Source organism: Pseudomonas sp. R45(2017), assembly GCF_002112305.1.
GTDB lineage: Bacteria > Pseudomonadota > Gammaproteobacteria > Pseudomonadales > Pseudomonadaceae > Aquipseudomonas > Aquipseudomonas paraglycinae.
On sequence record NZ_NEHH01000012.1, the window covers coordinates 114,013 to 169,100 of the forward strand.

Annotated in this window: 55 protein-coding genes and 2 tRNA genes (2 of these 57 only partly in view); 27 read left to right on the forward strand and 30 right to left on the reverse strand. The window is 60.9% G+C overall.

The window, feature by feature from the left end; genetic code table 11:
- From CAF74_RS25270 to recX, 13 genes are all read left to right on the forward strand, one after another.
- On the forward strand, positions 1 to 660 hold the 3' end of the coding sequence (locus CAF74_RS25270) for a hypothetical protein (RefSeq protein WP_085748143.1). Its footprint begins 1,212 nt before the window's first position; 660 of the gene's 1,872 nt are visible here — the last part of the coding sequence; the start codon falls outside the window, past its left edge; the stop codon is at positions 658 to 660.
- On the forward strand, positions 647 to 1,882 hold the full coding sequence (locus CAF74_RS25275; protein WP_085748144.1) for a DNA circularization protein: 1,236 nt from the start codon (positions 647 to 649) through the stop codon (positions 1,880 to 1,882). The genes CAF74_RS25270 and CAF74_RS25275 overlap by 14 nt, the downstream gene beginning before the upstream one ends.
- Positions 1,883 to 1,885: 3 nt before the next feature.
- Complete coding sequence (locus tag CAF74_RS25280) at positions 1,886 to 2,929, forward strand: phage baseplate assembly protein (protein ID WP_085748145.1); 1,044 nt, start codon at positions 1,886 to 1,888, stop codon at positions 2,927 to 2,929.
- A 27-nt stretch (positions 2,930 to 2,956) separates the two neighbouring features.
- The gene (locus CAF74_RS25285; protein WP_085748146.1) at positions 2,957 to 3,466 is read left to right on the forward strand and encodes a phage baseplate assembly protein V; all 510 of its coding nucleotides are present in this window, start codon (positions 2,957 to 2,959) and stop codon (positions 3,464 to 3,466) included.
- Positions 3,466 to 3,864: a phage GP46 family protein gene (locus CAF74_RS25290; RefSeq protein WP_085748147.1), complete on the forward strand. Its 399-nt coding sequence runs from the start codon at positions 3,466 to 3,468 to the stop codon at positions 3,862 to 3,864. Before CAF74_RS25285 ends, CAF74_RS25290 begins: the two co-directional genes overlap by 1 nt.
- Positions 3,854 to 4,897 carry a baseplate J/gp47 family protein gene (locus tag CAF74_RS25295; RefSeq protein WP_085748148.1) on the forward strand — a complete coding sequence of 348 codons (1,044 nt, stop codon included), beginning with the start codon at positions 3,854 to 3,856 and terminating at the stop codon, positions 4,895 to 4,897. Before CAF74_RS25290 ends, CAF74_RS25295 begins: the two co-directional genes overlap by 11 nt.
- Complete coding sequence (locus CAF74_RS25300; protein WP_085748149.1) at positions 4,885 to 5,484, forward strand: YmfQ family protein; 600 nt, start codon at positions 4,885 to 4,887, stop codon at positions 5,482 to 5,484. Before CAF74_RS25295 ends, CAF74_RS25300 begins: the two co-directional genes overlap by 13 nt.
- Positions 5,485 to 5,494: 10 nt before the next feature.
- Positions 5,495 to 6,643, forward strand: a complete 1,149-nt coding sequence (locus CAF74_RS25305) for a tail fiber protein (protein WP_085748150.1) — start codon at positions 5,495 to 5,497, stop codon at positions 6,641 to 6,643.
- Positions 6,644 to 6,817: 174 nt separating this feature from the next.
- The gene (locus tag CAF74_RS25310) at positions 6,818 to 7,381 is read left to right on the forward strand and encodes a glycoside hydrolase family 19 protein (RefSeq protein WP_085748151.1); all 564 of its coding nucleotides are present in this window, start codon (positions 6,818 to 6,820) and stop codon (positions 7,379 to 7,381) included.
- The gene (locus tag CAF74_RS25315) at positions 7,363 to 7,893 is read left to right on the forward strand and encodes a lysis system i-spanin subunit Rz (protein ID WP_085748152.1); all 531 of its coding nucleotides are present in this window, start codon (positions 7,363 to 7,365) and stop codon (positions 7,891 to 7,893) included. Before CAF74_RS25310 ends, CAF74_RS25315 begins: the two co-directional genes overlap by 19 nt.
- Before the next feature lie 68 nt (positions 7,894 to 7,961).
- Positions 7,962 to 8,462, forward strand: a complete 501-nt coding sequence (locus CAF74_RS25320) for a CinA family protein (RefSeq protein ID WP_085748153.1) — start codon at positions 7,962 to 7,964, stop codon at positions 8,460 to 8,462.
- Positions 8,463 to 8,545: 83 nt separating this feature from the next.
- Positions 8,546 to 9,604, forward strand: a complete 1,059-nt coding sequence (gene recA / locus CAF74_RS25325; RefSeq protein ID WP_003222269.1) for a recombinase RecA — start codon at positions 8,546 to 8,548, stop codon at positions 9,602 to 9,604.
- An 8-nt stretch (positions 9,605 to 9,612) separates the two neighbouring features.
- Positions 9,613 to 10,083, forward strand: coding sequence for a recombination regulator RecX (recX, locus tag CAF74_RS25330; RefSeq protein WP_039771298.1), 471 nt, complete (start codon positions 9,613 to 9,615; stop codon positions 10,081 to 10,083).
- Between the two features lie 70 nt (positions 10,084 to 10,153).
- Here recX and CAF74_RS25335 read toward each other — a convergent pair whose 3' ends face one another.
- Entirely contained in the window at positions 10,154 to 11,272 is a 1,119-nt protein-coding gene (locus CAF74_RS25335; RefSeq protein ID WP_085748154.1) for a TIGR00730 family Rossman fold protein, read from the reverse strand.
- Positions 11,273 to 11,625: 353 nt separating this feature from the next.
- Here CAF74_RS25335 and CAF74_RS25340 point away from each other — a divergent pair, with 353 nt between their 5' ends.
- Positions 11,626 to 11,820, forward strand: coding sequence for a hypothetical protein (locus tag CAF74_RS25340; RefSeq protein ID WP_085748155.1), 195 nt, complete (start codon positions 11,626 to 11,628; stop codon positions 11,818 to 11,820).
- On the opposite strand, the gene CAF74_RS25345 is transcribed toward CAF74_RS25340, so the two are convergent.
- Positions 11,821 to 12,246, reverse strand: a complete 426-nt coding sequence (locus tag CAF74_RS25345; RefSeq protein WP_085748156.1) for a PA3611 family quorum-sensing-regulated virulence factor — start codon at positions 12,244 to 12,246, stop codon at positions 11,821 to 11,823.
- A 189-nt stretch (positions 12,247 to 12,435) separates the two neighbouring features.
- Here CAF74_RS25345 and CAF74_RS25350 point away from each other — a divergent pair, with 189 nt between their 5' ends.
- The 3 genes from CAF74_RS25350 (at position 12,436) to CAF74_RS25360 (ending at position 14,492) form a co-directional block, all read left to right on the forward strand.
- Positions 12,436 to 13,179 carry a tRNA-uridine aminocarboxypropyltransferase gene (locus CAF74_RS25350; protein WP_007954936.1) on the forward strand — a complete coding sequence of 248 codons (744 nt, stop codon included), beginning with the start codon at positions 12,436 to 12,438 and terminating at the stop codon, positions 13,177 to 13,179.
- A 224-nt stretch (positions 13,180 to 13,403) separates the two neighbouring features.
- Positions 13,404 to 14,054, forward strand: a complete 651-nt coding sequence (erdR, locus tag CAF74_RS25355; RefSeq protein ID WP_007954938.1) for a response regulator transcription factor ErdR — start codon at positions 13,404 to 13,406, stop codon at positions 14,052 to 14,054.
- Positions 14,055 to 14,129: 75 nt separating this feature from the next.
- Entirely contained in the window at positions 14,130 to 14,492 is a 363-nt protein-coding gene (locus CAF74_RS25360) for a diacylglycerol kinase (protein ID WP_003222276.1), read from the forward strand.
- Here the strand turns inward: CAF74_RS25360 and CAF74_RS25365 are convergent.
- Entirely contained in the window at positions 14,489 to 15,415 is a 927-nt protein-coding gene (locus CAF74_RS25365; RefSeq protein WP_011332748.1) for a LysR family transcriptional regulator, read from the reverse strand. The two genes, CAF74_RS25360 and CAF74_RS25365, sit on opposite strands and share 4 nt — an antisense overlap.
- Positions 15,416 to 15,559: 144 nt before the next feature.
- On the opposite strand from CAF74_RS25365, the gene fpr reads away from it, so the two are divergent.
- Positions 15,560 to 16,339, forward strand: coding sequence for a ferredoxin-NADP reductase (gene fpr / locus CAF74_RS25370; RefSeq protein WP_007908723.1), 780 nt, complete (start codon positions 15,560 to 15,562; stop codon positions 16,337 to 16,339).
- Positions 16,340 to 16,464: 125 nt separating this feature from the next.
- On the opposite strand, the gene tsaA is transcribed toward fpr, so the two are convergent.
- The 6 genes from tsaA to rimO all read right to left on the reverse strand — a co-directional run bounded on the left by tsaA (position 16,465) and on the right by rimO (position 21,532).
- A complete protein-coding gene (gene tsaA, locus CAF74_RS25375; protein ID WP_176240510.1) occupies positions 16,465 to 17,163 on the reverse strand; it encodes a tRNA (N6-threonylcarbamoyladenosine(37)-N6)-methyltransferase TrmO in 699 nt (232 codons plus the stop codon).
- A gap of 183 nt (positions 17,164 to 17,346) precedes the next feature.
- Positions 17,347 to 18,117 carry an SDR family oxidoreductase gene (locus tag CAF74_RS25380; protein WP_085748158.1) on the reverse strand — a complete coding sequence of 257 codons (771 nt, stop codon included), beginning with the start codon at positions 18,115 to 18,117 and terminating at the stop codon, positions 17,347 to 17,349.
- Between the two features lie 156 nt (positions 18,118 to 18,273).
- On the reverse strand, positions 18,274 to 18,741 hold the full coding sequence (locus tag CAF74_RS25385; protein ID WP_085748159.1) for a DUF1456 family protein: 468 nt from the start codon (positions 18,739 to 18,741) through the stop codon (positions 18,274 to 18,276).
- Positions 18,742 to 18,814: 73 nt separating this feature from the next.
- Entirely contained in the window at positions 18,815 to 19,525 is a 711-nt protein-coding gene (locus CAF74_RS25390) for an rRNA pseudouridine synthase (protein ID WP_011332751.1), read from the reverse strand.
- An 84-nt stretch (positions 19,526 to 19,609) separates the two neighbouring features.
- Entirely contained in the window at positions 19,610 to 20,083 is a 474-nt protein-coding gene (locus CAF74_RS25395; RefSeq protein ID WP_041475157.1) for a GNAT family N-acetyltransferase, read from the reverse strand.
- Positions 20,084 to 20,194: 111 nt separating this feature from the next.
- Positions 20,195 to 21,532 carry a 30S ribosomal protein S12 methylthiotransferase RimO gene (rimO, locus tag CAF74_RS25400; RefSeq protein WP_085748160.1) on the reverse strand — a complete coding sequence of 446 codons (1,338 nt, stop codon included), beginning with the start codon at positions 21,530 to 21,532 and terminating at the stop codon, positions 20,195 to 20,197.
- A 347-nt stretch (positions 21,533 to 21,879) separates the two neighbouring features.
- Here rimO and CAF74_RS25410 point away from each other — a divergent pair, with 347 nt between their 5' ends.
- Complete coding sequence (locus CAF74_RS25410) at positions 21,880 to 23,721, forward strand: potassium transporter Kup (protein ID WP_371857361.1); 1,842 nt, start codon at positions 21,880 to 21,882, stop codon at positions 23,719 to 23,721.
- 65 nt (positions 23,722 to 23,786) lie between these two features.
- On the opposite strand, the gene CAF74_RS25415 is transcribed toward CAF74_RS25410, so the two are convergent.
- Positions 23,787 to 24,113 carry a DUF3077 domain-containing protein gene (locus CAF74_RS25415; protein ID WP_085748162.1) on the reverse strand — a complete coding sequence of 109 codons (327 nt, stop codon included), beginning with the start codon at positions 24,111 to 24,113 and terminating at the stop codon, positions 23,787 to 23,789.
- A 500-nt stretch (positions 24,114 to 24,613) separates the two neighbouring features.
- Here CAF74_RS25415 and CAF74_RS25420 point away from each other — a divergent pair, with 500 nt between their 5' ends.
- Genes CAF74_RS25420 through CAF74_RS25430 form a run of 3 tightly spaced genes read left to right on the forward strand, consistent with a single transcriptional unit; the run spans position 24,614 to position 26,749 of the window.
- Positions 24,614 to 25,381 (forward strand): MarR family transcriptional regulator, encoded by a 768-nt coding sequence (locus CAF74_RS25420; protein WP_085748221.1) that lies wholly within the window; start codon positions 24,614 to 24,616, stop codon positions 25,379 to 25,381.
- Between the two features lies 1 nt (position 25,382).
- Positions 25,383 to 26,081 (forward strand): hypothetical protein, encoded by a 699-nt coding sequence (locus CAF74_RS25425; protein WP_085748163.1) that lies wholly within the window; start codon positions 25,383 to 25,385, stop codon positions 26,079 to 26,081.
- Positions 26,078 to 26,749 (forward strand): PP2C family serine/threonine-protein phosphatase, encoded by a 672-nt coding sequence (locus CAF74_RS25430; protein WP_085748164.1) that lies wholly within the window; start codon positions 26,078 to 26,080, stop codon positions 26,747 to 26,749. Before CAF74_RS25425 ends, CAF74_RS25430 begins: the two co-directional genes overlap by 4 nt.
- Positions 26,750 to 26,854: 105 nt before the next feature.
- Here CAF74_RS25430 and CAF74_RS25435 read toward each other — a convergent pair whose 3' ends face one another.
- The 4 genes from CAF74_RS25435 to CAF74_RS25450 form a co-directional block, all read right to left on the reverse strand.
- Positions 26,855 to 28,150 carry a virulence factor family protein gene (locus CAF74_RS25435; RefSeq protein WP_011332755.1) on the reverse strand — a complete coding sequence of 432 codons (1,296 nt, stop codon included), beginning with the start codon at positions 28,148 to 28,150 and terminating at the stop codon, positions 26,855 to 26,857.
- A complete protein-coding gene (gene mprF, locus CAF74_RS25440; RefSeq protein WP_085748165.1) occupies positions 28,150 to 30,789 on the reverse strand; it encodes a bifunctional lysylphosphatidylglycerol flippase/synthetase MprF in 2,640 nt (879 codons plus the stop codon). The genes CAF74_RS25435 and mprF overlap by 1 nt, the downstream gene beginning before the upstream one ends.
- A 277-nt stretch (positions 30,790 to 31,066) precedes the next feature.
- A tRNA-Met gene (locus tag CAF74_RS25445) sits at positions 31,067 to 31,143 on the reverse strand.
- 212 nt (positions 31,144 to 31,355) lie between these two features.
- A tRNA-Met gene (locus tag CAF74_RS25450) sits at positions 31,356 to 31,432 on the reverse strand.
- A 280-nt stretch (positions 31,433 to 31,712) separates the two neighbouring features.
- Here CAF74_RS25450 and dinB point away from each other — a divergent pair.
- Positions 31,713 to 32,774: a DNA polymerase IV gene (gene dinB, locus CAF74_RS25455; protein WP_085683305.1), complete on the forward strand. Its 1,062-nt coding sequence runs from the start codon at positions 31,713 to 31,715 to the stop codon at positions 32,772 to 32,774.
- Between the two features lie 48 nt (positions 32,775 to 32,822).
- Here the strand turns inward: dinB and CAF74_RS25460 are convergent, their stop codons facing one another.
- The 4 genes from CAF74_RS25460 to CAF74_RS25475 all read right to left on the reverse strand — a co-directional run bounded on the left by CAF74_RS25460 (position 32,823) and on the right by CAF74_RS25475 (position 37,569).
- Entirely contained in the window at positions 32,823 to 33,776 is a 954-nt protein-coding gene (locus CAF74_RS25460) for a hypothetical protein (RefSeq protein ID WP_085748166.1), read from the reverse strand.
- 17 nt (positions 33,777 to 33,793) lie between these two features.
- Positions 33,794 to 35,509, reverse strand: a complete 1,716-nt coding sequence (locus tag CAF74_RS25465; protein WP_085748167.1) for a proline--tRNA ligase — start codon at positions 35,507 to 35,509, stop codon at positions 33,794 to 33,796.
- A gap of 115 nt (positions 35,510 to 35,624) precedes the next feature.
- On the reverse strand, positions 35,625 to 37,184 hold the full coding sequence (locus tag CAF74_RS25470; protein WP_085748168.1) for an AmpG family muropeptide MFS transporter: 1,560 nt from the start codon (positions 37,182 to 37,184) through the stop codon (positions 35,625 to 35,627).
- A gap of 43 nt (positions 37,185 to 37,227) precedes the next feature.
- Positions 37,228 to 37,569 carry an MGMT family protein gene (locus CAF74_RS25475; protein WP_011332761.1) on the reverse strand — a complete coding sequence of 114 codons (342 nt, stop codon included), beginning with the start codon at positions 37,567 to 37,569 and terminating at the stop codon, positions 37,228 to 37,230.
- A gap of 177 nt (positions 37,570 to 37,746) precedes the next feature.
- Between CAF74_RS25475 and CAF74_RS25480 the strand changes: the two genes are divergently transcribed.
- On the forward strand, positions 37,747 to 38,754 hold the full coding sequence (locus tag CAF74_RS25480) for a DUF481 domain-containing protein (RefSeq protein ID WP_085748169.1): 1,008 nt from the start codon (positions 37,747 to 37,749) through the stop codon (positions 38,752 to 38,754).
- 119 nt (positions 38,755 to 38,873) lie between these two features.
- Here the strand turns inward: CAF74_RS25480 and CAF74_RS25485 are convergent, their stop codons facing one another.
- Positions 38,874 to 39,083, reverse strand: coding sequence for a cold-shock protein (locus CAF74_RS25485; protein ID WP_002554837.1), 210 nt, complete (start codon positions 39,081 to 39,083; stop codon positions 38,874 to 38,876).
- 353 nt (positions 39,084 to 39,436) lie between these two features.
- Between CAF74_RS25485 and dcd the strand changes: the two genes are divergently transcribed.
- Positions 39,437 to 40,003, forward strand: a complete 567-nt coding sequence (gene dcd / locus CAF74_RS25490; RefSeq protein WP_007954988.1) for a dCTP deaminase — start codon at positions 39,437 to 39,439, stop codon at positions 40,001 to 40,003.
- A 106-nt stretch (positions 40,004 to 40,109) separates the two neighbouring features.
- The gene (locus tag CAF74_RS25495; protein WP_085605329.1) at positions 40,110 to 40,319 is read left to right on the forward strand and encodes a hypothetical protein; all 210 of its coding nucleotides are present in this window, start codon (positions 40,110 to 40,112) and stop codon (positions 40,317 to 40,319) included.
- Between the two features lie 39 nt (positions 40,320 to 40,358).
- Here CAF74_RS25495 and pdeM read toward each other — a convergent pair whose 3' ends face one another.
- The 11 genes from pdeM to CAF74_RS25550 all read right to left on the reverse strand — a co-directional run bounded on the left by pdeM (position 40,359) and on the right by CAF74_RS25550 (position 54,682).
- On the reverse strand, positions 40,359 to 41,015 hold the full coding sequence (pdeM, locus tag CAF74_RS25500; protein WP_085748170.1) for a ligase-associated DNA damage response endonuclease PdeM: 657 nt from the start codon (positions 41,013 to 41,015) through the stop codon (positions 40,359 to 40,361).
- Positions 41,015 to 43,501 (reverse strand): ligase-associated DNA damage response DEXH box helicase, encoded by a 2,487-nt coding sequence (locus CAF74_RS25505; RefSeq protein ID WP_085748171.1) that lies wholly within the window; start codon positions 43,499 to 43,501, stop codon positions 41,015 to 41,017. The genes pdeM and CAF74_RS25505 overlap by 1 nt, the downstream gene beginning before the upstream one ends.
- Before the next feature lie 59 nt (positions 43,502 to 43,560).
- On the reverse strand, positions 43,561 to 44,325 hold the full coding sequence (locus tag CAF74_RS25510) for an ABC transporter ATP-binding protein (RefSeq protein ID WP_039771333.1): 765 nt from the start codon (positions 44,323 to 44,325) through the stop codon (positions 43,561 to 43,563).
- Positions 44,326 to 44,338: 13 nt separating this feature from the next.
- Complete coding sequence (locus CAF74_RS25515) at positions 44,339 to 45,457, reverse strand: succinylglutamate desuccinylase/aspartoacylase family protein (protein WP_085748172.1); 1,119 nt, start codon at positions 45,455 to 45,457, stop codon at positions 44,339 to 44,341.
- A 12-nt stretch (positions 45,458 to 45,469) separates the two neighbouring features.
- The gene (locus CAF74_RS25520; RefSeq protein WP_011332767.1) at positions 45,470 to 46,180 is read right to left on the reverse strand and encodes an ABC transporter permease; all 711 of its coding nucleotides are present in this window, start codon (positions 46,178 to 46,180) and stop codon (positions 45,470 to 45,472) included.
- On the reverse strand, positions 46,177 to 46,905 hold the full coding sequence (locus CAF74_RS25525; protein ID WP_007955000.1) for an ABC transporter permease: 729 nt from the start codon (positions 46,903 to 46,905) through the stop codon (positions 46,177 to 46,179). Before CAF74_RS25525 ends, CAF74_RS25520 begins: the two co-directional genes overlap by 4 nt.
- A gap of 56 nt (positions 46,906 to 46,961) precedes the next feature.
- Complete coding sequence (locus CAF74_RS25530; RefSeq protein WP_011332769.1) at positions 46,962 to 47,744, reverse strand: transporter substrate-binding domain-containing protein; 783 nt, start codon at positions 47,742 to 47,744, stop codon at positions 46,962 to 46,964.
- A 357-nt stretch (positions 47,745 to 48,101) separates the two neighbouring features.
- Complete coding sequence (locus CAF74_RS25535) at positions 48,102 to 49,790, reverse strand: ATP-dependent DNA ligase (protein WP_085748173.1); 1,689 nt, start codon at positions 49,788 to 49,790, stop codon at positions 48,102 to 48,104.
- Positions 49,787 to 50,821: a ligase-associated DNA damage response exonuclease gene (locus CAF74_RS25540; RefSeq protein WP_085748174.1), complete on the reverse strand. Its 1,035-nt coding sequence runs from the start codon at positions 50,819 to 50,821 to the stop codon at positions 49,787 to 49,789. Before CAF74_RS25540 ends, CAF74_RS25535 begins: the two co-directional genes overlap by 4 nt.
- A 621-nt stretch (positions 50,822 to 51,442) precedes the next feature.
- Positions 51,443 to 53,893: a penicillin acylase family protein gene (locus CAF74_RS25545; RefSeq protein ID WP_085748175.1), complete on the reverse strand. Its 2,451-nt coding sequence runs from the start codon at positions 53,891 to 53,893 to the stop codon at positions 51,443 to 51,445.
- A gap of 144 nt (positions 53,894 to 54,037) precedes the next feature.
- Complete coding sequence (locus CAF74_RS25550) at positions 54,038 to 54,682, reverse strand: glutathione binding-like protein (RefSeq protein ID WP_085748176.1); 645 nt, start codon at positions 54,680 to 54,682, stop codon at positions 54,038 to 54,040.
- Between the two features lie 147 nt (positions 54,683 to 54,829).
- Between CAF74_RS25550 and CAF74_RS25555 the strand changes: the two genes are divergently transcribed.
- On the forward strand, positions 54,830 to 55,088 hold the start of the coding sequence (locus tag CAF74_RS25555; protein WP_085748177.1) for a cysteine hydrolase family protein. Its footprint extends 299 nt past the window's final position; 259 of the gene's 558 nt are visible here — the first part of the coding sequence; the start codon lies at positions 54,830 to 54,832; the stop codon falls past the right edge of the window.

A 55,088-nucleotide genomic window follows, 5' to 3' on the forward strand; every position in this document is an offset into this window, starting at 1 on the left:
TCGCTCAAGGCGCGGTTCAGTTGGTCGCCGATCCAGACCATCAACGAAGCCTGGCAGCCGGTCACTGATGTGTTCTCGGCGCTGCGGGATGTCGTTGGGGCTTCCATGGCCTCGTTGCAGGACAGCTTGCGCCGAGTGTTCGACGTCTTGCCTGTGGAGTCCGCAACGGCGGCCTGGGGTGGCGTGACAGGCTACTTTTCCGGTTTGTGGGCATCGTTGACCACGGATGCGCAATCGGTGAAGGGTGTGTTCGGTGACCTTTTCGGCCAGTCTCCGCTGGACTCGATCAAACAGAAGTGGGAGCCCGTCATCGTCTGGTTCAGTGATATGTGGACGAGGCTGCAGAGCATCTTCGGACAGGTCAAGGAACTGCTGGGTGGCCATTTCTCCGGATTCTTCGAAACCGTAACCGGCAGCGCTGCGACACCTGCGGGGGCGGCCGGGTTGAACAGTCCGTTGCCACAGTCCTCCAGCGCCCTGATCCAGCAAAGTGCCGCCAACAGCCGCACGCAACTCGAAGGCGGCCTGACGGTGCGCTTCGAAAATGCGCCGGCCGGGCTGCGTACCGATCAACCGCAAACCAATCAGCCGGGCCTGGCGCTGTCTTCGCGCATCGGCTATCGCTCGCTGTCCATGGGAGGTTCCAATGAACTGGCGTGACCGTTTGGTGCCGGCGTCCTTTCGTGGGGTCGGTTTTTGGGTCGATCAGGCGAAAACCCCGGTCGGCCGCAACGGGCAATTACACGAATATCCGCAACGCGACCTGCCGTTTTTCGAGGACCTGGGCCAGCAGGCCAAGACCCACGACCTGACGGCTTTCATCGTCGGCCCCGATTGCCTCGAGCAGCGCGACAAGCTGCTCAAGGCGCTGGAGCAAGGCAGCGGCGAACTGGTGCATCCGTGGCTGGGGCGCCTGCAGGTCAAGGTCGGCGAATGCGATATGACCCACACCCGCCAGGACGGCGGGCTGGTGACTTTCGCACTGAAGTTCTATCCCGACCGGCCCCTGCCGTTTCCGACTGCCACTGTCAGCACGCAGAAAGTGTTGCTGGCCAAGGCTGACACCTTGCTGGGTTCTGCGGTGGCACGCTTCGAACAGGCCATGACCCTGATCAAGGCTGCGCGGATCGGCATCGCCAATCTGCGCAATAGCCTCACCGGGGTCTATGACGTGATCAAGGAACAGCTCAAGCCACTGATCGAGCAGTACAAAGAGATCACCGAGCTGGTCAAGGCCGTCAAGGAACTGCCCAAGGAAGTGGCGGCGGAGTTCAAGGGGCTGCTGGGCGATATCAAGGAGCTGAAGGCATTCGCGAAGGAGGGCTATCGTGGCGTGATTGCCGACGTGTCCCAACAGATCGAAGCCATCCGCGAGGCTGATGCGCCGAAACTCACCACCGGCAAGGACACCACGGCTGCGGCGCAGGCCATGGCCGATCTGGTGCAGGACACGCTGATCGTGAAAGTGGCGCAGTGGGTCGCCTCGATGCCGGTGGCTTCGACACCGGTGAAACTGACGTCGACGCCCACGGTGGCGCAACAGGCGATTCAACCGGTTACCCGCCAGGAAGTGCCGGTCACCGACGATCTGCAACTGCTGCAAAAAGAGCTGGTCGAGGCGCTCCAGCTGGCGCAGAACAAGGCCGATCCCGCGCACTATCAAGCCATCAGCGATGTGAAGGAAGCGCTGATCGCGCACCTCAAGGCTGTGGCGTCGTCCGGTGTGCGACTGGTCAGCAAGTCGTTTCAGGAAAGCCTGCCGGCGCTGGTCGTGGCCTACAAGCAATTTGCCGATGCGACCCGGGTCACGGAAGTGACCCAGCGCAACGGCATCGCTCATCCGGTGTTCTCACCCAACGATGTGAAAGTCTCCAGGGAGTGAGCCATGGACGAGATGGACAACCACGTCACACTGACGGTCGGCGACATGGAATATGGCGGCTGGAAAAGCGTGGAAATCAGCGCCGATCTGGAGCGCCAGTTCCGCACCTTCAAACTCGATATCACCTGGCAATGGCCGGGACAGACCGTCGATCAGCGGATCAAGGCCGGCGACCCGTGCGAGGTGCGGATCGGCAAGGATCTGGTCCTCACCGGATACGTCTTCAAAGCCCCGATCAGCTATGACGGGCGGCAGATCAGCCTGAGTGTCGAGGGCAGTTCCAAGACCCAGGATCTGGTGGATTGTGCGGCGCGAAACATCCCCGGCCAATGGCAGGATCAATCGCTGTTGAACATCGTCCAGGCCCTGGCCGGGGAATACACGCAGTTTGTGGTCAACGAGATTCCCGAGACTGCACGCCTGAGCAAGCACACGATCGTCCCGGGTGAAACGGTGTTTCAGTCGATCGATCGTCTGCTCTCGCTGTACCGGGTGTTTTCCACCGATGACGCCGAAGGTCGACTGGTGCTGGCCAGACCGGGCAGCGGCGGCCGCGCCAGCGATGCGCTGGAGCTGGGCAAGAACATCCTGTCGGCCAACGCGCCGATGGATTACAGCCAGGTGTTCTCCGAATACCGGGTGATCGGCCAGCAAAAGGGCAACGACAAGAAGAGTGGGGCGGCGGTCAGCGAGGTTGAATCCAGTGCGACCGATCTGACATTCAAGCGTCGACGCACCACCATCATCAACGAAGGCTCGCAACTCACGTTCGAACTGGCCCAGCAACGGGCCCAGTGGGAAAGCGCCACGCGCATGGGCCGGGCGCTGACCACCACCTATCAGGTGCAGGGCTGGCGCCAGTCCAACGGCGATCTGTGGCGCCACAACACGCTGGTGAAGGTCAAGGATCCGGTACTCGGGTTCGATGAAGACATGCTGATTTCCAAGGTCACGTACTCGTTGTCGGCGCAAGGCTCGGTGACCACCCTGCAAGTGGCGCCGCCGCATACCTTCGACGCCAATCCGATCCCACCGAAAAAAGCCTGAGCCGGCACCTCCCTCCAAGGAAACCCTATGAGCCTACTGACACGCCTGCTGGCGCGCGGCACTGTCGTGCTCGCCAGTTCGGCCTCCAAGCTGCAATCGCTGCAAATGCGCCTCACCGCCGGTGAAGTGAACGACGACGTGGAGCACTTCGAACCCTACGGTTTCACCAGCCATCCATTGGCCGGTGCCGAAGGCGTCGTCACGTTTCTCGGCGGTGACCGCTCTCATGCCATCGCCCTGGTGGTCGCTGACCGCCGTTACCGCCTGCAATCGCTGGCGGCCGGCGAGGTGGCGATCTACACCGACGAGGGCGACAAAATCCACTTCAAGCGCGGGCGGATCATCGACATCGAAACCGCCACGCTCAATATCCGCGCAAGTACGGCCGTGAACTTCGACACACCGGTGATCAACCAGACCGGCAAGATCGTGTCCACCGGCGATCAGGTGGCCGGCGGCATCAGCCAGATCAAGCACGTGCACGTCGGCGTGCAGGCCGGTAGCGGCCAGACCGGTGCGCCGGCGGGAGGCCAGTGATGTTTATCAGTCAAAACCTGCACGCCGCGCTGACTCGCGCGGTGTTGATCAGCCTTTTTACCTGGCGCCGCGCTGCCGACGACGATGCCCTCGACGACGAGGAACGTTACGGCTGGTGGGGCGACACTTTTCCCACCGTGGCCAATGACCGCATCGGTTCGCGGCTGTGGCTGCTGCGTCGGGTCAAGCTGACCCGCCAGACACAGATGGACGCCGAGTTCTACGCCCGTGAAGCCTTGCAATGGCTGATCGACGACGGCCATTGCAGCGCCATCGACATCATCAGCGAACGCCTCGACGCCCAGCGCCTGAACCTGCGCACGGTCCTGACCCTGGCCGACGGCGAGCGCCTGGACATCAACCCTGAAAACAGTTGGCAGGTGATCTATGCCGTTTGAAACCCCTTCGCTGCCGGTGCTGATCAAGCGCACCCAAAGCGACCTGGCCGGCGATTCGCTGCGCCAGTCCGATGCGCAAGTCCTGGCCCGCACCCTCGGTGGTGCGGTCTATGGACTGTATGGCTATCTCGATTGGATCGCCGAGCAGATCCTGCCCGACACGGCCGATGAGTCGACCCTGGAACGGATTGCCGCCCTGCGCCTGAACCAGCCGCGCAAATCCGCGCAGGTTGCCACCGGCAGCGTCAGCTTCAGTGCCAGCGCCGGGGCGGTGCTGGATGTCGACACGTTGCTGCAATCGAATGACGGCCGGACTTACCGGGTCACTGCCGCACGCACCACCAGCAACGGCGTCAACAGCACGACCATTGCAGCCCTGGATCCCGGTAGCCAGGGCAATGCCGATGCCGGGCTGACACTGGTGCCGGTGCAACCGATTCTGGGCATTGCCGGTAACAGCTTTATCGTCCTGGCACCCGGGCTGACGGGCGGCATCGCCCGGGAAAGTCTGGAGTCCCTGCGTTCGCGGGTGATCCGCTCCTACCGGCTCATTCCTCACGGCGGTTCGGCCCAGGACTACGAGACATGGGCGCTGGAGTGCCCCGGGATCACTCGGGCATGGTGTCGCGGCAACTTCCTGGGGCCGGGCACGGTCGGCGTATTCGTCATGCGGGACGACGATGCGCAGCCCATTCCCAATGACGAGCAGCTCGCTGAAGTACAGGCCTATATCGAACAGTTGCGGCCGGTGACGGCGGATGTGCGGGTGCTCGCCCCGGTGCAAGTGTTGGTCAACTACAAGCTGCGCATCACCCCCGATACCAGCGCAGTGCGGGCAGCGATCGAAAGTCAGCTGCGTGACTTGCACAACCGAGAAGCCGGGCTGGGGGAGACCTTGTTGCTCAGCCATATCTCCGAAGCCATCAGCAGTGCGACCGGTGAGACCGACCACTCGCTCACCTCTCCAAAAGCCAACGTGACAGCCGCCAGCAACGAGTTGCTGACCTTTGGAGGTTGCGAATGGCTGTCCTGAGAAATGCCGAGCAATACCGCAGTCAACTGCGCAGCCTGCTGCCCAGTGGTCCGGCCTGGGAACTGGAGCGTCTGCCGGAACTGGGCCAGGTGCTCGATGGCATCGCTGCGGAGCTGGCACGTCTGGATGCGCGCGCCATCGTCCTGCTGAACGAGATGGATCCGGCTGGCGTCAGCGAGCTGGTGCCGGACTGGGAACGGGTCATGAACCTGCCGGATCCGTGCCTTGGCGCTACGCCCCTGTACGACGATCGACGCCTTGCCGTACGCCGGCGATTGCTGGCGGTGGGCGGACAGACGGCCGCGTATTTCATTCAGATCGCTCGCAGCCAGGGCTATCCGGACGCCACCGTCACCGAACTTCGGGCACCCCGCATGGGGCGCTCAAGGTTTGGTCAGGCGCATTTCGGGACCTGGAAGGCGCAGTTCATGTGGGTACTCAACACCGGTGGGCGCCTGTCGCTGGGCCGTCGTTATGGCGCCAGTTACTGGGGCGAACGTTTTGGCATGAACCCGGGCTCTGCCCTGGAATGCCTGATTCACCGCAGCGCACCGGCTCATACGCAGGTGCAGATCAATTATGACTAAGGAATGAATAATGGATTATCCAAAGAGTGTGCCCAGCGTTGGACTGGTCAATGGCAAGTTTGTCGATGAAAACCCGGTGGCGGGAACGCCCGGTTCGCTGATTCCGGCGATCTGGGGCAACTCCGTCACCGATGAATTGCTGGGCGTGATCAAGGGCGCCGGTGTGACTCCCGACGAAGTCGATCTGGGGCAACTGTTGCTGGCTGTGCGCAGGATCAATCAGACCGGGCTGGTCGATTACGCGATGGACACGGGCACAGCCAATGCCTATCGCGCCAACTATGCGCCGGTCGTTCTCAATGTGGTGGACGGGTTGGTGCTGCGTTTCAAGGCCCTCAATGCCAACACCGGTGCCAGTACCTTCTCGGCCAACGGACTGGCGGCCAAACCGATTGTCGGGGTTGACCACAACGCGGTTCAGGAAGGGGAGATCACGGCATCCGGCGACGTGTGGGTGCAGTGGAACAGCACCATTGCCGGTGGCGTATGGGTGATGATCGCGAGCACCGGCATGGTCAAACAGACCGGCAGTGACATTGGTGATATCAAAACCGTAGCCACGGCAGAGCCGCCCAAGGGATGGCTCAAATGTAATGGTGACATTGTTTCCCGCACGCAATATGCGGCGCTCTTTGCGGCGATCGGCACGCGATTCGGGGCCGGTAATGGCAGCACGACTTTTGCCCTGCCGGATCTGCGCGGCGAGTTCGTGCGGGGCTGGGACGATGGTCGCAAGGTCGATAATGCTCGAGTTCTGGGCAGTGCCCAGGCCGGTCAGAACCTTTCGCATACCCACGGCGCTTCGGCGGCGGCGGCAGGGGCGCATGCCCACGGTGCTTCGGCGTCCGTTGCCGGCAATCACGCCCACTCCGGTATCACCAATGAATCCGGGGATCACCAGCACGGCATTCTGGCTTCGGGTAACAACACTTCCTATGGCCGTCAGGGTACGGGCAGTGGCCCTGGTGACTATGCCGCCGTCACGGCTCCAGGCGGTAATCACGCGCACGGTCTCTATATCAACGCGGCCGGTGATCACTCGCACGCGATCACGGTCAACGCTGTGGGTGATCACACCCACGCGGTGACGATCGCTGCAGACGGGGGCAATGAAGCACGCCCACGAAACGTCGCGCTGCTTTACGTCATCAAGTACTGAACCGAGTACCGCAGGCAGCACAGTGCGTGCCTGCGGATCACTTCGGTTTCGCCTTTCCATTTGTCAGTCACGGGAGCGAACGACGGTACTCCTGAAAATTCTGGCAAAAAATGGCTGGCTGGCATCAGCCTGCAGCCATGGTTCAATCGGAGCATCCAGGGAGGACCGAGCATTATGCAAATTACTGAAGACAACCTACTCAACATCATGCCCAACGCCCGCCGCCAAGCGGGCGTTTTTGTTTCACCGCTCAACGACGCCATGGCCCGCCATCGCATCGATACACCGAAACGCATCGCTACGTTTCTCGCTCAGATCGGACACGAGTCCGGGCAATTGCAGTACGTACGTGAGCTGGGCAACAACCAGTACCTGAGCAAATACGACACCGGTACGCTGGCCTTGCGCCTGGGCAACACGCCCGAGGCTGACGGCGACGGGCAGAAGTATCGCGGGCGCGGGCTGATCCAGATCACCGGGCGCAGCAATTATCGTCAGTGCAGTCTCGGACTTTTCGGTGACGAGCGCCTGCTGGCCTTGCCTGAGTTGCTCGAACAACCGCAATGGGCGGCGGAGTCCGCGGCGTGGTTCTGGGAGAAGAATGGCTTGAACGAACTGGCGGATCAGGATCAGTTCAACAGCATCACCCGGCGGATCAACGGCGGGTTGAACGGTTTGCAGGACCGCCTCGACATCTGGGCGCGGGCGAGGGCAGTGTTATGCCAGCCTTCGGTCTGAAGTTCTGGTGTGTCATCGGCGCTTTGCTGCTGGCCGGTGGTTCGGCGGCGCTGGCCTGGCAGGTCCAGGACTGGCGCTACGAAGGACGGCTGGCCGAGCAGGCCCGGCTGCATGCCGAAGCCCTCAATCAATTGACTCTGACCGCCGCCACAGCGCAACAGGCGGAGCAGGACAAGCGCCTGGCCCTGGAGCAACGGCTCACGGCCAGTGATCAAACCCATTATCGAGCACTGAACGATGCCCAACGTGATCAGGATCGCCTGCGCGATCGTCTTGCCACTGCTGATCTGCGCCTGTCAGTCCTCATCGACGCAGGCGACGCTGCCCAAGGCTGCGGTGTGCCAGCCACCTCCGGCGCCGGCGGCGTGGATCATGCAGCCGTACGCGCCCGACTTGACCCGGCGCATGCTCGACGAATTGTCGCCATCACCGGCGAAGGCGACCGTGGACTGATTGCCTTGCAGGCTTGTCAGGCCTATATCAGAGCGCTGGCGCCCGAACATTTTGAATAAGCTTGTGTATTGAAAGCGCAACCGGCTCGTGTACGGTGGTACCCATTCCATCCGATCCGGAGCGCGCCGTGAAAGAAATCACCCAACTGGCGGCCGAACTTGGCCGACGTCTGCAATTGCTCAATGCCCACGTCACGACGGCCGAGTCCTGCACCGGTGGCGGGATTGCCGAAGCCATCACCCGCATTCCGGGGAGTTCGGCGTGGTTTGAGGCGGGTTACGTGACCTATTCCAACCGCCAGAAAACCCAGCAGCTGAATGTACCGACGGAGCTGTTCGGCACCGTGGGCGCGGTCAGTCGCGAAGTGGTCGAGGCCATGGTGCGCGGCGCCCGGGAAAAAAGCCTGGCGCGGTTTGCCGTGGCGGTCAGCGGTGTGGCCGGGCCGGACGGTGGTTCGCCGAACAAACCGGTGGGCACCGTCTGGCTGGCGTGGGGTGTGGGCGACACGGTTTCCAGCGAGGTCCAGCACTTCCCCGGCAACCGCGACGAAGTCCGCCGACAAACGGTGAAGGCCGCGCTAGAGGGCTTGCTGCGACTAGCGGCACGAGAAATCGAAAATCAGGGGTAGGCGATCCGTGAACGCTGTGGAATAATACTGGCTACTTATACAGGTGTTGGCCGTCAGGCCTTATTGATTACGTGAGGACTTTAATGGACGACAACAAGAAGAAAGCCTTGGCTGCGGCCCTGGGTCAGATCGAACGTCAATTCGGCAAGGGTGCCGTAATGCGTATGGGCGATCAGGACCGTCAGGCGATCCCGGCCATTTCCACCGGCTCTCTGGGTCTGGACATCGCACTCGGCATCGGCGGCCTGCCAAAAGGCCGTATCGTTGAAATCTACGGTCCTGAATCTTCCGGTAAAACCACACTGACGCTGTCCGTGATCGCCCAGGCTCAAAAAGCCGGTGCGACCTGCGCCTTCGTCGACGCCGAACACGCCCTCGACCCTGAGTACGCCGGCAAGCTGGGCGTCAACGTCGACGACCTGCTGGTTTCCCAGCCGGACACCGGCGAACAGGCCCTGGAAATCACCGACATGCTGGTGCGCTCCAACGCCGTTGACGTGATCATCGTCGACTCCGTGGCCGCACTGGTGCCAAAGGCTGAAATCGAAGGCGAAATGGGTGACATGCACGTGGGCCTGCAAGCCCGTCTGATGTCCCAGGCGCTGCGTAAAATCACCGGTAACATCAAGAACGCCAACTGCCTGGTGATCTTCATCAACCAGATCCGCATGAAGATCGGCGTGATGTTCGGCAGCCCGGAAACCACCACCGGTGGTAACGCGCTGAAGTTCTACGCTTCGGTTCGTCTCGACATCCGCCGTACCGGCGCGGTGAAGGAAGGCGACGAAGTGGTCGGCAGCGAAACCCGCGTCAAGGTTGTGAAGAACAAGGTCGCTTCGCCGTTCCGTCAGGCCGAGTTCCAGATTCTCTACGGCAAGGGTATCTACCTGAACGGCGAGATGATCGACCTGGGCGTGCTGCACGGTTTCGTCGAGAAGTCCGGCGCCTGGTATGCCTACGAAGGCACCAAGATCGGTCAGGGCAAGGCCAACTCGGCCAAGTTCCTGGCGGACAACCCGGAAGTCGCGGCCAAGCTCGAGAAGCAACTGCGTGACAAACTGCTGTCGCCAGCCGTGATCGCTGACTCCAAGGCTTCTGCGGTCAAAGAGACCGAAGACGACCTGGCTGACGCTGATATCTGATTGCACCGATGACAACCGCCGTACTCGATACCCTCGTCGCGGTGCGGCGAACCGCCATGGACCTGCTCGCGCGCCGCGAGCATGGTCGAGTTGAGCTGACGCGCAAACTGCGTCAGCGTGGCGCTCCCCCCGAGATGATCGAAACAGCCCTCGACCGTTTGACGGAAGAAGGGCTGCTTTCCGAAGCCCGTTATCTTGAAAGCTTTGTTTCCTATCGCGCCCGTTCCGGTTACGGCCCACTGCGGATTCGCGAAGAACTGAGCCAGCGCGGGTTGCAACGCGCCGATATCGAACTCGCCTTGCGCGAGAGCGGTATCAACTGGCAGGAGCAGCTAACAGACACGTGGCAACGGAAGTTCTCCGGACAGCTTCCCGGCGATGCCAAGGAACGCGCCAGACAAGGTCGATTCCTGGCGTACCGGGGATTCTCGATGGAGATGATCAACCGCTTGTTCAGCGGCAGAGGTATGGACGATTAAATCGCTCCAGCTTCAATCAAAAAATAAAAAACGGCCCGCTATTTCGATAGCGGGCCGTTTTTTTTTGCCTTCACGTTACCTTCGACGGTTCGCGAGTGCGTTGCGCGGTTTGGGGTTTTGAGTGGGCCCAGTTTTCCGGCAGGTTGATGTAGTCCACCAGCTCCCGCAGACGCCCGTGATCCCGGGCATTGAAGGCGAATGCCAGGCGCGTCAGGTGGCTGAATTGAGCATCGTCGTGCTCTTCGCCGGCGTAGGCGTGTTGATGGAACTGGTCACTCAGGCACAAATCGGCAAACGCTTCCTGCATATGCTCCAGGGCCTGATCGCTCAACTTGTGGTTCATGCGAATGACAAACTGGCGCTTGAGCCAACGGCTGGAGTGGAAGTTGCCGTAGAACTTGTTGATCTGCTCCACCGCCTCTTCAACGTTGTAGACCAGGCGCACCAACTTCAGGTCGGTCGGCAGAATGTAACGGTTTTCCTCCAGTTGCTGGCGAATGAAGTCCAGCGCGCCTTGCCAGAAAGTCCCGCCCGGTGCGTCCAGCAGCACCACCGGCACCAGAGGGCTTTTGCCGGTCTGGATCAGCGTGAGCACTTCCAGCGCTTCGTCCAGGGTGCCGAACCCGCCGGGGCACAACACCAGCGCATCGGCTTCCTTGACGAAGAACAGCTTGCGGGTGAAGAAGAAGTGGAACGGCAGCAGGTTGTTGGTACCGTCCACGGTGGGGTTGGCATGTTGTTCGAAGGGTAGGGTGATGTTGAAACCCAGGCTGTGATCGCGGCCGGCACCTTCATGGGCGGCGGCCATGATTCCGCCGCCGGCACCGGTGATGACCATCATGTTCGAGCGGGCCAGCGAGGCCCCGAGTTCCCGAGCCATGGCGTAAAGGGGATGTTCGACCGGGGTGCGGGCCGAGCCGAACACCGTGACCTTGCGTCGCCCCTTGAACTGTTCGAGCGTGCGAAACGCCTGCTCCAGTTCGCGCAGGGCTTGCAGGGTGATCTTGGCATTCCAGCGGTTGTGATCTTCCTGGGCCATGCGCAGCACGGTCAGGATCATGTCGCGGTAGATGGGGGAATTCGGGCTGTCGGGTGACACCAGGTTGAGTTGTTCTTCGACCTTGCTGATGAGGTCGTGGCCGCTTTCCTGAAAATGGCGGCTGAGCAGGTCATTCGGTTGGTAAGGCATGCAACTTCTCCTTCTGCACAGAGCTTTCGGCCCTGACGTGCGGCGTCAGTGACGCGCTGCAAGAAAATAAACAGCCGGCAGCTCCTTTCCTGCCGTTAATAAAATGATCGGGAATACGTTGAATCTAGACCCTCAAAGCATTTTTCGCTCATTGAGCATTGCGCTGCAAAGTCTTTCCTGGCAACTGCTTATTGCCGTTTTGCGAAGTGTTTTCACCGCTCGTCCGATGCTGCGTCGAGGGCTGAATGCTCTGATTTACTAAATTAAAGGCGCCGTACGACAACTTTGCGTCAACGACCGTACGCAAGGTGCACGCTATTCAAGGATTTGCGGGTGGCAAGGAGGCAGGACACATGACCAGAGTCATTCTGGAGATCGATACGCAGCTGTATCGGTTGTTGAAAGCATCGGCCGAGACCAATCATGTGAGTCTTGAAGAGGAGTGCTGCCGACGCCTGGCGGGAGGGGAGCGCCGCTCGCGTTACTTGCAGGCCTTGCTGGCCGAACTGCGCGCCGAGGATGAACAGCGGCGCGCTACGTCGCGATGATTACTTCTTCTTCGCTGGAGCCGCTTTCGGGCAATCCGATTCCTGGTAGCTGGCGGAGCCGATCGCCTTGTTGCTTTTCACTTCGGTGAATTCATAACGCATGATCGCGCCTTTGGCCATCAGCTTGCGGTACGACGGATTGTTGCAGACCGAGGCGCCCAGCTGGAAATACACGGCTTTGGGATCGGCGCGCATTTTGTCGGCGTGGCTCTTTTGCACGCTCAGGTGATTGACCAGCGTGGTGCCTTCGACGGTGTAGCCCTGATCAAGAATGTCTTCGTTGATCGCCCGTGGCGTGCCGACGCTGCTTTGTGCGGCGACATTGCGCAGCTCTCGGTTCAGATTCTGCTCACTCAGGGATGCAGCCTGAGCGCTGAAGGACGAAGCCAGCAGAATGGCAGCGGTGGGAACGATAAGGCGCAGCATGAAACTCTCCTGGTTCAGTGACTGGTGGTTCGACCAGCCACGTGACTGTGCGTTCAGTGGCGGCGAATTATAGGGGAGCCGGTCGGGAGGGTACAGGCTTGTGCCCGTCGCTCTGGTAAACTGCCGCCCTTTATTGCCCTGCCGAGTGTCGTTCGTGTCGAGTTTTCCTGTCTGCCGGTGCCGCCTGCGATGAATCATGCCCCCAACGCCGTGGCCCGCCTGCGCGATCAGCGCGAGGACGAAGGCATCAAACCGATCCAGGCCCGTGGCTTTCGCTCCCCGCGCTGCCGCGATTGCCGGGTGATCATCAGCCATTGCCTGTGCGCCTGGCGGCCAACCGTCGATACACGCTCGGGCGTTTGCCTGATCATGACCGGCAAGGAAGTGTTCAAGCCAAGTAACACCGGTTGGTTGATCGCCGACATCGTGCGCGACAACCATGCCTTCATCTGGTCGCGGACCGAACCCGACGAGCAACTGCTGGCGCTGCTGAACGACCCGCAATGGCAGCCGTATCTGGTATTCCCCGGCGAGTACGTCGAACCTTCGCGGGTGACCAACACCGTGGATCTCGATAGCAGCAAGCGTCCGCTGTTCATCCTGCTGGATGCGACCTGGACCGAAGCCCGGAAGATTTTCCGCAAGAGCCCGTATTTCGACCGTTTGCCGATCCTCAGCCTGTTGCCCGACAAACTCTCGCGCTATCGCCTGCGCCGCTCGACCCGCAGCGAGCACCTGTGCACCGCCGAAGTGGCGGCGCTGTGTCTGGAACTGGCCGGCGATTCGGACGCGGCGTCGGCGCTGGATGCCTATTTCGATGTGTTCAGCCAGCATTACCTGGGGGCCAAGCAGCAACTGGATGTCAATGTGTCGACGCCGGCCCACGCCGAATTGCTGCCCTATATCCGAAACGCGGCGCCAGTACCGGCCTGATCCTGGCCCATACTGCTAAAGCAGTGGCCGTGCGGCTTGACCACCCCGGCTTCGCTGGTCATGCTTGGCGCCGATTGGGGTGCGGCCAAGGTTTGAAACGCCGTTTTTGTTCGTGATTGGCGTTGAACGTGCCCCTGTGGATACCGCTGCCGGGCGGTATCTGGATTTGCTTTGGTGAGGCCCGAATGCGCGGGCCCGCCATCAAAAACAGGATCATTTGAAAAATGGCCACATACGACATCCTGATTGCCGATGATCACCCTCTCTTTCGTAGCGCGCTGCATCAAGCAGTGACGATGGGCCTTGGCCCGGATGTACGCATGGTGGAGGTGGCGAGCATCGCCGAGCTGGAAACCCGCCTGACCGAAAAGGCTGACTGGGATCTAGTGCTGCTGGACCTGAACATGCCGGGCGCTTTCGGATTTTCCGGGCTGGTGATGCTGCGCGGTCAATACCCGCAGATTCCGGTGGTGATGGTTTCGGCCCAGGAAGAAGCCTCGGTGATGGTCAAGTCCCGGGAATTCGGTGCCAGTGGTTTCATTCCCAAGTCCAGCGACCTGAGCGTGATTCAGGAAGCGGTGCGTAAAGTGTTGGACGGGGACGTGTTCTGGCCACCCCAGGCGTTCGAAGCGGTCAGCGTTTCGGATGAAGCCAAAGCCGCCAGCGATGGCCTTGCGAGCCTGACGCCGCAGCAGTTCCGGGTGCTGACCATGGTCTGCGAAGGTTTGCTGAACAAGCAGATCGCCTACGAGCTGAGCGTGTCCGAAGCGACCATCAAGGCCCACGTCACGGCGATTTTTCGCAAGTTGAACGTGCGGACCCGGACCCAGGCAGCTTTACTGCTGCAACAACTTGAGTCAATTCCGAGCCAGTAAGCGCTGGCGTCTTCACGCTTTTTTGACTTTCGTTGATCTAGCTTCCCCACTTCCTTTCGGTCGGTTATCTACTTTATGTCACCTTTCAAGGGCCAGACGGGCCTGAAACGCATCCTCAACGCTTCCGGTTACTCGCTGGACGGCTTGCGCGCCGCCTTCACTGGCGAAGCCGCATTCCGCCAGTTGGTGCTGCTTAACGTGGTACTGATTCCGCTGACGTTTTTCCTCAATGTCAGCCGGGTCGAGCAGGCGCTGCTGATCGCCGTGTGCCTGCTGGCGCTGATCGTCGAGCTGTTGAATTCAGCGGTGGAGGCGGCCATCGACCGTATCTCGCTGGAGTTGCACCCGCTGTCCAAGAACGCCAAGGACATGGGCAGTGCCGCGCAATTCGTGGCACTGAGCATGATCGCCCTGGTGTGGGCGGTGATTCTGCTCTAAGCGATGCTCGGCAGAACGATCTCGTCGCTGCGCTGGACCCCGGCGGTGAAGGCGCGGCACAGATCGAGGAATTCGCGCATGGCGGAGGTCTGGTACTTCTGCTTGTGCCAGATGAAATAGAACTGCCGCGCCAGATCCAGATCCGGCGTCTCCACCGGCACCAGGCTGCCGCGACGGAAGGCGTCACGCAGCGCCAGGCGCGAGATGCAGCCAATCCCCAGACCTGATTCCACCGCGCGTTTGATCGCTTCGGTGTGTTCCAGCTCCAGCCGGATGTTCAGCGCGCTGCGATGATGACGCATCGCCTGATCGAAGGTCAGGCGCGTCCCCGACCCCTGTTCCCGCAAAATCCATGCTTCATGAGTCAATTCCTCCATGGTCGCGCTGCCGCGCTTGGCCAACGGATGCTGTGGGGCGCAGAACACCACCAGTTCATCCTCGACCCAGCTTTGCACCTCGATGTCCGGGTGGCTGCAATCGCCCTCGATTAGACCCAGATCAATTTCGTAATGAGCCACTTGTTGCACGATATTGGCAGTGTTCTGCACATGCAGCTTCACCTGGCTTTCGGGGTGGCGCTGCATGAAACCGCCGATCAGCAGGGTCGCCAGGTAATTGCCGATGGTCAGGGTCGCGCCCACCGACAGCGAGCCGAAACCGGATTTGCCGTTGAGCAGGTCTTCGATTTCCTTGGCCTGATCGAGCAGGGCCACCGCTTGTGGCAACAACTGTTTGCCGAGGGCGTTGAGGCTCAGGCGTTTACCGGCGCGGTCGAACAGCTGGCAGCTGGACTGGCGCTCCAGTTCGGTGATGGACGTGCTGGCAGCCGATTGCGACAGGTTGAGCAGACCCGCAGCACGGGACACGCTTTCCTGCTGGGCGACGGCGACGAAGACTTGCAGTTGACGAAGAGTAAATCGCATATCGATATAACCGATAACCCTTATCTTAATAATCCAGTTAACAGATATTGTCGGCGCTATTAGAATGCGATGCAATTGCGCACCGTCGGCATTCTTCAACACGAGCCGGGCAGGCGCAGATCAATCTCCAGGAGTCCCACGTACATGAGCAACATGAACCACGAGCGTGTCCTCAGTGTTCATCACTGGAACGACACTCTGTTCAGCTTCAAGTGCACCCGCGATCCGGGCTTGCGCTTCGAGAACGGTCAGTTCGTGATGATCGGCCTGCAACAGCCAAACGGCCGCCCGCTTATGCGCGCTTACTCGATCGCCAGCCCGAACTGGGAAGAGCATCTCGAGTTCTTCAGCATCAAGGTGCAGGACGGTCCGCTGACCTCCCAGCTGCAGCACCTGAAGGAAGGCGACGAGATCATCATCTCGAAAAAACCGACCGGCACCCTGGTGCTGGACGACCTGAACCCGGGCAAGCACCTGTATCTGCTGAGCACCGGCACCGGTCTGGCGCCGTTCATGAGCGTGATCCAGGACCCGGAAACCTACGAGCGCTTCGAGAAAGTGATCCTGGTTCACGGTGTTCGTTACGTCAACGAAGTCGCCTACCGCGAATTCATCACCGAGCACCTGCCGCAGAACGAGTTCTTCGGCGAGGCGCTGCGTGACAAGCTGATCTACTACCCGACCGTGACCCGCGAACCGTTCGAGAATCAGGGCCGTCTGACCGACCTGATGCGCAGCGGCAAGCTGTTCAGCGACATCGGCCTGCCACCGATCAACCCGCAGGACGACCGCGCGATGATCTGCGGCAGCCCGAGCATGCTCGACGAGACCAGCGAAGTGCTCGACAGCTTCGGCCTGAAGATCTCGGCGCGTATGCGCGAGCCGGGTGACTACCTGATCGAGCGCGCATTCGTCGAGAAGTAAGCTGTTTATAGGTGACGCAGAGCGTCACTGGATGCATTCCCACGCAGACGGTTCGACGCCTCGACGTGGGAACGATCAGCCCGCGTTGCCTGAGAAGGCAGCGCGGGCTTTTTCGTTTTCGCGATTCAGTCAGCGGCGGGGATGACTTCCAGAACGCGGATCTGCTCAGGCACAGGGTAGTGCCAGCGCACATCCAGATCCCAGAACTGCGCACCGTATTCGCGTTTGGGCGCGGGCGTCTGATAGGCCGGGCGCGGATCTTGGGCCAGGCACTGCTCGATCAGCTCGACCAGCGGCTCGGCCAGGCGCTGAGCGTGCGTGTGCGCCTGTTGCAGCGCCGCGTCCGTCCACTGCACGTCGATCAGTTGCGGCGCGGCACTGGCGATGCTGTTGGAAGCGTCAGCAATGATGTCGGCGTAGGGCACGTAGGGTTTGACGTCGAGAATCGGCGTGCCGTCCAGCAAGTCGATGCCGGAGATGAACAGGCGGTTGGCCTCGACCTTGTCCAGTTTCACCACCGACTGACCGATGCCGTTCGGCCGGTGCGTGGCGCGGGTGGCGAACACGCCCATCGACTTGTTGCCACCGAGGCGCGGAGGGCGGACTTTGAGTCGCGGCTTGTCTTCCAGCGCCTGATGGAACAGGAACAGCAGCCAGACATGACTGACCTGCTCCAGCCCTTGCACCGCGTCACCCTGATCGAAGGGTGCCACCAGTTCCAGCACGCCACGGGCGGCGGGGGCCAGTTGCGGCTGGCGCGGGATGGCGAACTTCTCCTTGAAGCAGGAGCGGACGAAGCCGATGGGGGAGACGCTGTAAGTCATGGTTTGCATTCGAAGCGGAGCAGGGCGGGCATGATAACCCGTCCGGCCGCCAGTCTGGTGCTGGCAGACCTGACGCTATCGCCGGCAAGCCAGCTCCCACAGGGTTCGCGGGAGTTCGCATCATGTGTGTACACCAAAAGACCTGTGGGAGCTGGCTTACCAGCGATAGCCTCACCGCCGATATCAGAGACTAAACCCGCCATCCAGCGGAATGATATTCCCGGTCATGTACGCCCCGGCGGTACTCGCCAGGCTGATCGCCAGCGCAGCCATCTCTTCCTCACGCCCCCAGCGTTTCATCGGGATCAGCGCAGTGTCTTCGGCCAGCGCCTGCTGGTCGCTGCCGATGTGCTGGGTCATTTTGCTCGGGAAGCGTCCCGGCGCGATGACATTGACGTTGATGTGCTGGCTCACCAGTTCCCGGGCGAGAATCCGCGACAGTTGATGCAGGGCCGCTTTGCTCGGTCCGTAGGCATAGGCCTGTTCACCGAAAGACGAGATCCCCGCTACCGAGCCGATGTTGATGATCCGCGCCGGATTGGCCGCCGACCCGGATTGGCGCAGCAACGGCAGAAACTGCTGGATGCAACTGAACACCGAGGTCACGTTGAGTTGCATGACTTTCTCCCAGCCCTTGACCGGGTAGCTCTCCAGCGGCGCGCCCCAAGTGGTGCCGGCGTTGTTCACCAGAATGTCCAGATGAGTGATCTGCTCGCCCAGTCGCGCGGCCAGCTCTTTCACGCCTTCTTCTGTCGCCAGATTCGCCGCCATGCCATGACACGTGCCCAGGGCACTGAGTTCTTCAGCGGTTTGATGACAGGCTTCCGCGTCACGGGAGCAGACGTACACGCGGGCGCCTGCTTCGACAAACGCCTTGGCGATCATTTTGCCGATACCACGGGTGCCGCCGGTCACCAGGGCGGTGCGGCCTTGCAGGGAGAAATACGGGTGCATGGCGAATCCTGAGGGCTAGGGTTCAGTACACCCTAGTCGCCGGCTGCGAAAAGCGGAGCCACTATTTTTGGAAGGAATGGGAGGCCATAGGGCCAGCTTCAAGTTGCGAGCGTCGAGCTACGAGTAAAAGCTTGCAGCTCGACGCCTGTCGCTGCTTTACGCTCTCACGCGGAGCGTGAGCCCCTTGAGGAAATTGCGCAGCAACTGATCGCCGCACGGGCGGTAGTTGGTGTGGCCGACCTTGCGGAACAGCGCACTCAGCTCAGGCTTGGACACCGGGAAGTCGGCAGCCTTGAGGATCGCGTGCATGTCGTCTTCCTTCAGTTCGAAGGCCACGCGCAGCTTTTTCAGGATGATGTTGTTGGTCACCGGCAGTTCGATCGGCAGCGGCGGACGGCTTTCGTCCTTGCCGCGCTTGAAGATCACCAGACCGTCGAGGAAGTGCGCGATGACTTCGTCCGGGCAGCGCACGAAACCTTCTTCGTCTTCTTCTTTCTTGTCGAGGTACGTCACGACATCGGCAAGCGTGACGTCCAGGCCGCCGAGTTTGATGATCTCGACCACTTTCTTGTCGCTGATGTCGAGCATGTAGCGCACGCTGCGCAGAACGTCGTTGTGAACCATGTGTGCAATCCTGATTGTTCGCTGTGGGCACCGAGCGGGGCGCGATGCCGGAATGTAGGGTGGCTTGCGAGCCTTAGAATTTCTCTTTGCCGGACAGGTAGCGCCATTGGCCGACCGGCACCTTGCCGATGGACACGCCGCCGATGCGGATGCGGCGGATGCCGATGACCTTCAGGCCGACCGCTTCGCAGAACTGGGCGATGATCCCCGGCTGCGGGTTTTTCATGGCGAAGCGCAGGCGGTTTTCGTTCTGCCAGCTGGCCTTGACCGGCGGCAGCTCCTTGCCCTTGTGAGTGAGGCCGTGCTGCAGGCGATTGAGGCCGTGGGCAACCATGTCGCCTTCGACTTCGACCACGTATTCCTGCTCTATCTTGGCCGCGTCGGCGGTGAGCTTGCGCAACACCTTCCAGTCCTGGGTGAACACCAGCAGGCCGCTGGCCTTGGGTTGCAGGTCGGCGCTGGCGGTCAGGCGCAGGAAGTGCCCGCGCAGCGGACGCTTGCCGTAGCGGTGTTCTTCGCTGAGGGTTTCGGCGTTCAGCGACTGCATGGCGCTGTCGACATCCATGCCGGCCGGCACGTTGAGCAGGATGGTCACCGGCTCCGGCGCGGTGGCCTTGGCGTCCTTGTCGAGCTCGACCTTTTGGTCGCCGACCTTGAACTGCGGCTCGTCGATGACTTCGCCGTCCACGGTGACCCAGCCGCCCTCGATGAACAGCTCGGCCTCCCGGCGGGAGCAACCGACCAGCTCGATGAGGCGTTTGGAGAGGCGAATCGGGTCAGTCATGACAGGGGCCGTAACAAAAAAAGGGGTGGGCATTGTACCTGCCTGGGGCCGGTTAAGCCCGATTGCATTTGCGCCGTGTGGCTTTTAGCCGCGTACGGCGCGCTGCTCCGGTTGTTTCAGGCGCATGTGCAACAGCGGATACGGCTGGCCCATGCCATCGACTTCCGAGCGGCCGATCACCTCGAACCCTTGCTTGAAGTAAAACCCCAGGGCCTGCGGGTTCTGTTCGTTGACGTCCAGTTCGTCGGCGTTCAGGTGCTCCATCGCGTACTTCAGCAGTTTCTTGCCAAGGCCCTGGCCGCGATGGGCCGGGTCGATGAACAGCATTTCGATCTTGCCTGCCGCGACCCCGGCAAACCCGGTGATGCGCTGATGGCTGTCCCGGGTGCAGATCAGCATCACTGCGTCGAGGTAGCGGGTCAGCACCAGATTCTTCAGCAGCTCGATGTAGGATTCCGGCAGGAAATCATGAGTCGCGCGGACCGAGGCCTCCCAGACCCGGGTCAGTTCCTGATAATCGCTGAGTTTCGGCGTGTGGATGACCGAGTGGTGACGCATGCCCGATAGCCTCTTTGTCATGGATGAGGGAGTCCTTCCCCTCACAAACTCTAGCCGTAAAAAAGCCCCGCATCTCGTAAAAGAGAGCGGGGCTTTCTGTATTTTTCGCGCTTAGATCTGTTCGGCCCAGAGGTCGTATTCGTCGGCGTCGGTCACCTTGCACCAGACCTTGTCGCCCGGCTTGAGGTTGCTGCCGTTGTCGATGAACACGTTGCCGTCGATTTCCGGGGCATCGAAGAAGCAGCGGCCGACCGCGCCCTGCTCGTCGACTTCGTCCACCAGCACTTCGATTTCACGGCCGATGCGCATTTGCAGGCGCGCCGAGCTGATGGCCTGCTGGTGCGCCATGAAGCGTTCCCAGCGATCCTGCTTGACGTCGTCCGGAACTACTTCCAGATCCAGATCGTTGGCTGGAGCGCCTTCGACCGGCGAATACTGGAAGCAGCCGACGCGGTCGAGCTGGGCTTCGGTCAGCCAGTCCAGCAGGTACTGGAAGTCTTCTTCGGTTTCGCCGGGGAAGCCGACGATGAAGGTCGAACGGATGATCAGGTCCGGGCAGATTTCGCGCCAGTTCTTGATCCGCGCCAGGGTCTTGTCTTCGAACGCCGGGCGTTTCATCGACTTCAGGACTTTCGGGCTGGCGTGCTGGAACGGGATGTCCAGGTACGGCAGGATCTTGCCAGCGGCCATCAGAGGGATCAATTCGTCGACGTGCGGGTACGGGTAAACGTAGTGCAGACGGACCCAGACACCGAGGGTGCTCAGCGCTTCGCACAGTTCGGTCATGCGGGTTTTCACCGGCGCGCCGTTCCAGAAACCGGTGCGGTATTTGACGTCAACGCCGTAGGCACTGGTGTCCTGGGAAATCACCAGCAGTTCCTTCACGCCGGACTTGACCAGACGCTGGGCTTCGTCGAGCACGTCGCCAACCGGACGGCTGACCAGTTTGCCGCGCATCGACGGGATGATGCAGAAGCTGCAGCTGTGGTTGCAGCCTTCGGAAATCTTCAGGTACGCGTAGTGGCGCGGGGTCAGCTTGATGCCTTGCGGCGGCACCAGGTCGATCAGCGGGTTGTGATCCTGCTTCGGCGGCACGACTTCGTGCACCGCGTTGACCACTTGCTCGTACTGCTGCGGACCGGTGACGGCCAGCACGCTCGGGTGCACGTCACGGATATTGCCTTCTTCCACGCCCATGCAGCCGGTCACGATGACCTTGCCGTTTTCCTTGATCGCTTCGCCGATGACTTCCAGCGATTCGGCCTTGGCCGAGTCGATGAAGCCGCAGGTGTTGACCACGACCACGTCGGCGTCCTGATAGGTGGACACCACGTCATAGCCTTCCATGCGCAGCTGGGTCAGGATGCGCTCGGAGTCGACCAGTGCTTTCGGGCAACCCAGAGAAACGAAGCCAACCTTTGGATTGGCCGGCGCAGGAGTGGTGGACATGTCTAACCTCGGTGTTTTGTGACATCGATTACCTTGTTCAGGAACCGACGGACGGGCGCTTGAAGTGCGCCTCTGATCAAAAAGTGCGCAATTCTAGCGACGAGCAGCGCACTTGACCAGCTTTATGCAGGGAAATACGACGAGTGCTGCGCTATGCTTCGCGCCGTTGCGCTTTACTGAATTTTTACAGTCAAGAAAACGTCTGTTACAGGGCGTAAAAACGCGCATGCTGCACACAAAGCATAGTGCTTCATCTAAGAAGCCGGTCTGGGAATCAGGAGTGTTGGATGGGTCAGGCAAGTAGTCACGCGGCAGGCGCCGAAGGTTCGGCCACCAAGCCGCTGAGCATGCTGGTCGCGGCGGTCGGGGTAGTTTACGGCGACATCGGCACGAGCCCGTTGTACACCCTCAAAGAAGTGTTTTCCGGCGCTTACGGCGTGCCTGTCAATCACGACGGAGTGCTCGGCATTCTGTCGCTGATTTTCTGGTCGCTGATCTGGGTCGTTTCAATCAAGTACATGATGTTCGTCCTGCGCGCCGACAACCAGGGCGAAGGCGGGATCATGGCGCTCACCGCGCTGGCTCGCCGGGCAGCGGCGGGGCGCAAGCGGTTGCGTACGTTGCTGGTGGTCTGCGGGCTGATCGGCGCGGCGCTGTTCTATGGCGACAGCATGATCACCCCGGCGATTTCCGTGCTCTCGGCCATTGAAGGTCTGGGCCTGGCCTTCGACGGCATCGACCACTGGGTGGTGCCGCTGTCACTGGTGGTGCTGGTCGGGTTGTTTCTGATCCAGAAGCACGGAACGGCGCGGATCGGCATTCTGTTCGGGCCGATCATGGTCACCTGGTTCCTTGTCCTCGGCGCCCTCGGCGTCTACGGTATCAGCCACTACCCGGAAGTGCTGCACGCGATGAACCCGGTCTGGGCCGTGCGCTTTTTCATGGTTCATACCGGCATGGGCGTGGCCATCCTCGGTGCCGTGGTGCTGGCGCTGACCGGTGCCGAAGCGCTGTACGCCGACATGGGCCACTTCGGTCGCAAGCCGATTGCCCGTGCGTGGTTCCTGCTGGTGCTGCCGGCGCTGGTGCTCAACTATTTCGGTCAGGGCGCCCTGCTGCTGGAGAACCCGGAAGCGGCGCGTAACCCGTTCTACCTGCTGGCGCCGAGCTGGGCGCTGATTCCGCTGGTCGGTCTGTCGACCCTGGCCACGGTGATCGCCTCCCAGGCGGTGATTTCCGGCGCATTTTCCCTGACCCGCCAGGCGATCCAGCTCGGTTACATCCCGCGCATGTACATCCAGCACACCTCCAGCGACGAGCAGGGCCAGATCTATATCGGCGCCGTGAACTGGTCGCTGATGGTCGGCGTGGTGTTGCTGGTGATCGGCTTCGAATCCTCCGGCGCCCTGGCCTCGGCCTACGGCGTGGCGGTGACTGGCACGATGCTGATGACCACGATTCTGGTCTCGGCAGTCATGTTGCTGCTGTGGAAATGGCCACCGATTCTGGCGGTGCCGGTGCTGCTCGGCTTCCTGCTGGTGGACGGCCTGTACTTCGCCGCCAACGTGCCGAAGATCGTCCAGGGCGGTGCCTTCCCGGTGATCGCCGGTATCGCGCTGTTCGTGCTGATGACCACCTGGAAGCGCGGCAAGCAACTGCTGGTCGAGCGCCTCGACGAGGGCGCGCTGCCGCTGCCGATCTTCATCAGCAGCATCCGCGTGCAGCCACCGCACCGCGTGCAGGGCACCGCCGTGTTCCTCACCGCCCGCTCCGACGCGGTGCCGCACGCGCTGTTGCACAACCTGCTGCACAACCAGGTGTTGCATGAGCAAGTGGTGCTGCTGACGGTGGTCTACGAAGACATCCCGCGCGTCCCGCCATCCCGACGCTTCGAAGTCGAGGCTCACGGTGAAGGCTTCTTCCGGGTGATCCTGCACTTCGGCTTCACCGACGAACCGGACGTGCCGCAGGCACTGAAACTGTGCCATCTGGATGACCTCGACTTCAGCCCAATGCGTACGACTTACTTCCTCAGCCGCGAAACGGTCATTGCCTCGAAACTTGAAGGCATGGCCCGTTGGCGTGAAGCGTTGTTTGCGTTCATGTTGAAGAATGCCAATGGGAACCTGCGGTTCTTCAATCTGCCGCTGAATAGGGTGATTGAGTTGGGGACGCAGGTGGAGATGTAAACCGGCGTCATCGAAGAGCCCCCGTCAGCCTTGTGGCTGGCGGGGGCTTTTTCGTTTTTGTGCCGTTACATGCTTTCTGGCAGTTCTGCCTCAGATTCGGTCTTCGTTCTCGCAGGTCGCGGCATCAGAGCCTTCATCACGTCGTCGACCAAGGCCTTGCCGACTATCGTCAGGTAATGCGCGGCCCAGGCGTGGCGGTCGCTTTCCTTGTCGTAGGCGGCATCCTCGGCGAAGGATTTGGCGAGAAACAGCAAGTCTGAAGCCTGGGACAGTGCTTCGACGATGGGAACGCCGGAGCGAACGTTGAGTAACGCCTGATCCGAGCTGTAGAGGAAAGAGGTGAAACCGATGGTTGTGAGGTCTGCGGGGGACGGCGATTTCGTTTCGGTCATGGTGCTACTCCTTGGTTCGAGGAGCTGCGACTTCCGTTACCACACGAAAGGGAGGCAGCTGTACGCAGGGTGGTAAACCGGGAACCAAGGAAACCGGCACGCCCGAAGGCGTCCCACGCACAGCTGCCATAACTCGAGATCACAGAAATGAAAGTGCCTGTGATTTAGATGAGGGCGCTGTTGCGCTGGTTTGTCCGGGTTACCACACCCGATCACTGAAGGGTCAGCGACCTCTGGAGAGTATCCCGTCGAAAAACAGCGCAACAGGGCGGCAAAGTGCCCAAACACGAGATTAGGAGTTTGCCTACAAGGTATGCGGACGTCATCTGATATTGCTACACCGGTCAGCGGAACTAAGGTGGCGAGCAATTTCAGGGACGGTGGATTTTGTGTGGGCACCACAACAAGTGAGGCCGAATAAAAGGCTTGACGATCAGATATTCTGAATGAGACAAGTGTCCACGTTTTATGGAATGTGGACACTTGGAGTTTTAGGCTTCATGAAGAGTCAAGATATTTTGCTTTTGTTCAAGATGGCCAGCCTTCACGCTCAGGAGGAAAACCTCCTTGGTGTAATGGAGTCAGAGTCGAATTCGAACAAGGTTGAGGAGCTGTTGAAGCCTTATGTGGTCAGCCAAATGACCGCAGGAGGACAGGTAGGGCAGCCATTGGTCACCTACTCCACTGACGGTGAAGATACTGTATTCCGTCGACAGGACTTCGATTCGCCCCTGGACGATGAGGCGGGGTGGGAAGGGTGGTCGGAGCCGGTAGCTGTCCCGCCGCTGGCAAGCTGGAGTGAGGCTTACTCATTGCGGGCGTTGTCTGCCGCTCTCGGGCTAAGCAAAAGCGAGGTATCAAATTCCCTCGCCAGATGTCGTGAGTCCGGTCTGCTCACCAATGACTACGACACGGGGCTTTCGAAAGTTAATCGGCGGCAGCTACTAAGCATCACCGAGCACGCTCTAAAGTATTTTTTCCCCGTAAAGCCCGGCGCAATGGTTCGCGGTATCCCGACGGGTTTCGCAGCCCCGGCACTGTCCAAAAGCATCAAAAGTGCAGGCGGACTGATTCCGGTCTGGCCTGATGCATTTGGAACGGAGCGTGGTCAGGCGATAGAGCCGCTCTACAAGACAGTGCCGGAAGCCGTGAAAAAGGACAGGATTCTTTACCACTATCTTGCGCTTGCTGATGCAATCCGCCTTGGAGGCCCGCGAGAGGGCGGTGTCGCGGTCAATATTCTAAAAGCAGGGATGGGACTGAAATAACATGTCATCAAACGCTGATCACAACTACGAGCTGATAGAGTTTGTCGCCGAAGGCTTGGGAGAGGCGTTTCTCGTGGAGGTTGCGTTTGTTGGAGGTTGCACCACAGCCATGCTGGTAACCGATCCTGTTGTGCTGGACGACATTCGTTTCACCGATGATGTTGACCTGGTGATCGAGCTGGCGGGTATTAGCGCCTGGCAGCAGCTTACCGAACGATTGTCGGCCAGGAATTTCAAGATTACCGGCGAGGATGAAGTCAACTGTCGTTTCCGCTTCAACGATATCGTCGTTGATGTGATGCCATCTGATCCCGAGGTTCTCGGATATGCCAACCGCTGGTTTGTAGAGGGCTTGGCACGGGCTGATAAATTTACATTGCCCAGCGGTACCGTAATCCAGATATTCAAACCGACCTATTTTCTTGCGACAAAACTGGAAGCCTTCACCGGTCGGGGCGGTGGCGATCCATACCATAAAGATGTCGAGGACATCATTATCTTGATTGATGGACGTCCAGAGCTTTTAGAAGAGGTTCGACAAGCGGATTCCGAGCTAAAGGAGTTCATCACGACTGGAGTTCGAGCACTCAGGGGGCTCGGTGGCGTCGACTATGTGATTGAAAGCTCTGGCTCGGTACAAGCCAATCCGGGAAGAGGGCAAATCATTCATGGGCGCATGAAAGAACTGGGCAGCGCATGAAATACCACGCCAGATCGCTAACGGGGCGAGCCAGGCAAACCAATCATGACTTTGCTGGAGCGCTCTGTGATGGAGAGAGCGGCGTATTTGTTATCGCAGACGGTACTTCGAGGGTTGGCAGCGGCCAGTTGGCTGAGTCCTTTGTGAAAAGTGTTTTAGCGGTCTGGTCAAAACACTTTGATCAGGGCCTCGATATCACTGAGTACGGAGCGGTTGAACAGGTACTGGTTTCTATGCTGGCCGACCTCCATCCCGTCTTGTTTGCAAGCCAGACAGGCGCCGCTTGTTATGTGATGGGTGTCGCTGCTCATGGCAAACTCACGCTTGCGTATGAGGGTGATTGTTCTTGCGGTGTTGTGACGTCGGCAGGCGTGATCGAATGGATTACGTCGCCGCACTGTAAAGCCAATTGGAGGCGTGACCGTTCCCACTTCGAGCTGGCGCAGGATCCGGCTCGGCACCGGGTGACTCGATGCTTGAAGGTGAGTCGCCCACCGACCCCTGACTTTGTGTTTCATCCGTTGGGTTTAAGAGAGCGACTGGTGTTTGCAACCGATGGCTTTTGGGCGGAGCTAACCGAGTCGCAGCAAAGCAGCTTGTTAGAATCGCCGGATGGCAGCTGTATCGAGGTTGAAGATGACATCACATGGATAGATGTTCAGTTTTAGTCTTGGCATCGATACAGGGTTTGACTGGCAGGAAGTGCTTCAAGTTTGCGTAAAAAAGCCCCCGCAACCCTAAGGTTGCGGGGGCTTTTTTGGGGGCGCTTCAGATCACTCTTCCGCCACCTGCGCCGAGTTCTGGCGCTTCTCGATCAGATCCACCAGACGCTTGGCCAGCGCCGGGTAGTTCTCGTCGAAGTGGTGGCCGCCAGGCAGTTTCACCGCTTCGCCCACCGCCGTCTTGTCGGTGCAGCCGCTTTCGTCGGTTTCTTCTTCACCGTAGATGCACACGACCTTGGCCGGTGGCAGTTTGGCCATTTCCGGTCCGGTGGCGGCTTCTTTGCCGGCGTTGCCGAGCCAGCCTTCGACTTCGATTTCGAAGCTGCCGGTGCGGGCGAAGGCCAGCAGGATGATTGCGTCGACGCGTTGCTGCTCGGTTTCCGGCAGGCGGTTGTAGATGGCCGGCAGGACGTCGGCGCCGAATGAGTAGCCGGTCAGGATGAAGCGCTTGGTGCCCCATTTCTGGCGGTAGTGCTGCATCAGTTCGGTCAGGTCCAGGGCGCTCTGTTCCGGGCTCTTGTGCTGCCAGTAGTAGCGCAGGGTGTCGATGCCGACCACCGGGTAGCCGATCTTGGCCATTTCGCCGGCCACGTCGCGGTCCAGATCGCGCCAGCCGCCGTCACCGGACAGGAACAGGGTCACGGTGTCCTTGGCCTGGCCGGCCGGGACTTCCACCACCGGGATCTGCAGGCCACCGTTGGCCTTGTCGCCGCCGACGAGGATCTTGCGCAGTTCGTTGTTCAGCACTTGCGGCAGGTTGATGTCGTAGTCGCTGATGCTGGTTTCTGCGTTCGGTTGATCGCGTACGAAACCGGCGCTGGTGTCGTCCGGGTTGTCGTTCCACGCCACCAGCCAGTGGCCGTGGGCGGCGGCTTTTGGCAGCAGGTGGGTGCAGCCGGGTTTTTCCAGGGCCAGGTCGACCGATACGGCTTGAGCCTTGTCGTCCTTCTGCTCGGACAGCCAGCGCCACGCCAGCACGGCGCCGGGGCCGATGCCGCTGACCAGGGTCGCCGGGCCGTTCAGTTCACGCAGGCCGGCTTGCAGGGCGCGGCTTTGCAGCAGGCAGTCCTTGGGCAGAATCACCTGAACGATCTGCGCCGAGGCGCTGCGGCTCAGGGTGCTCAGTTGCTTGTCGCTGAGTTTCTGGTCGTCGTTGACCGCCACCAGCACCTGCGCCTTGGGCTTGGTGCCGGGGATGACCCGGGTCATGGCGGCGCCATCGGCCGGGGTGAGCTGTTCGAGGGTCGGTTCCGGTGCCGGGCGTTTGAGGTACCAGAAACCGCCGCCGGCAATCGCGGCCAGCACCAGCAGTGCGACCAGGATGTACTTCAGGGAGCGTTGAATCATCAGCGTTTCACCAATCCAGTCAAGCCGCCCGCGATCAGGGCAGCAGTGTCGGCCAGCGCCACCAGCGGATCGAGTCCGGCGGGCACGGCCATATAACGGGGTTCCCAGTCAGGCTGGAACTTGTCTTTGAAGCGGCGCAAGCCTTGGAAGTTGTACAACTGCTCACCACGGCGGAAAACCATCGAGCCCAGACGCTGGGTCAGCGGTGCACCGCGCCGGGGTTGCAACCCCGACAGCGGCACCATGCCCAGGCTGAAGCGCGCGTATCCGTGACTCTTATAGTGTTGAATCAGACCGACCATCATGAATTCCATGGTCAGCTTGGGGGCGTCCGGGTGCGCGCGCATCAGGTCGAGACTGGCCAGGTCATGGCTGTAGGTCTCGAGCAGGTTGGCGAACGCCACCGGGCGACCTTCGAAGCGAATCACCGCAATGCGGAAATGCTTCAGGTAATCGTCGCTGAAACGGCCGAGGGAGAAGCCTTTCTCGCGCACGTTCTTGCCGGTCAGCCAGGCATCGGAAATCACCTTGAGCTCATCCATCGGCGCCTGGCCCGGCTCATGGATCTCCAGCGACAGGCCGTCACGGGTGCCACGGTTCCAGGTGTAGCGCAGGTCCTTCATCTCCTTTCCCTTGGCTTCCAGGTCAAAGCGATGCAGATCGACCCGGGCTTCCTCGCCCAGCTTGATTGCGGTCAGGCCGATGTCCATGTAGTACGGCAGGTTCTCGGCGCGCACCTGATAGAACACCGGGCGGGCGTGATGGATGTCGCACAGGTCGCGGAACTGCCAGATCATTTCGGCCCGTTGCTGGCCGGGGCCGATCGGGTCGTACAGGGCCACGAGGCTGCGGCCGCGACGGGCGTACATCAGGAAGGCTTCGTCGTTGGGATGAAACAGCAGCGCCTTGTCACCGGTCAGGGCCAGGCCACCGTCCGGTTGCGAGGAGGCCATCAGAATTTTCGAGGCGCGTTCCAGCTCATCGGGTGTCGGCAGGTGAATCACCGGGCGAGCAGTGCGCAGCAGCCAGGTCAAGGCAATCACCAGCAGCAACACGGCGGCGCCGAGCAGCGAGCGCAAGCCGCGCGGGGCGTCGGCGTCGAGGGTGAACTGCCACCACAGTTGATGGCTGTAAGGGACGTCCTGATAAGCGAACAGCAAAAGCCAGGTCGAAGCACCGAGTACGCACAGGCTGGCCACCAGATACAGCGGCGAGAACGGCAGTTCGGTCAGACGGCTCGGGCGGTAGAACGAACGGCGGAACACCCCCAGCAGCGCGGCGGTGAGGGTCATCAGGGTCGCTTCTTCCCAGTCGAAACCCTTGAGCAGCGAGAGCAGGGCGCCCACCAGCAACAGAATGGTGGTCAGCATCCACGCCGCCGATAACCGGCGACGCAGGCCCTGAGCGAGCATCAGGCACAGCACACCGATCAGGCTGGCGCCAAAGTGTGAGGCGTCGACCAGACGGTGAGGAATCAGAAAACCGATGTGTTCCAGGCGGGTGTCGATCTCTGGCGTCGCCCCGGAAAACAGCAGCACCACGCCGGACAGGAACACCAGCACCGCGAGAATCGGTGCCGCCAGACCGGAAGCCGCACGCATGGTCTGCGACTGAAACAGGCGCTGGCCTTCATTGAGCAGCAACAGCACGCAGGCCACCAGCAACGGCAGCACCACATAGATCAGGCGATACAGGAGCAGGGCAGCGGCCAGTGGCGCGGCGCCGAGCTTGTCGGCGAACGCGGCCAGCAGAATCGCTTCGAAGACCCCCACACCGCCCGGAACGTGACTGAGTACGCCGGCGGCCAGGGCCAGCAAGTAAACCAGCAGGAACGCACGGAAGGGTGGCGCTTCCGGCAGCAGCAGATAAAGGACGGTCGCAGCGGCGGCGACGTCGAGGGCGGTGATGACCAGTTGCAGGAACGTCAGGCGACGACCCGGCAGACGCAGGGTGCGACGACCGGCTCGGACCAGCAGGTTGTCCGGATAAGGCTGCTCCGGCAGGCGACGGCGATAGATGCCGATGGCCAGGATCGCGCCGAGCAGCAGCACCACGCCGGCAATCGTGCCCAACAAGGTCTCGGACAGCCCCAGTGCCTGTGAAGCCGCTGGCAGGTTGCTCAGGGTCGCAAGCGCGGCCAGCGGCGGCAGGGCGCAGCCCAGCGACAGGCTGGCGAACAGGGTCATGTGCGCGACTTCGGAAGCGCCCAGTCCATGTCGTGCATATAAACGGTAACGCACCGACCCACCGGACAGCATCGACAGGCCGATGGCGTTGCCGATGGCAAACGCGGTGAAACCGCCCAGTGCCAGCACTTTCGGCGCCAGCGTCACGCGGGCATAACGACTGGCCGACCATTCATAGCCGAGCAGGATAATGAAGCCGACGACCGTCGCACCGAGGGCACCGAGCAGGGCCGGTTTCGGCACGTCGAGAATCGAGTCGTGCAAGGCGTCGAGATCGAGTTCGCTGAGCAGATGGCGACAGGCAATCAGCGCAATGGCGAATAGCAGCAAAGTGACCGCCAGACCGATCGGTTGCCGGTATTTGCTGATCCGATCCAGCAGGCGCAGACGCTCAGGCTTGATCGGTGGGTTCGCTGTGACGGTGTCTTGTGAATCAGACGAGTTGGCGCGCATCAATCACCTCTTGGATTGTGCGCGACAGGATGGAGGTATCCAGCCAAGTTACCAATCCCTGTAGAAAAAAATAATCACAAAATACTACGCCTCTCACCGGGTATCGGCGAGGGCAGCTCCTGGATTGCAGACGCCTTGCCCGCGACTTCAAGCATAGTCGCAACTTGGCGGTCTTCAGATCCTGAACGGTACTGCACAGTGACAGATCATTGTTGCGAAAGGACTTTTTCCACAGATACAAAAAAGGCCACTCTTTCGAGTAGCCTTTTTTGATGTTTGGTTGCGGGAGCCGGATTTGAACCGACGACCTTCGGGTTATGAGCCCGACGAGCTACCAGACTGCTCCATCCCGCGTCTGTGTGGCGGCATTCTACAGGCGAACGGCGGGGTGTCAACCGATAATCCCGAGAAGGGTCAAATAAGTGTGCAATCGCGGCAAACGGTCGCAGGTGGCTGCTTAAGTTTCGGAATTGAAACGGATTCCTGTTCGCAGAACGCCGTGTATCGTCGTGAAAAACAGACGCGCACAAAAAAGGCCAATCTTTCGATTGGCCTTTTCTGATGTTTGGTTGCGGGAGCCGGATTTGAACCGACGACCTTCGGGTTATGAGCCCGACGAGCTACCAGACTGCTCCATCCCGCGTCTGTGTGGCGGCATTCTACAGAGGAACGCCGGGGTGTCAACCTTCAATTTGGATAAAACCTCTTCAGCTTCAATCGGTTAGCGCTGACGGACGGTCTTTTCGGGGGCTGCAGGTCAGGCAGGGCAAGGGTTTCAGCTCTATTGGAGGTTGGTTTTCGATTGAGAAAATAAATTCAAGGTCCGTTTCCTACAAACTGAAAAGAACATTCATACCACTGGTGCTATATACAGGTGTCAGTGAGATACTGCCGGTCCGGCTCGCCATGTTTCCTTTTCTGTCATGACTCAGCGAAAAATCATCCACGTCGACTGTGACTGTTTCTACGCCGCCATCGAGATGCGAGATGACCCGAGTCTCGCCGGCAAGCCGTTGGCGGTGGGTGGCTCGGCGGACAGGCGCGGGGTGATCGCCACCTGCAACTATGAGGCGCGGGCTTATGGCGTTCGTTCGGCGATGTCGTCCGGGCATGCCTTGAAGCTGTGCCCGGACCTGACCATCGTCAAGCCGCGAATGGATGCCTATCGCGAGGCCTCGAAGGAAATTCATACGATCTTCAGCGATTACACCGACCTGATCGAGCCGCTTTCCCTGGACGAGGCCTATCTTGATGTCTCGGACAGCGCGCATTTCGGCGGCAGCGCCACGCGCATTGCCCAGGACATTCGTCGCCGGGTTTCCAATCAGTTGCACATCACCGTCTCCGCCGGCGTGGCGCCGAACAAGTTTCTGGCCAAGATCGCCAGCGACTGGAGAAAGCCCAACGGCTTGTTCGTGATCACCCCGGATCAGGTCGAAGACTTTGTCAGTGGTCTGCCGGTGAGCAAGTTGCACGGGGTGGGCAAGGTCACCGCCGACAAGCTGAGCAGGCTCGGTATCAGTGACTGTCTGCAATTGCGCGAGTGGGACAAGCTGGCGCTGGTGCGGGAATTCGGCAGTTTCGGCGAGCGCTTGTGGAGTCTGGCCCGTGGGATTGATGAGCGGTTGGTACACAACGACAGTCGCCGTCAGTCGATCAGTGTCGAAAACACCTACGACGTCGATCTGCCGGACCTGCGCAGTTGCCTCGACAAGCTCCCGGAATTGCTGGAAACCCTGAAAACCCGCATGGCGCGGATCGACAGCAGCTACCGGCCGGGCAAGCCGTTCGTCAAAGTGAAGTTTCACGATTTTACCCAGACCACGTTGGAACAGGCGGGGGCAGGGCGGGATCTGGGCAGTTACCAGTTGATGCTGACGCAAGCGTTCAATCGCGGTGGCAAACCGGTACGGCTATTAGGAGTGGGTGTGCGGCTGGAGGATTTGCGCGGCGGGTTCGAGCAGATGGAGCTGTTCGAGCGATAGACGGACAAAAAAATGCCCGAAGCAGGTTCGGGCATTTTTTCAGGGGGTTCAGTTCGGCCCCGGATCCGCCACCAGACGCCCCGCATCCCGGGTCAGGGACTTGAGGAATTCGGCCTGCAACTCGGGATCGTTGCGGGTCAGTTCGATCAGGCTTTGTTCCAGTTCACTGGCTTCTTCTTCCAGACCCAGTTCCGACAGACGCTTGACCCGGTGCACCCACTGGCTCACTTCGTCGTCTTCCAGATCGTCGTAGATCAGCCCGTGAGCTTCCAGCAGCTTGCCGCGCAGGTGAGTGCTGATCGCCAAAGACGAATCGGAATGCACGTCATCCTTGCCGTCTTCGACGCTGATCTGCAGTTTGCCCACATGATTGAGGTCGTTTTCGGCGAACGGGCTGTCCAGCAGGTTCAGGCGCAGCACGCCGTTTCGATCGGTGGTCATGTCGAAGGTCTGCTTGCCAACCTTGACCTGAACCGGGCGCTCGCTCCACGGCAGGCTCGAATATTCCGTGCGCTTGTCGCGCTGGACTTCGTCGATGCCGGCCAGGTTCTGTTGCGCGCGACCGTTGGATTGCACGTTCATGAACGGGTTGAGGCCGGCGAAACCGTAGCTGAGCCAGTCCCGTGTCACGCTGTCGGGCAGATTGCCGAGGGCAAACACGTTGACCACGTTCGCGCCGACGCCGCCGACCACCGCCACCGCGCCCAGCGGAATCTCGTAGATCTCCCGCCATGGCTGGTAAGGCGTGTAACGGTCGTAATGGCGGGTGACCTCGAACTCGGTGACTTCGAAAGTCTTCTGTTCGTTGATCTTCACGCGCCGTTGCGGCAGCTCAAGCACCTTGGGCTCGCCGACATCGATCTGCAGGCTGTGATCGAGCAGTTTGCGCTCGACACGTTCCTCGTGCTCGCTGCGTTGTGACATGTGATTGGCACAGCCGCTGACCAGCAGGGTGCCGCACAGGGCGGCACCACCGAGGCCTAAGGTGTTTCGCTTGAACATGACGTCTCTATCTGGTTTCAGCGGCGGATACGGGCCTGAAGGAAGGACAGCACGTCGGCAACCGGCAGCGCTTGCGCCTGGCCTTCGGTACGGCTCTTGTATTCCAGGTTGCCTTCGGCGAGGCCGCGGTCGCTGACCACGATCCGGTGCGGAATGCCGATCAGCTCCATGTCCGCGAACTTGATGCCCGGGCTGGTTTTCTTGTCGCGGTCGTCCAGCAGCACTTCGAAGCCGGCCGCGGTCAGTTCCGCGTACAGCTTGTCGGTGGCTTCGCGCACCAGCTCGGTTTCATAGCGCAGCGGCACCAGGGCGATCTGGAACGGCGCCAGGGTGTCGCTCCAGATGATGCCGTTCTCGTCGTTGTTCTGCTCGATGGCGGCAGCCACCACGCGGGAAACGCCGATACCGTAGCAACCCATTTCCAGGGTCACCGGCTTGCCGTTCTCGCCCAGCACTTCGCACTTCATCGCCTTGCTGTACTTGTTGCCCAGCTGGAAGATGTGCCCGACTTCGATGCCGCGCTTGATTTCCAGGGTGCCCTTGCCGTCCGGGCTTGGGTCACCAGCCACGACGTTACGCAGGTCGGCCACGGTCGGAACCGGCAGGTCACGCTCCCAGTTCACGCCGAAGTAGTGCTTGTCGTCGATGTTGGCACCGATGGCGAAGTCGCTCATCAGCTCGACCGAACGGTCGATGATGATTGGCAGAGGCAGGTTCAGCGGGCCGAGGGAGCCGGCACCGGCGCCAATGGCGTCACGCAGTTCGGCATCGGAGGCCATGACCAGCGGGCTGGCAACACCAGGTTGCTGGGCAGCCTTGATTTCGTTCAGCTCGTGGTCGCCACGGATGATCAGTGCAATCAGCTTGCCTTCTTCTTCCGCGTGCACGATCAGGGTCTTGATGGTCTTTTCAATCGGCAGATTGAATTTCTCCACCAGGGCCGCGATGGTCTTGGTGTCTGGTGTGTCGACCAGGCGCAGCTCTTCGCTTGGCGCGGCGCGCGAGGTTTCACGCGGCACGGCTTCGGCCTTCTCGATGTTCGCCGCGTAGTCGGAACCGTTGCTGAAGACGATGTCGTCTTCGCCGGACTCGGCAAGCACGTGGAACTCGTGGGAACCGGCGCCACCGATCGACCCGTTGTCGGCTTCCACCGGACGGAACTTCAGGCCCAGGCGGGTGAAGATGTTGCAGTACGCTTCGTGCATGCGGTCATAGGTGATCTGCAGCGATGCCTGATCCGCATGGAAGGAGTACGAGTCCTTCATGATGAATTCGCGACCGCGCATCAGGCCGAAGCGTGGACGGATTTCGTCACGGAATTTGGTCTGGATCTGGTACAGGTTGATCGGCAGCTGTTTGTAGCTGCTCAACTCGTTGCGCATCAGATCGGTGATCACTTCTTCGTGGGTCGGGCCCGCGCAGAAATCACGACCGTGGCGGTCTTTGATGCGCAGCAGCTCAGGGCCGTATTCTTCCCAGCGTCCCGATTCCTGCCACAGCTCGGCCGGTTGGGTGCTCGGCATCAACACTTCCAGAGAGCCGGCGGCGTTCATTTCTTCGCGAACGATGGCTTCCACCTTGCGCATCACTCGCAAGCCCATCGGCAGCCAGGTGTACAGGCCCGAGGCGAGTTTGCGGATCATGCCGGCGCGCAGCATCAGCTGGTGGCTGATCACGACCGCGTCGGAAGGCGTTTCTTTCTGTGTGGCGAGCAAAAATTGACTGGTGCGCATGGTTGGCCGTTGTCGGTTGCTATGACTGGAAATGACGGAGCAGTGTAACGGCGAGATCCGCCGACGTACAGAAGTGCAACCCCGGCGCGAAGCCTCTCGCCGGGTGCGAGATGTCTTACGATTCTTCCACGACGGAGGTCGGTGCAGGTTCCGGGGTCGGCGTCGGGCCTTCGCGGCGGCTTTCCTGGAACCAGTGCAGGGCGATCAGCACCAGGGTCGGAACACCGAGCAGCGCGGTGATGAGGAAGAAGTTGTGATAACCGAATTTCTCCACCATCACCCCGGAGTAGCCGCCGATCAGGCGTGGCAGCAGGAGCATGATCGAGCTGAGCAGGGCGTACTGGGTGGCGGAGAACTTCAGGTTGGTCAGGCTCGACAGGTAGGCGACGAACGCCGAGGTGGCCAGGCCCGAACTGAAGTTGTCGAGGGAAATCGTCACCACCAGCATCTGCAGGTTCGGGCCCATGTCGGCCAGCATCAGGAACAGCAGATTGGTGCCCGCCGACGCGGCGCCGCCGATGAACAGGATCGGCAGGATGCCGAAACGCACGATCAGCAGACCGCCCATGCCGGCGCCGACGAGGGTCATGATCAGACCGAAGATCTTGCTGACGCTGGCGATCTGGTCCTTGGTGAAACCCTGGTCGATGTAGAACACGTTGGCCATCACGCCCATCACCGTGTCGGACATTCGATAGGTCGCGATCAGGCCGAGCAGCAGCAACGCCTGCCAGCGGTAGCGCAGGATGAAGTCGTTGACCGGTGTCAGCACCGGCGCCAGACCGCGACGGCCCATGGCCGAGAGGCACAGGCAGGTCAGCGTGGTGTAGAGGATCGCGCGCAGGAACGCCCGGTCTTCCAGCAGCAGGTCCAGCGGGCTCATGTCGCCAAACAGCACGCTGGCGAAGTCGGTGTTGTAGAGCTGGGTGAACATCGCCGGCACGGAGACCAGCAAAATGATCAGCACGAACACCGACATCAACTGATGCATGAAGGTGTAACGCCCCGCCTGCAACTGGGTGCGCAAGGGCACCGGCGGCTCGCGCATCAGCAGGGTGGTGAGCAGGGCAGGCACCATCAGGGCACCGAACAGCACGTAGGTGCCGGTCCAGGCCGAATGCTGGTACTTGAAGCCTGTAGAGCCGAAGCCCTCGGCGAAGAACAGCGCACCCGCGGTCGCGAGCAGGGCGGCGATCCGATAACCGGACATGTAACTGGCGGCCAGTGCGGCCTGGCGGTTGTCTTCGGCGATTTCCAGTCGATAGGCGTCGACGGCGATATCCTGGGTGGCGGAAGCGAAGGCGACAACCACAGCGATAGCGATCAGCCAGGACAGGTGTTTTTGCGGGTCGCAAAAGCCCATGCCGATCAGACCGAGGATCACCAGCGTCTGTGAAAGTACCAGCCACGAACGGCGACGACCCAGCTTGCCCAGCAGCGGCAGGCGCCATTGGTCGAGCAGGGGCGACCAGACCCATTTGAAGGCGTAGGCCAGACCGATCAGGCTGGCGTAGCCGATCGTCTCGCGGGCCACACCGGCTTCACGCAGCCAGACCGAAAGTGTCGAGAACACCAGCATGTACGGCAGGCCGGCGGCGAAACCCAGCAACAACAGCACGAGCGTCGAAGGACTGGCATAGGCGGCGAGCGCGGCGCGCCAGGTTTTACGGGGCATGGGCTGAAGTCTGCCTCAAGATTGCGAAAACAAAGCGCGCACTCTAACCGCTGTGCTCTACCGGACGCCAGCCATGGCGCCGAATATCCACACGATTGTTCAGGACGGTGATGCCTTCCATGCGCAATCGAGCCCGCTGTTCGTCCCCGGACGGGCTGCCCGCCGGCAGGCTGATCCGACCGCCGGCGCCGAGTACGCGGTGCCAGGGCAGTTTGGTGTCGCCGGGCAATTGGCTCAGGGTCCGGCCGACCCAGCGGGCGGCGCGCCCCAATCCCGCCAGTTCGGCCAACTGACCATAGCTGACGACTTTGCCCTCAGGCACTTGGGCGAGGGTGGAATAGAGTGCCGTGCGTCGGATTTGCGGATCGTTTTCGCAGGCATGCATCGGGTCTGTCACGTGCGCGGTTCCTGAGCTTGATCGCGTTATGTCCTTAAGCGTAATCGGTGGAGGGGCAATTGAGAAATGAACTCAACAGAATTAGCCGGGTCACTCCTTGTCAGGGAATTATTCCTACGGATAATGCCGACCCTTTTTTCGCAAACTTGAGTCTTCGATTCGCTTATGTTGTCCAGAACCCTGCTGTGCCTTGCTGTCTTCAGTGCGTCCACACCTTTGCTTGCCGACACCGTCTGGTTGAAGAACGGTGACAAGCTGAGCGGTAAAATCACGCTGTTCGACGGCGGCAAGTTGCTGGTCCAGACCCAGTACGCCGGGGCCGTCACCATCGACTGGAAGCAGGTCAAGACCCTGGAGAGCGATCAGGAACTGCTGGTCAAGCAGGACGCCTACAACGGCGAGAAGGCCAAGTCGCTGACCGCTGCCGAAGACGGCAAGGTCATCCTTGCCAACGGCGAAGCGCCGAAAACCGTGGAGCTGGCGAGCATTCAGCAGATTCTCAAGCCCAAACCGGTGGTCGAGGATCTGGTGTGGAAGGGCAATGTCGACCTGGCGCTGGATTACCAGCGTGCGGAAAAGGACACCGACGACTACGACATCGGCTTCAAGACGTCCGCCCGCCATGGTCGCTGGCGGCACACCGCCGAGGGCGAGTACAACCGCGAAGTGCAGGACGACGTGACCACCACCGACAACTGGCGCGCCGAGTACGCACTCGACCGCTTCCTGACGGACAAGTGGTTCTGGCAGGGCCGCCTGAACTACAAGCGCGATCACATCGAAGAGCTGGCGCGCCAACGCGTGGTCGGTACCGGTCCGGGTTACCAGTTCTGGGATGACGAGCTGGGGGCGTTCTCCCTCGGCTCGCTGCTCAACCGCACGGACTACCAGTATCGCGATGGCAGCAAGGACAACTTCTATTCAGTCGCCATGAAGTGGGACTACAACCGCTACCTGATCGGCAAGAAGGTCGAGTTCTTCACCAATGGCGAAGTCGGCAAGCCGTTGTCCGGCGTGGCTGACTACGCGCTGGATGCGGAAATGGGCCTGCGCTACAAGGTCACCGACTGGGCATCCCTCAACCTCAAGGCTGAGCGCGACATCATCAGCGGCACCGAGGATGCGGACTTGAGCAAGACCCGCTACACCGCCGGCTTCGGCGTCGCTTGGTAAGCAACAAAAAAGATCGCAGCCTTCGCAGGCTGCGATCTTTTTTTTGCGCCTGGAAAAACAGACGCCCACAAAAAAGCCCCGCTTTTGAGGGCGGGGCCTTTTACTAAAGAAGCTACAAGTTAGATAACTTGTACTTCCTCAGCTTGCATGCCTTTCTGACCGCGGGTAGCGATGAAAGAAACCTGTTGGCCTTCTTTCAGGCTTTTGAAGCCGTCGGATTGGATAGCTTTGAAGTGAACGAACAGGTCGTCACCGGATTGTGGAGTGATGAAGCCGAAGCCTTTTTCATCGTTGAACCACTTAACGGTACCGGTTTGGCGATTAGACATGGTGTAACTCCTTGAACAAAGATAACTGCGACTCAGGAAGAACCCTGGCCGAGACTGAGTGCAAAGAGCAGGAAAAATTCTTGTAGATGGTTGGATCGAAATTCAACATATCGTGTAGAGATTCTCAGTGACACAAGCAGCACAGTGGCGCCACCTTAACCCTTTTTCCGGAACGTGCCAATGCTTCTTGCGAAGGTTTCTCTGTTTTAGGGATCGGCGGTGTGACGGTTCGTCGCCAGGCCGCGTAATTCCTGCACGTTCGCCGAGATTTGCAGCCCGGACTTTGAACCCGGCGGCGCGCCCGGTAAGATGCCGGACAGATTTTTTCCACCTCGCTATTCAGGACACCCGCCATGAGCATCAAATCGGACAAGTGGATTCGCCGCATGGCGCAGGAACACGGCATGATCGAGCCGTTCGTCGAGCGCCAGGTACGTGGCAGCGACGACAGCCGTGTGATCTCCTACGGTGTGTCGAGCTACGGCTACGATGTGCGTTGCACCAATCATTTCAAGGTGTTCACCAACATCAATTCGGCCATCGTCGATCCGAAAAACTTCGACGCTGGCAGCTTCGTCGATGTCCACAGCGACGTCTGCATCATTCCGCCAAACTCCTTCGCCCTGGCCACGACCGTTGAATACTTCCGTATTCCACGCAACGTCCTGACCATCTGCCTGGGCAAGAGCACTTACGCTCGCTGCGGCATCATCGTCAACGTCACTCCGCTCGAGCCCGAGTGGGAAGGCCAGGTGACCCTGGAGTTCTCCAACACCACCAACCTGCCGGCGAAGATCTACGCCAACGAAGGCGTGGCGCAGATGCTGTTCCTCGAATCCGACGAGGAATGCGAAGTCTCCTACAAGGATCGTGCGGGCAAGTACCAGGGCCAGCGTGGCGTGACCCTGCCGCGCACCTGATCCGTCCATCCGGCAGTTACCGGGAATTCTTCGGCGGGTAGACACTCTATGGGGTGTACTGCCCGTTTCGCGAACAGCGGGACGGGCCTTCGCCGAGGAGTGCTCCATGAAGATCGATCCGCAAATCACTGCCGAACTGGCAAGGCTCGAGCCCAATCAGATTGGCGTATTGGCCTGGTCCTTGTTGGCACACCCGCCCATCGCCATGGCTGGCGGAATTCCTCACCAGCCCGATCCCGATACCCCCAACGAAGAACCGACCGAGCCCGGCGAGCCTACGCTGCCGGACAAACCGCCACCTGCGCCTGTCGCTTGATCGAATGTATGGCCCGTCGGCTGAATCCTGAACAGGACTTCAGCCGACGGGCCATATTTCGTTGTCGCCAATGACAAAGATCCGACAGCTGTCTTCCTTCTCCACCGGATAACCGCCGGTGAAGGCGCCAAACGCCGGCAGCAGGCTGATGCGTTCCCCCAGCCTGAAACACGCCAGACGCAAACGCTGACGCCCCTTGCCGTTCAACCGATAGACCGGGTGGACGTGGCCTGCAAGCACGTGGCGTTCAGGGTGCGGATCCGGTTCGTGCTGCAACGCGAAGGGCCCGAGCAGCATCGGCTCCGGCACCACCCGAATGTTCAGCGTCGCTGGCGGATCACCGGCGCGTTTATCGTGATTACCGCGAATCAGCGTGATCGGCAGATCGGCGTGGCGTGAGCGCCACTCAGACAGAGCACTCAAAGTGCCCGGGGCATGCGAACCGGGCCCGTGCAGAAAATCCCCAAGAAAGATCAGTTGCCGACACGGCAGTTTCGCCAGCAACTGCTCGATCACGGCGATGTTGCTCGCTGTCGTGCCCTGCGGCACCGGCTGCCCCAGGCGCCGGTAAGCGGCAGCCTTGCCGAAATGCACATCGGCAATCAGCAGCGCCTGTTGCGCCGGCCAGTACAGTGCCTTTTCCGGCAGCAGCCAGAGGTCTTCGCCTGCCAGACGCACCGGGTAGGGCGCGTTCATCAGGATTGGCCCTTGTCGGCAGTTTGTTCCAGATCGCCGACCATTCGGCGGATGCGGTCGGCGAGTTTTTCCGAACTCATGCTTTCGCGCATGCGTTCCACCAGCAATGGAAACCCGAGCGGTGTAGGACGTTTGATCAGGTGCATGTCCAGTTTCATCCGTTTGATCCGCTCCAATGTCTGTTCCAGTCGACGAATATCCAGTTCTTCCCGCAGGACTTCTTCCCCGGCCTGCGCCAGTAGCAGGTTGTCGGCGTCGTATTGTTTGAACACTTCGAAGAACAGCCCGCTGGAGGCCTGCACCTGACGGGTGCTTTTCGGCGCGCCGGGGTAACCGGCAAACACCAGCCCGGCAATCCGCGCGATTTCCCGAAACCTGCGCAGTGCCAGTTCCCCCGCATTGAGGCTGGCCAGCACATCCCTCAATAAGTCCTCGGGACTGAGCAGGGCGCCATCCAGTTGCACAGGCCAGTCAACGGGCGTGGCGCTGAGCAATTCCAGTCCGTAATCGTTGACCGCAATCGAGAAAGTCACAGGCAAACGCTGACTGACCCGCCACGCCAGCAGGCTGGCCAGGCCCAGATGCACCTGGCGTCCTGCAAACGGGTAGAGGAAAAGGTGCCAGCCTTCGCGGGATTTCAGCACTTCGGCCAGCAGATTGTTGACGGTCGGCAGGCCTGACCAGCGCATCTGCGTTTCCAGTAACGGGCGCAAGGCCTGCATTTCCGGGCCGGCAAACTCGCCTTGTGCCGCCGCGCTGAACCGGCTGACCACCGCTTCGGCCAATTCATTGGAGAGCGGCATGCGCCCGCCATTCCAGCGCGGCACCGCGGCTTTTTTCGCCGTGCTGCGTTTGACATAGGCGGTCATGTTTTCCACCCGCACCAGCTCCAGCAAGCGACCGGCGAACAGAAACCCATCGCCAGGTTTGAGGCGAGCGATAAAGCCTTCTTCAACGCTGCCCAGCTGTTTGCCGCCTCCGCCCTTGCTCCAGAACTTCAAATGGATCGCGGCATCACTGACGATGGTGCCGATGCTCATGCGATGGCGGCGCGCCAGGCGGGCATCGGGGACGCGCCAGATCCCGTGCTCATCCGGCTCGACCCGGCGGTAATCCGGGTACGCCGTCAGCGACATCCCGCCGTGGCGTACGAACGCCAGCGCCCAGGCCCAGTCCGCGAGCGTCAGGTCACGATAGGCCCAGGCGCCACGGACTTCTTCGTACAGCTCATCGGGAATAAAGCCACCGCCCAGGGCCATGCTGACCAGATGCTGCACCAGCACATCCAGCGGTTTGTGCGGGGACAGTCGCGGTTCGATCCGCCGCTGTGCCACGGCATCGCCAGCGGCCGCGGCTTCGATCAGCTCCAGGCTGTGGGTCGGCACCAGGGTGACCCGCGACGTTCTGCCGGGCGCATGCCCCGAACGCCCGGCACGCTGCATCAGTCGCGCCACGCCTTTGGCCGAGCCAATCTGCAGCACCCGCTCCACCGGCAGGAAATCCACCCCCAGATCCAGGCTTGAAGTGCAGACCACGGCTTTGAGTTGACCGTTCTTCAGCGCCTGCTCGACCCAGTCGCGGGTGTCACGGGACAGCGAGCTGTGGTGCAGCGCGATCAACCCGGCCCAGTCCGGTCGCGCTTCCAGCAAGGCCTGATACCAGATTTCCGATTGCGCCCGGGTGTTGGTGAACACCAGGCTGCTGGCGCAGACATCCAGTTCGGCGACCACCTGCGGCAACATCTTCAAGCCGATATGCCCGGCCCAGGGAAACCGTTCGATCGCCGGTGGGAGCAGGGTGTCGACCTTGAGCGACTTTTCGCTTTGCCCCTGAATACTGATTCCGTCGCCGTGTGGGATCAGCACCTGTTCGGCGTGGGACTGATTGCCAAGCGTTGCGGAAACGCCCCAGACGATCAGCCCCGGCTGCCAGCGGCGCAACCGGGCGAGGGCCAGTTGCAGTTGCACACCGCGTTTGTTGCCGAGCAATTCGTGCCACTCATCCACCACCACCATGCGTAGCGTCGACAGCGCCGTTTGCGCGTCGGCACGGGCGAGCATCAGGGTCAGGCTTTCCGGGGTGGTGATCAGTGTGGTGGGCAGGCGCCGGTTTTGCCGGGCGCGTTCACTGCTGCCGGTGTCGCCGGTGCGCAGGCCGACGCTCCAGGGAATCTGCAGATCATCAAGCGGCGCTTGCAAGACGCGTGCAGTGTCGGCGGCCAGCGCCCGCATCGGCGTGATCCACAAGACGGTCAGCGGTTCGGCGGGTGGAGGGCGTTTGCGAGTGGTTGCAGCAACAGGCCCGGAGCGGGCAAAGCGATTGAGCGCGGCAAACCACACCGCGTAGGTTTTACCGGCGCCGGTGCTGGCGTGCAGCAGGCCGGATTCGCCACGTTTGACTGCCGCCCACACTTGTTTCTGAAAGGCGAACGGCTTCCAGTCGCGGGCGCTGAACCAATGTTTGGCGAAGTCGGTGGAAGTGCCCATGCCGGCGACGTGTGCTCTGAAGGTGTTCCTTCAATGACCGCGCCGGCCGGGCAATAGTTTTACTTGAGATTGCCGCTGAGGAATTGCTTCAGGCGTTCGCTTTTCGGATTGCCCAGCACTTCTTCGGGTGCGCCTTCTTCTTCCACCAGTCCCTGATGCAGGAACAGCACCTGGCTCGAGACCTTGCGCGCAAAGCTCATTTCATGGGTGACCATGATCATGGTCCGGCCTTCTTCGGCCAGGCCCTGAATCACCTTGAGCACTTCGCCGACCAGTTCCGGGTCCAGCGCCGAAGTCGGTTCGTCGAACAGCATGACTTCCGGCTCCATGGCCAAGGCCCGGGCAATCGCCACCCGTTGCTGCTGGCCGCCGGAAAGGAATGCCGGGTATTGATCCGCCACTCGCGCCGGCAAACCGACCTTTTCCAGATAACGCCGGGCGCGGTCGTCGGCTTCCTGTTTGCTGCAGCCCAGCACCCGGCGCGGGGCCATGGTGATGTTTTCCAGCACGGTCATGTGGCTCCACAGGTTGAAGTGCTGAAATACCATAGCCAGGCGGGTGCGCAGGCGTTGCAGTTCATCGGCGTCGGCCACGTGCATGCCGTGGCGGTCTGTGACCATGCGGATCGCCTGGCCGTCGAGGCTCATCGCGCCGTCGTTGGGTTGTTCGAGAAAGTTGATGCAGCGCAAAAAGGTGCTTTTACCCGAGCCGCTGGCGCCGATCAGGCTGATCACGTCGCCGGTCCTGGCCTTGAGCGAGACGCCTTTGAGCACCTGATGGTCGCCATAGCTTTTGTGCAGGCCTTCAACGGTCAATTTGTACATGGGACAGGCATCCTCAAGGCGAAAGTAGATAGCCGCTGCGATAGGCTTCGGCGCCCGCGACGTGGGCGATCACCATCCCGGCAGTGGCCATGCGCCGCAGCGAGCGGGCATAGAGCAGACCGGAAGCGGTGCAATGGACTGGCGTGACCCGGTCGCTGATCGGGTCGATGATTTCGGCGATTTTCTGCCCGGCTTCCAGCCACTGGCCGGGTGTGGCGCTGTACACCAGCAGCCCGCCGACGGGAGTGGCCACCGGTTCCACGCCGGCCAGCGGTGTGGCGGGATGCGGCAGGGCCGGCAAGGCTTTGGGCTCGCCGACGATGGCGCCGCAATGAATCAGGTAATCGATCAGCGCCTGGCAGTCACGACTGGCCAGCGGATGGGTGACATCCCCCTGACCGCGCAACTCGACGGTGACCGAAAAGCTGCCGAGCGGAATCTCGAAGTGTTCGCCGAAGCGCTCCTTCAATTGCCACCACAGCAGGGTGAAGCACTCGTCGAACGACTGTCCGCCGGAGTCGGTGGCCAGCAGGCTCGCCTGGGATTCGATATAGCGCGCCAGCGGCTCGACCTGCGGCCAGGCCTCGGGCGTGGTGTAAAGGTGAACCACGGATTCGAAATCGCAATGCAGGTCGAGCACCATGTCCGCATCACAGGCCAGCCGTTGCAGGGTCAGGCGCTGGGATTGCAGCTGAGTCGTGGCGGTGTGGCGGGCGAGGGCGTTGCGCAGGCTCGAACGGATCAGCTCGAGGTTGCGCTGCGGGTCGTCGCACAGCTGCGCTTCGATTTCGTTGCCGATTTCCTCGCTGAGGTCGACGAACCAGCGGTTGAAATTCTGCCCGCTCTCCAGCTCGTAGCGGCCCAGCGGCACATCCATCAGTACCTGTTCGAGGCCGACCGGGTTGGCCACCGGCACCAGCACGATTTCGCTGCGCAGGCGCCCGGCGGCTTCCAGCTCCGCCAGACGCTGCTTGAGGTGCCAGGCCACGAGCATGCCGGGCAGTTCGTCGGCGTGCAGCGAGGACTGGATGTAAATCTTGCCCTGGGCCTTGTCCGGGCCGAAGTGGAAGCTGTGAATCTGTCGTGCGGTCCCCGGCAGCGGGGCCAGCAGGTCGTGTATCTGATGACGCATCTCTAAAGGGTCCTAGTGGGTCGGGCCGAGGAACGCCAGCCATCGGCGTTCTGCAAGGCGGAACAGGCCGACCAGCGCAAAGGTGATGGTCAGGTAGATCAGCGCGGCGATGCCGAACGACTGAAAGGTCAGGAAGGTCGCCGAGTTGGCGTCCCGCGCGACTTTCAGGATGTCGGGGATGGTCGCGGTGAAGGCCACGGTGGTCGAATGCAGCATCAGGATCACTTCGTTGCTGTAATACGGCAACGAACGGCGCAGCGCCGACGGCATGATCACGTAGGCATAAAGCTTCCAGCCGGTCAGGCCGTAGGCCTTCGCTGCTTCGACTTCGCCGTGGTTCATGCTGCGGATCGCCCCGGCGAAAATCTCCGTGGTGTAGGCGCAGGTGTTGAGGGCGAAGGCCAGGATCGTGCAGTTCATCGCATCGCGAAAGAAACTGTCGAGCAGCGGTTGCGCGCGCACGGCGGCCAGGCTGTAAATCCCGGTGTAGCAGATCAGCAACTGGATATAGAGCGGCGTGCCACGGAACAGGTAGGTGTAGAACTGCACCGGCCAGCGAATGTAGAAGTGCGGCGAGACCCGAGCGATCGACAGCGGAATCGACACGATGAAACCGAAGAAGATCGAGGCGCTGAGCAGCCACATCGTCATCGCAAGGCCAGTGATGTTCTGACCGTCGGTATAAAGGAAGGCTTTCCAGTATTCCTGCAGGAGTTCGATCATCGTACGGCCTCCCGGGCACCGGCGGCGTAGCGGCGTTCGAGCCAGCGCAGGATGATGTTCGAGGCACTGGTGATCAACAGGTAAATCAAAGCGGCGAGCACCAGGAAGTAAAACAGTTGATAGGTGCTCTTGCCGGCGTCCTGCGCGGCCTTGACCAGATCGGCCAGGCCGATGATCGAAACCAGCGCGGTGGCCTTGAGCATCACCATCCAGTTGTTGCCGATGCCCGGCAGGGCGAAGCGCATCATTTGCGGGAACACCACGAAACGAAAGCGCTGACCGCGCTTGAGGCCATAGGCGGTGGCGGCTTCGACCTGACCGCGCGGCACGGCGAGAATCGCCCCGCGAAAGGTTTCAGTGAAGTACGCGCCATAAATGAAGCCCAGGGTCAGGACCCCGGCGCTGAACGGGTCGATCTCGATGTATTCCCATTCCAGGTAATCGGTGAGCGTCGTCAGCCAGGTTTGCAGGCTGTAGAAGATCAGCAGCATCAGCACCAGGTCCGGCACCCCGCGAATCAGCGTGGTGTAGAGCTGGGCGGGCAGGCGCAGCAGTTTGACTTTTGAAAGCTTGGCACTGGCGCCGAGCAGGCCGAGCAACACGGCCACCAGCAGCGACAACGCCGACAATTTGATGGTCATCCAGGTGCCTTCCAACAGCAAAGGGCCAAAACCCTTGAGGCTGAAGGCGGAGAGCCCCAGATTTTGTAAGAGGTTTTCGAACATAAATCAGCAACCTGACTGAATGAAAAAGGCGCCCATCGAGGATGGGCGCCGGGGCATTATTTGCCGCTGTACAGATTCAGATCGCCAAAGTGTTTCTTTTGAATCTCGGCGTATTTGCCATCATCGTGTAACGCTTTGATACCTTTATCCAAAAGCGCTTTCAGCTCGGTGTTACCTTTCTTAATACCGACAGCGGTCTTGGCTGGCAGCAAGTGGTTGTCGACCGGCTTGCTGACTTCATAATCAGCGCCTTGCGGCGACTTCAGAAAGCCCAGTTCGGCCTGCAGCATGTCCTGAATGCCCGCATCGAGACGGCCGGAAGTCAGGTCGGAATACACCTGGTCCTGATTCTGATAGGCCTGGGTTTTCACGCCGGCCTTGTCTAGTACGGCTTTGGCATAGGCTTCCTGGATGGTGCCTTGCTCGTAACCGACGGTTTTGCCTTTCAGGGAGGCGACGTCGTCAGTGATGCCCGAACCTTTTTTCGACACGTAGGCCGTCGGGCCGGAGAACAGCTCGCTGGAGAAGTCGATGACTTTTTCGCGGGCTTCGGTAACGGTCATCGACGAGATCACACCGTCGAATTTATTGGCCTTGAGGCCCGGAATCATACCGTCGAAGTCACTTTCGACCCATTTGCACTTGACCTTCAGCTCGGCGCAGATCGCGTTGCCCAGATCGATGTCGAAGCCAACCAGGCTGCCGTCTGCCGCTTTCGACTCGAACGGTGCGTAGGAAGGGTCAACGCCAAACCGCAGTTCTTTGTATTCCTTGGCCAGCGCGGAGCCAGCGGCCATGCACAACGCCAGTGCAGAAAGGGTCAGCAATGCTTTTTTCATTATTCAATCCCTAAGAACCAATTTGAGCGCTTGTGGCGCGGAATGATTGTTACTGGAGCGCTTACGACTTATAGAAAGTAGCAATTTCCGAACCAGAGTCCCGAACAAGTGTTTTAAAAGGTGCAGGAAGTGCATGCCGGGGCCGGTCGGTGCACGAAAACGGGCGCGGGAAAACAGTTGCACTGTTTATGGGCGTGATTGAGGTGATCGTTCCCACGTCGAGGCGTCGAACCGTCCGCGTGGGAATGCAGCCCGGGACGCTCCGCGTCCCAAAGCGGACGCAGAGCGTCCATTGAGGCATTCCCACGCAGAGCGTGGGAACGATCGGGGTGAGGGGGGAGTATCGTTGGGAAGGAGTCAGACCAACAGGTTTTGCAAGGTCGCCAGGCTGTCGGCCTCGTCCACGGTCTTGTCCTGGCGCCAGCGCAGCATGCGCGGGAAGCGCACGGCGATGCCGCTCTTGTGCCGGCGGGAGAGGGCGATGCCTTCGAAGCCCAGTTCGAATACCAGGCTCGGCTTCACGCTGCTGACCGGGCCGAATTTTTCCACCGTGGTCTTGCGCACGATGCTGTCGACCTCGCGCATTTCCGCATCGGTCAGCCCTGAATAGGCCTTGGCGAATGGCACCAGTGACCTTGCACTGGATCCCGGCGGGCCGTCCCACACCGCAAAAGTGTAATCGCTGTAGAGGCTGGCGCGCCGGCCATGTCCGCGCTGGGCGTAGATCAACACCGCGTCGACGCTGAACGGGTCGACCTTCCATTTCCACCACACGCCCATGTCCTTGGTGCGGCCAACGCCGTACATCGCGTCGCGAGCCTTGAGCATCATGCCTTCGACCCCCAGGCGCCTGGAGGCCTCGCGCTGGCGGGCGAGGTCGAACCAGTCGTCACCCGTCAGAATCGGCGAAGGCAGCAGTACCGGGTTGTTGCAGTGGGCGATAACTTGTTCCAGTTGTTCACGACGCCTGGCCTGAGGCTGGTTGCGCCAGTCTTCGCCCTGCCATTCGAGCAGATCGTAGGCGAGTACCACCACCGGCGCGTCTTCAAGGATTTTCCGGTCCAGTGACTTGCGGCCAATCCGTTGCTGTAACAGCGCGAATGGTTGCACCGCCGGGGCTTTCGTCGACTGTGGGTCGAAAGCGTCTTCGGTGATCGGGCGGTTGTTCTTCCACACCACAATCTCGCCGTCGATCACCGTGCCGTCGGGTAAACCGTGCAGCAGCGTGTCGAATTCGGGAAAACGCTCGGTGACCAATTCCTCGCCGCGCGACCAGACCCACAGTTTCCCGTCACGCTTGACCACCTGTGCGCGAATGCCGTCCCACTTCCATTCCACCTGCCAGTTGCTCGGCGGCCCGAGCAGGGCCTCGAAGGTTTCTACCGGTTGCGCCAGCGCGTGGGCGAGGAAAAACGGGTAGGGCTGGCCGCCGCGCTGGGCGTGCTCGTCGCTGGATTCGGGGGCGATCAGTTTCAGGTAAGCGGCGGCGTTCGGCCGGTTGGACAGGTCGGTGTAACCCACCAGCCGTTGCGCCACGCGTTTGCTGTCGAGCCCGGCCATGGAAGCCAGGGCGCGGGTCACCAGCAATTTGGACACGCCGACCCGGAAGCTGCCGGTGATCAGTTTGATGCACAGCATCAAGCTTGGCCGATCCAGTTGCGCCCACAGTGCGGGCAACTGATGGGCGAGGTATTCCGGGGTTTCACCGCGCAGGGGCAACAGTTTGTCTTCGATCCATTCGGCGAGCCCGGCCTCGGAGGTGTGCGGGTGTTCCGGCAGCACCAGCGAAATGGTTTCCGCCAGATCGCCGACCGCTTGATAACTTTCCTCGAACAGCCACGGGGCCAGGCCGGACACCTCGACCGCGAGATCGCGCAGGATCCGCACCGGCACCAGTTGCCGAGGCCGCCCGCCGGACAAAAAGTACACCGCCCACGCGGCATCCTGCGGTTGCGCCTGGGCGAAGTAGGTTTGCATGGCCGCCAGTTTGGCGTTGCTCGAGGTGGTGGCGTCGAGTTCGGCGTACAACCCGGCGAAGTCTTTCATGGTTGCACCTCGGCAACGACGGGCGTGGCGGTAGATAGCTCTTCTTCATCGTCACCGTATTCGGTGTTGAAACCTTGTGCGTCCAGACCCTGCTCGCGCAGATGGCGCACCAGCACGCCAATCGAGCCGTGGGTGACCATCACCCGTTCGGCTCCTGTCTGTTCGATGGCCCACAACAGGCCGGGCCAGTCGGCGTGATCCGAGAGCACGAAACCGCGATCGACCCCGCGCCGCCGGCGGGTGCCGCGCAGGCGCATCCAGCCGCTGGCGAAGCTGTCGCTGTAATCGCCGAACCGGCGCATCCAACTGCTGCCGCCGGCCGACGGCGGGGCGATGACCAGCGCCTGACGCATCATCGGGTCATTCTTTTTCACGTCACCGGCGTAGATGGTTGGCGGCAGGTAGACGCCGGCCTCGCGGTACACGCGGTTCAGCGGCTCGACCGCCCCGTGGCTGAGGATCGGCCCGAGGGTTTCATCGATGCCGTGCAGAATCCGCTGGGCCTTGCCGAACGAATAGCAAAACAGCACGCTGGCCTTGCCGGCTTCGATGTTGGCCTGCCACCACTGATTGATCTCGGCGAACACCTGCGCCTGCGGCTGCCAGCGGTAGATCGGCAGGCCGAAGGTCGATTCGGTAATGAAGGTGTGGCAGCGCACCGGTTCGAAAGGGGCGCAGGTGCCGTCGGGTTCGATCTTGTAGTCGCCGGACGCGACCCAGACTTCGCCGCCGTATTCCAGCCGCACCTGGGCCGAGCCGAGCACATGGCCGGCGGGATGAAAACTCAGGGTGACCCCGTGATGGGTCAGGCGCTGGCCGTAGTCGAGGGTTTGCAGATTGATGTCCTGACCCAGACGCGCGCGCAGAATCCCTTCGCCGGCGCTGGCGGCCAGGTAATGCTGGTTGCCGCCACGGGCATGGTCGCCATGGGCATGGGTGATCACCGAGCGCTCGACGGGCCGCCACGGGTCAATGTAGAAATCCCCGGCGGGGCAGTAGAGGCCTTCGGGGCGGGCGATAACAAGGTCCATGGCGTTACCGGAATGGAGGGACTTGTTAGCTATGAGGTTGGCGCGAAGTCAGAAGTTCTATTGATTTTCAAAAGCACCCTCACCCCAGCCCTCTCCCGAAGGGAGAGGGAGCCTACGGAGGTGTTTGGCGAGGTACATCGACCTGTGAGATCGCGTCGATTATGGATCTTTCAAGCAGCAATACGAATCTGGATTCGGTGCAGCAAGTTCAGGTCGGCGAACCTCTTGAATATCCCCCGATCAGTCCTCTCTCCCGGAGGGAGAGGGAGCCTACGGAGGTGTTTGGCGAGGTACATCGACCTGTGAGATCGCGTCGATTATGGATCTTTCAAGCAGCAATACGAATCTGGATTCGGTGCAGCAAGTTCAGGTCGGCGAACCTCTTGAATATCCCCCGATCAGTCCTCTCTCCCGGAGGGAGAGGGAGCCTACGGAGGTGTTTGGCGAGGTACATCGACCTGTGAGATCGCGTCGATTATGGATCTTTCAAGCAGCAATACGAATCTGGATTCGGTGCAGCAAGTTCAGGTCGGCGAACTTCTTGAACATCCCCCGATCAGTCCCCTCTCCCTAAGGGAGAGGGTTAGGGTGAGGGGGCTTTTGATCTTTTGGGGAGTAGGCCTATTTCCCAGGGGTTAGGGTCAATCGCGTCTTGCCATAAACCCGGTCAAAGTTCTGCGGCTGCATCGGCAAGCCGATGTACTGGCCCTTGAGCCACGGATCGATGCCGTTCAGGTAGTTCGGGCTCACCGGATTCCCGGACTGCCCCGTCCCGTTCTGCCCCATCAACGGTTCGCTCTGACCAAAGTCGACAATGAAACGCATCGACGGCGCACGCGTGGTGTTGAAGTCCTGGCCCCAGGCAAACGCTGCGGTGTTGAGTGTGGTGTGGTCACCGCCCGCTGCGGTTGGCCCGCGAACGGTCTGGCCGTTGGCATTTTTCCACTCATAGCGGTGCAGTTTGCCCCACTGCCAGGCCCGGCGGTCGCCGCCCAACTGGCTGTCGCCGGCGGTGATCGCTGCCGCCAGACTGCGGGCGAGGATCGCCGGTTTGTCTTCTTTTTGCGGGGTGCGGGCGTCGTCCCAGAACGGACTGTCTTCGCGGCCCAACAGGTGATCGGCCTGGGCGGCGTAGGACAGATCGCCGTTGGCGATAAACGCTTTCCACGCCGGGCTGTTTTGCGGGCCGAGTTCGTCGAGGAAGATCTGCTTCATGCTTTCCTGCAGGAACAGCTCGTAGATTGCCGCGTCGGCGGAGGTCGGGCTGAGCTTGCCGTCGAAGGCCATCAAGCGGGTATAGGCTTCGCGGGCCTTGGTGCGCTCGACTTCCGGCAGGCCGTCGATCGCCTGTTTCAGCGGCTGCGCCATGCCCGGTGCTTCAAACATTTTCTTCAGTTTGGCGGCGAAGGTGGTGGTCTGGTCGTACTGCATGGCAATCACGCTGCGACTGTCATGCTTGCCGCTGCCGGCCAGTTCGGACAGGCGCTCGCCACGTTCCGGCGCCGCCCAGGAATTGGACAGTTGCATGCCGTAGCCGTGAGGAATGACCCGCTGGTTGGCGGTGCCGAGCCAGCCCTGGGCCGGATCCTGATCGTACGGGTGCAGCATCGGGTCGGCGTAACCGTCCCAGTCGTAACGACCTTCCCAGCCCGGCGACGGCAGCAGGCCCTCGCCTTCGCGGCGGTTGGGGAAGCGCCCGGTAACTTGCCAGCCGATGTTGCTGGCGTCAGCAAACACCAGGTTCAGCGCGATGGCGCGGATTTCCCGGCTGGCGTCCGAGGCGCGTTCCACGTTCTGGGCGCGGCTCAGATCGAAAAACGCATCGAGGGATTTGTCATCGGTGAAGCTCGGCGTCTGCAAGGCCAGGCCGAAGCCTGCGCTCTGAGCAGCGGCCTGGGCGCTGTTGAGCAGCGCGCCATGGCGGGTTTCGTACACGGCTTCGCGAATCGGCCGCTGGCCTTTGACGAAGTAGGTTTCGTTGCGCACGGCGACCGGTTGCCATTTGCCGTTGACCTCGTAGGACAACGTGCTGCCCTGACGGCGGATTTTTTCCAGAAACAGGTCCTGGTTATCGCCAAGCACGCTGGTCAGGCTCCACGCCACCTTGCCGTTGAAACCGCCGAGCACCATCGGCAGACCGGCCACGGTCACGCCGGCGGCCTGGTATTTCGGCGCGCGGATCTGCACGAAACTCCACAGCGATGGCGCCGCCAGCGGGCCATGGCTGTCGCTGGCCAAGAGGCTCTTGCCGCTGCGGCTGCGTTGCGGGGCGATGGCCCAGTTGTTCGACGACTGAGTGCCCAGCAAGTTAATGGCGGCCAGTTGTTCGCTGGCGTTGCTCAGTTCCGTCAGCCCCGGAATCTGCCCGTTGAGCTTGATGCCTTGCAGCTTGTCGGCTTCGGCCAGCGGCAGGTTTTCGTCGGGAGCGGACGGGGTCAGCCACGCCAGTTTGTCGTTGGTCACAGTCTGCGCCAGCACCAGCGAGGCGATTTCTTCCGGCAGGTTGGCCGACTGGCTGAAGTTCAGCAGACAGAAGATCAACGCCGAATCTTCCGGTTTCCAGTATTCAGGCTTGTAGCCGCTGGAAGCCAGATCTCCCGGCAGTTTGTCGGCGTAGCGGAACAGGTAGGCGTTGACGCCCCGGGCATAGACCTCGAAGAAGCGCTTGAGCCGTGGCGACGAAGCCTTGTACAGCTCGCCGGCGCTTTTCTTCAGGTTGACGGCGCGCATGTAGCGGTCGGCGTCGAGCATCGACGAACCGGACATTTCCGCCAGACGGCCCTGAGCCAGCAGGCGCAGGGTGACCATCTGATTGATCCGGTCGCTGGCGTGCACGTAACCGAGGGCGAACAGTGCGTCGTGGAAGCTGTTGCTTTCGATCAGCGGCATGCCCATGGCATTGCGGCGTACCGAAACGTTCTGCGCCAGGCCCTTGAGCGGCTGCACACCGGAGGTGGGCGGGAGGGTGTCCTGGGCGTTCCAGGTCTGACAACCGGTCAGGCTCAGAACACCGGCCACTGCTGCGGCAACGCCGAACCGGGGAAGAAAATGTGAAAGGGCTGGCGAGGCCATGGCAAAGCTCCTGCGGGGGTGTAGAGGCTGGGGGCGCAATAAAGCCGCTACGTTAGTGAGCAGGAGGGGGCCGCGCAAGCGGGGCGAGCGGTTATTTCTTCCCGTTGATCGTTCCCGCGCACGGGAACGATCAGGCCGGGTGACTCAAGCCTTCGGCGGATTGATCTTCTGCACCAGCGCGTAGGCCTTCACGGTCGCCGGGCGATCCTTGATGTGGTTGAACCAGCGTTGCACGTTCGGGAAGTCTTCCAGGTTCTGGCTCTGCCACTTGTGGGAGACGATCCACGGGTAGATCGCCATGTCGGCGATGCTGTATTCGGCGCCGGCAACGAACTCGTTGTTGGCCAGTTGCTTGTCCAGCACTCCGTACAGGCGCGCGGTTTCATCGATGTAGCGCTTGATCGCGTAGGGTATTTTTTCCGGCGCGAACTGGCTGAAATGATGGTTCTGCCCGGCCATCGGCCCCAGCCCGCCCATTTGCCAGAACAGCCATTGCAGCGCCACCTGGCGGCCACGCAGATCCTTGGGCAGGAACTTGCCGGTCTTTTCCGCGAGGTACAGCAGGATCGCCCCGGACTCGAAAAGCGACAACGGTTCGCCACCGTCAGCCGGTTCATGATCGACGATCGCGGGGATGCGGTTGTTCGGGGCGATTTTCAGAAAGTGCGGCTGGAACTGCTCGCCCTGGCTGATGTTGATCGGGTGCACGTCGTAGCGCAGGCCCGCTTCTTCGAGGAACAGGGAAATCTTGTGGCCGTTGGGCGTGGTCCAGTAATACAGGTCGATCATGGAAAGCTCCAAATCAGAAAAATGGCTTACGTGCGGACAGCAAACGCCGGCTTCAGGTTGTCCTGTGTGCGTTCGATAGCTTGCTTAGTTACAGGAGGTGATGCTCAAGTACGGGAAATTCAATGACCCCGCATGAGAAAAATCGCCATGGAGCTCAAGGCCAACGCTGCACTGATCATCATCGACCAGCAAAAGGGCATTCTGGAACCGCGTCTGGGGCGGCGGAATAATCCGTCGGCCGAGGAGCGGATTCTTGATTTGCTGGGCTTCTGGCGACACAGCGGGCGGCCGGTGATCCACGTGCAGCACCTGTCGCGCTCGCCGGATTCGGTGTTCTGGCCCGAGCAGTCAGGCGTGGATTTTCAGGAAAGGTTTTCGCCGCAGGACGGCGAGTGGCTGATCCAGA

Bases quoted from the DNA above. Each gene is read 5' to 3' on its own strand.
- fpr (WP_007908723.1), top strand. From the start codon at position 15,560: ATGAGCAACATGAACCACGAGCGTGTCCTCAGTGTTCATCACTGGAAC.
- CAF74_RS25435 (WP_011332755.1), bottom strand. From the start codon at position 28,150: ATGATTCAACGCTCCCTGAAGTACATCCTGGTCGCACTGCTGGTGCTG.
- CAF74_RS25275 (WP_085748144.1), top strand. From the start codon at position 647: ATGAACTGGCGTGACCGTTTGGTGCCGGCGTCCTTTCGTGGGGTCGGT.
- dinB (WP_085683305.1), top strand. From the start codon at position 31,713: ATGACTCAGCGAAAAATCATCCACGTCGACTGTGACTGTTTCTACGCC.
- CAF74_RS25535 (WP_085748173.1), bottom strand. From the start codon at position 49,790: ATGAAAGACTTCGCCGGGTTGTACGCCGAACTCGACGCCACCACCTCG.
- CAF74_RS25380 (WP_085748158.1), bottom strand. From the start codon at position 18,117: ATGCACCCGTATTTCTCCCTGCAAGGCCGCACCGCCCTGGTGACCGGC.
- erdR (WP_007954938.1), top strand. From the start codon at position 13,404: ATGGCCACATACGACATCCTGATTGCCGATGATCACCCTCTCTTTCGT.
- CAF74_RS25545 (WP_085748175.1), bottom strand. From the start codon at position 53,893: ATGGCCTCGCCAGCCCTTTCACATTTTCTTCCCCGGTTCGGCGTTGCC.
- CAF74_RS25360 (WP_003222276.1), top strand. From the start codon at position 14,130: ATGTCACCTTTCAAGGGCCAGACGGGCCTGAAACGCATCCTCAACGCT.
- CAF74_RS25485 (WP_002554837.1), bottom strand. From the start codon at position 39,083: ATGTCTAATCGCCAAACCGGTACCGTTAAGTGGTTCAACGATGAAAAA.
- CAF74_RS25395 (WP_041475157.1), bottom strand. From the start codon at position 20,083: ATGCGTCACCACTCGGTCATCCACACGCCGAAACTCAGCGATTATCAG.
- CAF74_RS25390 (WP_011332751.1), bottom strand. From the start codon at position 19,525: ATGACTGACCCGATTCGCCTCTCCAAACGCCTCATCGAGCTGGTCGGT.
- CAF74_RS25465 (WP_085748167.1), bottom strand. From the start codon at position 35,509: ATGCGCACCAGTCAATTTTTGCTCGCCACACAGAAAGAAACGCCTTCC.
- CAF74_RS25415 (WP_085748162.1), bottom strand. From the start codon at position 24,113: ATGACCGAAACGAAATCGCCGTCCCCCGCAGACCTCACAACCATCGGT.
- dcd (WP_007954988.1), top strand. From the start codon at position 39,437: ATGAGCATCAAATCGGACAAGTGGATTCGCCGCATGGCGCAGGAACAC.
- CAF74_RS25420 (WP_085748221.1), top strand. From the start codon at position 24,614: ATGAAGAGTCAAGATATTTTGCTTTTGTTCAAGATGGCCAGCCTTCAC.
- CAF74_RS25335 (WP_085748154.1), bottom strand. From the start codon at position 11,272: ATGCCTTACCAACCGAATGACCTGCTCAGCCGCCATTTTCAGGAAAGC.
- CAF74_RS25495 (WP_085605329.1), top strand. From the start codon at position 40,110: ATGAAGATCGATCCGCAAATCACTGCCGAACTGGCAAGGCTCGAGCCC.
- CAF74_RS25480 (WP_085748169.1), top strand. From the start codon at position 37,747: ATGTTGTCCAGAACCCTGCTGTGCCTTGCTGTCTTCAGTGCGTCCACA.
- CAF74_RS25515 (WP_085748172.1), bottom strand. From the start codon at position 45,457: ATGCGTCATCAGATACACGACCTGCTGGCCCCGCTGCCGGGGACCGCA.
- CAF74_RS25295 (WP_085748148.1), top strand. From the start codon at position 3,854: ATGCCGTTTGAAACCCCTTCGCTGCCGGTGCTGATCAAGCGCACCCAA.
- CAF74_RS25475 (WP_011332761.1), bottom strand. From the start codon at position 37,569: ATGCATGCCTGCGAAAACGATCCGCAAATCCGACGCACGGCACTCTAT.
- CAF74_RS25285 (WP_085748146.1), top strand. From the start codon at position 2,957: ATGAGCCTACTGACACGCCTGCTGGCGCGCGGCACTGTCGTGCTCGCC.
- CAF74_RS25315 (WP_085748152.1), top strand. From the start codon at position 7,363: ATGCCAGCCTTCGGTCTGAAGTTCTGGTGTGTCATCGGCGCTTTGCTG.
- CAF74_RS25280 (WP_085748145.1), top strand. From the start codon at position 1,886: ATGGACGAGATGGACAACCACGTCACACTGACGGTCGGCGACATGGAA.
- CAF74_RS25425 (WP_085748163.1), top strand. From the start codon at position 25,383: ATGTCATCAAACGCTGATCACAACTACGAGCTGATAGAGTTTGTCGCC.
- mprF (WP_085748165.1), bottom strand. From the start codon at position 30,789: ATGCGCGCCAACTCGTCTGATTCACAAGACACCGTCACAGCGAACCCA.
- CAF74_RS25310 (WP_085748151.1), top strand. From the start codon at position 6,818: ATGCAAATTACTGAAGACAACCTACTCAACATCATGCCCAACGCCCGC.
- CAF74_RS25340 (WP_085748155.1), top strand. From the start codon at position 11,626: ATGACCAGAGTCATTCTGGAGATCGATACGCAGCTGTATCGGTTGTTG.
- CAF74_RS25290 (WP_085748147.1), top strand. From the start codon at position 3,466: ATGTTTATCAGTCAAAACCTGCACGCCGCGCTGACTCGCGCGGTGTTG.
- CAF74_RS25460 (WP_085748166.1), bottom strand. From the start codon at position 33,776: ATGTTCAAGCGAAACACCTTAGGCCTCGGTGGTGCCGCCCTGTGCGGC.
- rimO (WP_085748160.1), bottom strand. From the start codon at position 21,532: ATGTCCACCACTCCTGCGCCGGCCAATCCAAAGGTTGGCTTCGTTTCT.
- CAF74_RS25385 (WP_085748159.1), bottom strand. From the start codon at position 18,741: ATGGTTCACAACGACGTTCTGCGCAGCGTGCGCTACATGCTCGACATC.
- CAF74_RS25350 (WP_007954936.1), top strand. From the start codon at position 12,436: ATGAATCATGCCCCCAACGCCGTGGCCCGCCTGCGCGATCAGCGCGAG.
- recX (WP_039771298.1), top strand. From the start codon at position 9,613: ATGACAACCGCCGTACTCGATACCCTCGTCGCGGTGCGGCGAACCGCC.
- CAF74_RS25345 (WP_085748156.1), bottom strand. From the start codon at position 12,246: ATGCTGCGCCTTATCGTTCCCACCGCTGCCATTCTGCTGGCTTCGTCC.
- CAF74_RS25305 (WP_085748150.1), top strand. From the start codon at position 5,495: ATGGATTATCCAAAGAGTGTGCCCAGCGTTGGACTGGTCAATGGCAAG.
- CAF74_RS25510 (WP_039771333.1), bottom strand. From the start codon at position 44,325: ATGTACAAATTGACCGTTGAAGGCCTGCACAAAAGCTATGGCGACCAT.
- CAF74_RS25300 (WP_085748149.1), top strand. From the start codon at position 4,885: ATGGCTGTCCTGAGAAATGCCGAGCAATACCGCAGTCAACTGCGCAGC.
- CAF74_RS25470 (WP_085748168.1), bottom strand. From the start codon at position 37,184: ATGCCCCGTAAAACCTGGCGCGCCGCGCTCGCCGCCTATGCCAGTCCT.
- CAF74_RS25365 (WP_011332748.1), bottom strand. From the start codon at position 15,415: ATGCGATTTACTCTTCGTCAACTGCAAGTCTTCGTCGCCGTCGCCCAG.
- CAF74_RS25530 (WP_011332769.1), bottom strand. From the start codon at position 47,744: ATGAAAAAAGCATTGCTGACCCTTTCTGCACTGGCGTTGTGCATGGCC.
- CAF74_RS25540 (WP_085748174.1), bottom strand. From the start codon at position 50,821: ATGGACCTTGTTATCGCCCGCCCCGAAGGCCTCTACTGCCCCGCCGGG.
- CAF74_RS25550 (WP_085748176.1), bottom strand. From the start codon at position 54,682: ATGATCGACCTGTATTACTGGACCACGCCCAACGGCCACAAGATTTCC.
- CAF74_RS25430 (WP_085748164.1), top strand. From the start codon at position 26,078: ATGAAATACCACGCCAGATCGCTAACGGGGCGAGCCAGGCAAACCAAT.
- CAF74_RS25525 (WP_007955000.1), bottom strand. From the start codon at position 46,905: ATGTTCGAAAACCTCTTACAAAATCTGGGGCTCTCCGCCTTCAGCCTC.
- pdeM (WP_085748170.1), bottom strand. From the start codon at position 41,015: ATGAACGCGCCCTACCCGGTGCGTCTGGCAGGCGAAGACCTCTGGCTG.
- CAF74_RS25410 (WP_371857361.1), top strand. From the start codon at position 21,880: ATGCTGGTCGCGGCGGTCGGGGTAGTTTACGGCGACATCGGCACGAGC.
- recA (WP_003222269.1), top strand. From the start codon at position 8,546: ATGGACGACAACAAGAAGAAAGCCTTGGCTGCGGCCCTGGGTCAGATC.
- CAF74_RS25520 (WP_011332767.1), bottom strand. From the start codon at position 46,180: ATGATCGAACTCCTGCAGGAATACTGGAAAGCCTTCCTTTATACCGAC.
- CAF74_RS25505 (WP_085748171.1), bottom strand. From the start codon at position 43,501: ATGGGCACTTCCACCGACTTCGCCAAACATTGGTTCAGCGCCCGCGAC.
- tsaA (WP_176240510.1), bottom strand. From the start codon at position 17,163: ATGACTTACAGCGTCTCCCCCATCGGCTTCGTCCGCTCCTGCTTCAAG.